Source organism: Shewanella sp. NKUCC05_KAH (assembly GCF_019345585.1).
Taxonomy (GTDB): domain Bacteria; phylum Pseudomonadota; class Gammaproteobacteria; order Enterobacterales; family Shewanellaceae; genus Shewanella; species Shewanella oncorhynchi.
In genome coordinates, this window is the sequence record NZ_JAHKQZ010000025.1 from 1 (window position 1) to 57,671 (window position 57,671).

Consider the following 57,671-nt stretch of genomic DNA (forward strand, 5'->3'; position numbering starts at 1 on the left):
TAAAGAGCAACTCAACCTCATAAGAGAAGGTGAGTACCACACTGAGCGCCGAACGCTTCCAGTTGGCTAGGGCTGCGTATTCTACGCATTTCCCGTTTCGCGTCAAGGAGTATTTTACAACTTCTTGCTGCGCTTGAATTAAGTGCTTAAAAGCTAATCAATTCAACCTAATTCGTCAGCTGGCTTTCGCTGTCTGCCGTGTCAGTGGATGCGCATTATAGGGAGATTGAGAAAGTCCGCAACCCCTATTTTTAAGATAATTGTCATTTTCTCACTGTTCGTTGGATATTTGACCTGACCCGCTAGTTTTTAACCTTTATAATGCTAAAAACCACTCAATTAGGGACTTTTCTATGTCAGGGCCACTCAGAACTTACCAAGGTATTCATCCTCAATTAGGCAATAACGTATATGTAGATGAAGCTTCGGTGCTTGTTGGCGATATTGCGTTAGATACTGATGCCAGTATTTGGCCTATGGTGGCGGCGCGTGGTGATGTTAACCATATTCGTATTGGTAAACGCTCGAACGTACAAGACGGTAGCATATTGCATGTAACGCGTAAGTCAGCTGCTCGTCCCGATGGTCATCCACTGATTATTGGTGATGATGTGACTATTGGTCACAAGGCTATGCTTCACGGTTGCAAAGTCGGTAATCGAGTATTAGTAGGCATGGGTGCGATTATTCTCGACGGTGCGATTTTAGAAGATGATGTGATCTTAGGTGCTGGTTCTTTAGTGCCACCGGGCAAGGTATTACAGAGTGGCTATTTATATGTAGGCAGCCCAGTTAAGCAGGCTCGCCCATTAACGACTGCCGAAATTGCCTTTTTGCCAGAATCTGCCGACAACTATGTCAGACTGAAAAACGAATACTTAGTTGAGTTACAAAACATCTAATCACTTATAGCCAATCTCTTATAGTTAGTCGCTTAGTGTCACTATAGCTATATAATAAAGGCGGTAGAGACTCATTGAGTCTCTACCGCCTTTTGCTATTCGCTGATTCAGAAAACTATCTAAGTTCGATAAGTTTAGCCTAAGTGTACTGCCCCAAACTCATCAAACTCTTCGGCTTCAATTAAGTCTTCCGCCATTTCTTCGGCATCAAATCTCACCGCATCAAACAATGCCAGCATAGCGGCGGCTTCATTGGCACTCGGCTGTTCAGAGAAATCATTCAGCTCGGCTAACTTATTCACACTGATATAGCACTTGATGTTCATCCCCTGTGACTGCGCGATAAAGCAGACTCGCTTGTGGGCGTCGTCCCAATATTGCAGTTCGGGAAAAAGAATACTTTGATTCATGCTTCCTACTTAGGCTCGGCCATTAGTTTATCCCTCAAAAGATTTAATACCACTTGAGTGTCGGGCTCGATACCTCGCCATAGGGTAAAACTCTTAGCCGCTTGTCCGACTAACATGCCGAGCCCATCAATAACCTTAGCTGCACCTTGAGATAGCGCCCATTGGTTAAAAGCGGTGACCGAGGCGCCGTACATCATGTCATAACAAACAGTTTGGGTAGTGATGATATGCGCTGGCAAAGTTGGCAACTCGCCCGCAAGACTCGCCGAAGTTGAATTGATGATGACATCGAACTCGCCCACAAGCTCATTCATTTCTACGGCGGTGACTCTATTTGCGAAAGCACCGTTATCCACCGAAGTAAAGATATCGACCAGAAGCTGTGCCTTGGTGTGAGTGCGATTACTGATGATCAGCTGCGCAATTCCCGCATTTAATAACGGCAGAATACAACCGCGCGCCGCACCACCAGCACCAATAAGTAACACGCGCTTATCTTGCAGGCTGCCTAAGTTAGCGATGAGATCGGCCACCAGCCCTAAACCATCGGTGTTATCACCGCGAATAGTGCCATCGGCCAATAAACTTAAGGTGTTTACCGCGCCAGCAAGCTTGGCCTCTGGGCTGAGACTGTCACACAGCGCAAAAGCTTGCTCCTTAAAAGGCACTGTCACATTCGCGCCCTTGCCGCCCGCATTGAAAAACGCCGTCAATGAGGCTTCAAAACCATCGACCGGAGCAAGAATGGCTTCATAGGTTAATGACTCTTGGGTGGGCGCAGCAAATTGTCCATGAATGAACGGCGATTTACTGTGGCTAATTGGATTGCCAAACACTGCGTATTTGTCTGTCATAGCGATATTAAATTTTAGGTTCAATGGCTTTGCAGTCTACCGCGCTTTTGAGCCTAGGCAAGACGAATTATGTTCAACTAAATTTCACGTTGGGTTTCACGCTATAATGCGCCATCGGCTCAATACTCTCTATTTTAGTGAACGACTATTCCAATGAACTGGCTTAAAAAGATTTTTAGCAAACACACTCCACCGCAGGATGATCGCGATCCGAGCCAATCTAACGCTTACGACTTAATCGGCGGCGAAAAAGTGATCCGCGCTATCACCAAATGTTTTTATCAGAAGATGGCAAGCTCTGCAGAAACGACAACACTGCTTGCCATTCATAGAGCGCCAATTGCGGAATCAGAGCAGAAGTTGTTCGAATTTTTAAGTGGTTGGCTCGGCGGGCCGCAGCTCTATCAGCAGAAATATGGTCATCCCGCATTGCGAGCACGGCACATGCATTTCGCCGTCGATGAGGCGATGCGGGATCAATGGCTGTTTTGTATGAAATTTGCGATTGAAGAAAACATTAATAAGCCAGAGCATCGAGCCGCCATCTTTGAGGCGATTTCAACTCTGGCTGATCATATGCGTAATCAATAAAGTGGACATCGCATCCACTCTTTAAGATTAATGGCTAAACCCAGTCACGGGGTTTGAGGTAGTTATCGTACAAATCTGCCTCAGGGCTTCCCGCCTCTGGTGTATAAGCATATTGCCAACGTACTAATGGCGGCATCGACATTAAGATAGACTCGGTACGGCCGCCCGTCTGTAGGCCAAACAAAGTGCCTCTGTCGTAGACTAAGTTGAACTCAACATAACGACCACGACGATAGAGTTGGAACTGACGCTCACGCTCACCGAATTCAGTCTCTTTACGACGCTCGACAATCGGCGCATAGGCCGTTAAGAAGCCATTACCTACAGCTTGCATAAAGCTAAAGCTTTGCTCGAATCCTGCTTGATTCAAGTCATCGAAAAACAATCCACCCACGCCGCGGGTTTCATTACGATGCGGTAGGAAGAAATACTCATCGCACCATTTCTTATACTTGGGATAAACCTCATCCCCGAAAGGCGCGCAAATATCCTTAGAAGTCTGGTGCCACTCGCGCACATCTTCCTCGAACGGATAATAAGGCGTTAAATCAAAGCCACCGCCAAACCACCACACGGGATCGGCATCCTCTTTTTGAGCGATGAAGAAGCGCACATTGGCATGAGTCGTTGGGATATAAGGATTATTAGGATGAATCACTAAAGAAACGCCCATAGCTTCAAAACTACGGCCCGCTAACTCAGGGCGATGCGCCGTAGCCGACGCAGGCATAGCAGCACCAGTCACATGGGAAAAGTTAACCCCAGCTTGCTCGAACACTGCACCTTGGGTTAATACTCGGCTAGTACCACCACCACCTTCAGCGCGAGTCCATGAATCGGCGGCGAACGTGGCTTGGCCATCCAGCGCCTGTAAACCAGCACAAATTCGGTTTTGTAGATCGATTAAAAACGCTTTTACCACTGCAACATCAGGCACACTCATCTTGTTATCCTTATTATTGGTTTGCTCATTGTCCATTTCGTAAAATCTTGCCGCTTCGCGCATCGATAATGGTCGAGGGCTGACGTTGCTCACCGAGTTCACCTAATACGAGTGCATCAATTTTACCTGTAAAATCTGCGAGAATTTCATCGGCAGTTAATGCAGGATCTTCACCCGCAAGGTTAGCGCTAGTCGACACTAAAGGTTTATTGAGCGCGCGGCACAGGGCTTGCACCCCAGTATGGGCTGATACTCGCACTGCAATAGAGTCAAATTCACCACAGAGGTATTTTGAAACCTGCGCTTTGATTGGCATTACAAAGGTAAAAGGCCCCGGCCACTTGGAAAATGCAAACTCGAGCTGCTCAGCCGTTAATTGCGATTCATCAACATAAGCTAAAAGCTGCTGAAAATCACTGGCGACTAAGATCAGTCCCTTTTGCCATGGGCGCTGTTTTACCGCCAATAACTTTTGGATAGCGGTGTCATTATCGGGGTCGCAACCTAGGCCATAAACGGCCTCAGTTGGATAAGCGATAACACCACCGTTAAGCACAATATCTTTTATGTCAGATGGGTGCAGCTGCAACATCTTAGGATCACCTTTTGAGTATTGTCGATTTCAACAATCAAATTATTGGATAAATTCGAATACTGACCGCCCCATCAGCGGTCAACCGAGGATTATACGCAAGCCACTTTCATCGGCCAAATATTAAGATGCAGGTCACACAATAAACTAAAGTGGTCTTTTGTATTTACAGCTTTTTTGCGGGCATTCTAAACGCATCCCAGCCGCACCTTTACGCTCGACTAAGATCCCAAAACCACAACTCGGGCAAGCTTCAGCAACCGGAGGATAATTCACAATAAACTTGCACTTAGGGTAAGCACTGCAGGCATAAAAACTCTTTCCGAAGCGACTCGTTCTGTGCTCAAGCTTACCCGCTTTGCATTCAGGGCAAGGAATGTCAGGCTTATCACTCGCTTGATCCTGTTTTTCAATATGCGTGCAGCTAGGATATTGCGTACACCCAATAAAGATCCCAAAGCGCCCTGACTTTACTGCCAGTTCGTGACCGCATTCAGGACATACAGAACCTTCAATCACTTGAGTTTCAATAGATTCGTGCTGCACTAAGGGTCGAGTGTAATTACAGCTAGGGTAATTATTACAGCCAATAAAACCACCGTGCTTACTGTGTTTGACCGATAACTCGCTGCCACATTCAGGGCAAAGTTCGTATTCTTTTTCCAGTGCGTGTTCGTGGGCACTAAATAATTGTTCATCAATCTTAGACATAATCATTCACCACCTGTCGTAGCGCATTAGGATATCAAGCGCAGTGCCATCAAGGAATTTATGGCATCAAAAAAGGAGGTCTTAGCCTCCTTTCTCTCATAATTCATCTTTCACAACAATTAAGAATGCAGTCGGCCTTCGGGCTGTTCGAAGATTAAATCTTCCATTTGCTCATAAGCGGACTCATGGCCAGGAGCATTAAACAGCACCATTAAGATAACCCATTTGAGATCTTCTAAAATCAGGGTTGGTTCATCCAACTCCATCACTCTATCGATCACCATTTCACGGGTTTCGACATTCAGCACTTTAACTTGCTCTAAAAACAACAAGAAACCGCGGGATTCTACATCCAGCTTGTCCATTTCGTCCTTTGTATAGATACGAAACGAATGCTGATCGTGATTACAAAGATAAGGTTTATCGCCTTCTTGTAATTCAGCTAAGCGCTCTAACCAAGTTAACGCTTTTAAAATCTCGGATTGATGAAATCCGGCACGAGTGAGTTCCTTGGTTAACTCGTCTTCATCAACTAGTAGTTCAACTTCACTGTGAACATAGTTTTCAAATAGATACATGAGGATATCAAACATGGCTAGCTCCTCTTTACTCTGACGTAACCACCGGGTACTGCTATTACCCAACCTTGCAACTCAAGTTCAAGCATTTGTTCTAACACCAGATCTATCGTTTTTCCACTATGTTCAACGACTGCATCAATTGATGTAGTTTCATAACCTACACTAGCTAACAGAGACGAAAATGGCAAATTACAAATCTCGCCTTGCTGTATATGGTGGCATAACTTCAATTCTTCAAGGTGGAAAGCGGTTAAACTTGCCAACTCTTCCACTATATCGGCAGCGGTTTCCACAAGCTTTGCTCCATCACGTAATAAATCATGGCAGCCTTGATGGTAACCACCTAAGATTGAGCCCGGAACGGCAAACACCTCACGCCCTTGTTCCATCGCCAACCTAGCAGTGATTAAAGAGCCGCTTTTGCGACAGGCTTCAACCACAAGAGTACCTAAAGATAGACCGCTAATAATGCGATTTCGTTTCGGGAAATTACCCGCAAAGGGACCAGTATCAGGCCAAAACTCGCTAAGTATACAGCCTTGCCGCTGAATATCATGATAAAGCTGTCGATGTTTTCGTGGATAAATGATCTCTATGCCCGTTCCTAGTACGGCAATAGTGCACCCTTGATGCTCAACACAGGCTTTATGGGCCGCCCCATCAATCCCCATCGCCATGCCACTACAGATACCAAATCCCATTGAGGACATCTCAGCAGCCAGTTGATAAGCGACCTGCAATCCGCCAGGAGAAGCATTACGACTGCCAACAATCGCAAGATAAGGAAGGGCTAACGCCTCTAAGCAACCTTTAACGAACAGGACAGCGGGCGGATCTGAGAGTTGTTTTAATAATGGGGGATAAAGCGGATCAGAGAAACAAAGCAGATGATGATCGGCGGCTTGCTGTTGCCATTCGAGGGCGACATCCACTTTTTGATAATCAATAACAAGGCTATGGAGCAGATGATCAGATAAAGGTAGCGCTTGTCTCTCATGCTCTAACCTTTGTCTGAGGTCGTCCACTTCCATGTGCGTTAATAATTGTTGGATCCGAGCGGGTCCTAGCCCAGATACAGCACAAACAACTAACCAATCGACCAAATTTTCAGAGATTATAGACCTCTTAAGGCTAAAGATTCTGGGGCGATTAACTTATCGTCGACACGAACAGGCCGCTCGGTGGAGACAATCAAACCTAAGCTCGCCTTATCAAACACTTTAAACACTAACAACTTACCATGATAAACATCCGGCATCTTAACTGCACGATCCGAAGAGACTGACGCCATTAGGTTATCATAGGCAGTACGTTCAATTGCAGGGACAGGCGTACCGTCATTGTTGATAACAATAACCTCACCATCACGATAAATAGAAAATACCACCCCAGGCTCGACGCCATCCTGAGTGCCTTTATCTAAGTACACGACATTCAACTTACCCGCTTCACGCAAATTTGATTCTGTCGCTAACACTAAAGCCGGTATCTTTAATTCCGCAGGTTTAGGAGTAAAGTAAGCTGACATCAAGGAATCACTTTCCATCGGCAATACTCTGAAGCCTGCTTTGGTTTCGCGAAAGCTCGTTAGCAACTTAATTTTTGAAACCTTACCAGACTCAATCACTTGCCCAGTAGACGACAAAATGGCTTCTTGTCCTAACGCTTCGCCTGACTCTTTATTGAAAAACTCGCGACCACGTTCGTAAATACCATATTTTTGGTTTATTGGCAGTTCAGCATCAATATAAATCACATCACCCACAATATGGTGACGCGATGGACTTTCACCTGCCAGCACCATAGGTTGCTCAGTAAGCCAGTGAGTCTCGACGACCCGATTCTGCACTAAATATTGTTCAATCAAGGCTAAATCAACGGCTGGAATAGCATTACTCTTAGCAATGACACGTCCCTCGGGACTCTTTCTTACATGGGGTTTAGCACTATCGACAGTAGCACCATTACGCACAAGGCGGGGCTGACCATCAATAAATACCAGAGTGAGTTGATCTCCAGGGTAAATAAGGTGGGGGTTAGCTATCTGTGGGTTTACATCCCAAAGACTCGGCCATTTCCATGGGTCATTCAGAAACGCGGCGGAGATATCCCAAAGAGTATCGCCCTTTTTCACTACATATGACTCAGGATGCCCCGTCTTAAGCGTCAGGGTATCTGCGGCAACAAACGTGCAATTGAATGTCATTAACGCGAGTAAAATTAACCGTTTCATGGGTATTTCCATGTTGTTTAACTCTTAATTTGAGCTTTTACTGTTATTGATAGGCACTAAAGATTAAAATTAACTCATTAGCATCAGTCAGTATAACTAACTGGCAGAGATTTGACAGACTTGTTAAGAGTTTATGTATGGCACAATTAAAAGTATTACAATTTCCTGACGAAAGATTGCGGACACAAGCCACACCTATCACAGAGTTTAATGCCGAGCTGCAAACTCAAATTGATGATATGTTCGAAACCATGTACCAAGAAAAAGGTATCGGTCTGGCCGCGACCCAAGTGGATTACCATAAACAACTTATTGTCATGGACTTACAGGATGAAGTCGAACGACCCAAAGTGTTTATCAACCCCGAAATTATCGCCAGCAGCGGTGACTTCTGCAATGAAGAAGGTTGCCTGTCGGTTCCGGGGATTTACGCCAAAGTCGATCGCGCCGAATTTGTCACGGTAAAAGCCTTAGACAGGCACGGTAACGAATTTATAGTTGAGGCCGATGAGTTATTTGCCATTTGTATTCAACACGAAATGGATCACCTCAAAGGCAAATTGTTTGTCGATTATTTATCGCCGCTAAAACGTCAGCGGATCAAACAAAAACTTGAAAAAGCGGCCCGATTGGACGCCAAAGAAGCATAGGATCAGATTTGAAACCACTCAACATCATCTTTGCCGGAACACCGGATTTTGCCGCTCGCCACTTACAAGCACTTTTAAACTCACACCACAATGTGATTGGCGTTTACACTCAGCCCGATAGACCCGCTGGCCGCGGCAAGAAACTGACCGCCAGCCCAGTAAAAGAACTCGCTATCGCCAATAGTATTCCAGTGTTTCAACCCGGCTCATTACGTAAAGAACCCGCACAACAAGAACTTGCCGCACTCAACGCCGATATCATGGTGGTCGTAGCCTACGGTCTGATCTTGCCAAAAGTCGTGTTAGATACACCGCGTTTAGGTTGTATTAACGTTCATGGTTCTATTTTGCCACGCTGGCGTGGTGCCGCACCGATCCAACGCGCACTTTGGGCCGGCGACAAAGAAACTGGCGTAACCGTTATGCAGATGGATGTGGGTTTAGATACTGGTGACATGCTGCTTAAAACCTATCTGCCGATCGAAGATAACGACACATCAGCCAGCCTTTACGAGAAACTGGCAGAACAAGGTCCCGTTGCCCTATTGCAAGCACTCGAAGGTTTGGCAAATGGCACCTTAACTGCTGAAAAACAAGATGAAGCCTTAGCGAACTACGCAGAAAAACTCAGCAAAGAAGAAGCCAGACTCGACTGGAATAAATCCGCTAAACAGTTATGGCAAGAAGTCCGCGCCTTTAATCCTTGGCCTGTGAGTTACTTTGAGCACCAAGGTAACACTATTAAAGTGTGGCAAACCCAAGTCAGCGAAACCACCAGCACAGCTGCTCCGGGCACTATTATCAGCGCCAGCAAAAAAGGCATAGACGTTGCCACCGCTGATGGTGTGTTAACCCTGCTGAGTATGCAGCTTCCGGGGAAAAAGCCACTCAATGTTGCCGATATTCTCAATGCTCGAGGTGAATGGTTTAGCCCGAATACTCGCCTCGCAAACGAGGCACAATAATCATGAACTTGCGCGCGCTAGCTGCGAAAGCCATCTTCGAAGTATTAGAAAAAGGCGTGTCACTGTCAGTGGCATTGCCTGATCAACAAAAACATCTTGCCAGTGGCAAAGATAAAGCCCTACTTGCAGAGATCTGCTACGGCGTGATGCGCACTCTGCCGCAAATAGAAAAACGCATCAGTGAATGCCTAGATAAACCACTTAAAGGCAAACAGAGGATTATCCACCAGCTCCTGATCGTAGGTTGCTATCAACTGTACTTCACTCGTATTCCAAGCCACGCCGCAATTTCAGAAACCGCCGAAGCCTGTCGCCAGTTAAAATTTGAAGGCATGGTCAAAGTGGTTAATGGTGTACTGCGCAACATTCAGCGCCAGCTATCGCCGCTAAGCACAGAATCAGATACCTTAAGCTATAACACACCCGCTTGGTTAATTAAGCGCTTAAAAGAAGCCTATCCCGAGCAATGGCAAGACATCATTCAACAAAGCCATGAACGCCCGCCCATGTGGCTGCGTAACAATCGCTTATCCCAGAGCCGTGCCGAATACCTCGCTGCTTTAGCCGAAATAGACATTGAAGCGAGCGAAGGCAGCAGTGCCGATGCCATTCTCCTAGCGCATCCAAAGGATGTCGCCATTCTGCCACGCTTTCATGAAGGTGCTGCATCAGTGCAAGATGGCGCGGCACAATGGGCGGCGACATTACTTGCCCCGCAAGCGAATGAATTAATACTCGATGCCTGCGCGGCACCCGGTGGCAAAAGTTGTCACTTACTCGAACTTGAGCCGAGTATCAAATTAGTCGCTGTTGATTTTGATGCCAAACGCCTTGAGCGTGTGCAACAGAACCTTGACCGCTTATCATTAAAAGCGGAGCTTATCCATGGTGATGCGGCCAACATAGACTCATGGTGGCAAGGCGGACAATTTGATCGTATCTTACTGGACGCGCCTTGCTCAGCCACAGGAGTGATCCGCCGCCATCCCGATATTAAATGGTTGCGAAAAAACCATGACATCGAAGAGTTGGCTGAACTACAACAGCAAATTCTCGATCATTGCTGGAAGTGGCTAAAACCCGGTGGCACGCTTCTTTATGCCACTTGTTCGATTTTACCGCAGGAAAACCGCGACCAGATCAGTGCGTTTTTAGATAGAACGGTAGATGCTAAGCTAGACACACTTGCCCAGCAAAATTCGCCACTGGATATAGGTTGGCAAATCACGCCAGGACAAGACAATATGGATGGGTTTTATTATGCCCGTTTATTGAAAGCGACTGATTAGGAAGTAAGCAAGGCCATGAAAATTATCATATTAGGTGCGGGTCAAGTTGGGGGAACCTTGGCCGAAAATTTGGTGGGTGAGAACAATGACATCACCATTGTCGATTATGACAAATCCAGATTACGCGCCCTGCAAGATAAATATGACCTTCGCGTCGTAGCGGGCCATGCCGCTCACCCTGATGTGCTCAGAGAAGCAGGCGCAGAAGATGCCGACATGCTTATCGCTGTAACCAATAGTGATGAATGTAATATGGCTGCCTGCCAGATTGCCTATACCCTTTTTGGTACGCCGACTAAAATTGCCCGTATCCGCTCAGAACCCTATTTGGCGATGCGCGATAAACTCTTTATCGACAGTGAAACCAAAAATAGCGATGGTCGTCCCCGTGGCGGCTTCGTGATCGATGAATTAATCGCCCCTGAACAGTTAGTGACCGCTTACATCCAGCGACTCGTAGAATATCCAGGCGCATTGCAAGTGCTTGAATTTGCGGAAGGCCGGTTGAGCCTAGTGGCTGTTCGAGCCTATTACGGCGGCCCACTGGTGGGGAATGCATTAGCGGCACTTCGCGAACACATGCCCAATATTGATACCCGGGTCGCGGCGATTTTCCGCCAAGGCCGCGCTATTATGCCTCGCGGAACGACCATTATCGAAGCCGATGATGAAGTCTTCTTCGTTGCAGACAGTCGCCACATTCGTGCTGTCATGAGCGAAATGCAAAAACTCGATAACTCCTACCGCAACATTATGATCGCCGGTGGCGGTAACATAGGCCTAGGTTTAGCAAAACGCCTTGAGCGCACCCACTCGGTCAAACTGATTGAGCATAAATTAGAACGTGCAGAAGCCTTATCGGAGCAGCTGGAAAATACCACAGTGTTCTGCGGTGATGCCTCAGATCAAGAATTACTGCTCGAAGAACACATAGACCAAACCGACGTATTTATTGCGGTCACCAATGACGACGAAGCCAATATTATGTCCGCCCTGCTAGCAAAACGTATGGGCGCGAAAAAGGTCATGGTGCTTATTCAACGCGAAGCCTATGTGGATATAGTGCAAGAAGCCAACATCGATATTGCAATCTCACCACAGCAAGCGACGATTTCAGCACTATTAACTCATATTCGTCAGGGTGATATCTGTAACGTTTACTCTCTACGTCGTGGGGCGGCCGAGGCAATTGAAGCCATCGCCCACGGAGATGCCAGCACTTCTAAAGTCGTTGGCAAAGCCATTGGTGATATTAAGTTGCCACCGGGGACAACGATTGGCGCCATTGTCCGCAATGATGAAGTGCTGATGGCCCACGACAAAACCGTGATAGAGCAAGGAGATCACGTGATCTTGTTCTTAGTGAATAAAAAGTTTGTCGGCGAAGTCGAGAAGCTTTTCCAACCAAGTGCTTTCTTCTTCTAAGAACCTTAGTAAGCCAACTTATGCTGAACTTTAGACCGCTATTGTTTATTTTAGGACTGTTTTTGTCCATGCTGACAGCCTTCATGCTGATCCCACTGCTCCTCGCCGCATACAAAGGTGAGGAAACTGTGGGCTCTTTTATGGTGTCAGCATTAGTCACAGGCATTAGCTCAAGCCTGTGTTTACACAATGGCCAGAGCAAAAACATTAACCTCAATATCCGCGATATGTTCCTACTAACCAGCCTAACGTGGTTGATCGTAAGCCTATTCGCGGCCATGCCATTTACCCTTTATCACGGTATTGGTTATACCGACGCCTTCTTTGAAACCATGTCCGGCATCACGACCACAGGTTCTACTGTACTCTCAGGGTTGGATACTATGGATCACAGTATCTTAATCTGGCGCTCTTTATTGCAATGGCTAGGTGGGATTGGTTTTATCGTAATGGCGGTGGCGATTCTACCCTTCTTAAACGTTGGCGGGATGCGGCTATTCCGCACTGAATCATCCGATTGGAGCGATAAAGCCGTGCCTCGCACCCAAAGCATGGCTAAGTATTTATTCTTTATATATATTTTACTAACGAGTATCTGCTGTGTTGCCTATCATCTGGCGGGAATGACTTGGTTTCAGGCCATCAATCATGCAATGACCACCCTCTCGACTGGTGGCTACTCGACCTCAGATAGCTCAATGGCGGCGTTCTCCAACTCTGCACACTGGGTTGGGACTTTCTTTATGGCAGCAGGTGGCTTGCCACTACTCATGTTTGTACAAACCATACAGCAAAGGGATCTACGGATTTGGAACGATGCTCAGGTCAAAGGCTTCTTATTTTTCCTCACGTTTGTCTCTTGTTCTATTGGCTTCTGGCTGTGGCAAACCCGCGACATTGAACTTCTAGATGCACTGCGTTTATCCAGCTTTAACGTGGTATCGGTAGTCACCACTACAGGTTATGGCTTAACGGACTACGGTGCTTGGGGCGCCTTTGCCAATATCGCCTTCCTGTTTTTAATGTTTGTCGGTAGTTGCTCTGGTTCCACTTCGGGTGGGATTAAGATCTTCCGTTTTCAAATTGCTGGGGCCATTATGCGCGAACAATTGAAACAGCAATGTCATCCAAACGGTATCTTTAGGGAACGTTACAACAACCGCATCATCAGTGATGATATCGTGCGCTCTCTGATCACTTTCGTCCTGCTGTTTGTGATGGTGATTGTAGGCCTGTCAGTGATTTTAGTGCTCACGGGTCTCGATCCTGTGACCAGTTTCACGGGCGCGATTACGGCAGTCACTAACGTAGGCCCTGGTTTAGGTCCTATTATTGGACCTGTAGGCAACTTCTCAACGCTACCCGATGTCGCTAAATGGGCGTTGTCACTCGGCATGCTCCTCGGTCGTTTAGAAATATTAACCGTGGCGGTGTTGTTCCACCCGAGTTTCTGGAAGTACTAATTCAGTAGAGCTTGAATACTAAAAAGGCGCTTAACTTGTTAAGCGCCTTTTTTATTAAGCAGTTGCAGTAACGTCAGCTAATTCCAACAGATGATCAGCATAGACTTTCACATCAGCCCAGTCGGTATAATCGATAACTGACTTAGGATCAGTTGGACCCTTGGTCATCTTCATAATCAACTGAATCGCCAATCTGTCATACCAAGGCCATGAAGGATAATCCACTTTGCCCGCAATAATTTTAAGATCAGCAGGCGTCCATGGCGATAACGCAATGAACTTTTGCAGATATTTATTATTTGCAGGGATACGTTTTTCAGGATTTCTCGCCACAACATTGACGCAGAAAAAACTGTTTGGCAATGCGCCCAGAGCCTGTGCATGCTGCTCAATAAATTGAAAAACGCTCTTATCATAGGTGCCATAGAGCACGCAGGCACCTAAGGCAACGACATCATAATCAGGCCAATTAATACAAGTCGCGGCAGCACTGTTGATATCGATGAGGTCAACCTTAGCGTCACGAAATCTTAATTGCTCGGCAATTGCACTGGCAATCTTGGCCGTATGGCCACCACGGGTAAAATAAAGTACGAGGACGCGTGTCATAGGCAATTCCCGATCCACTGAGTAATACCACCATTGTGGCAAGGTTACGTTAAATAAACCTCTGATAGGATCACAAATCAGTCGTATCTCATATTCTGAGATGCAAAAATTGAGATCTGCATTGCCGAGCAGTATGATTGCGTAAACACATGTGTTCAATTAGAATTATCTAATCAAAAGCGATAAAGTGAGTGACCTTATGCAAAATGACATAGATGTAGATGCAATGGTAACTAATGCGGAAAGTGCGGCTAAATGGCTCAAGGCCATAGCGAACCCTTATCGCCTAATGATTTTATGTCTATTACTAGACAAAGAATTGAGCGTAACCGAGCTCAACGCCACAGTGCCATTAAGCCAGTCGGCCCTATCCCAGCATTTAGCCGTATTACGCGCAGAAGATCTGGTGGATACCCGTAAGAGCTCGCAAATTGTTTACTATAAACTCAAGAACGAGCAAGTCACCCAAGTGATTTCGATTCTGCATAGCCGCTACTGCGCGGCCTAACACTGCAAAATTAGCCTAAATTTAAGCCCTAACCTCTTGCAAGTGATTAGGGCTTAATGGTTTTTAATGTTGGCTAAAACGGTTACCGAAGGCATCGACTTTTGCCCAATCGGTAAACTCAAAAGTGCCTGTGATATCCGTTGGCCCTTTAGTCAACCACATGATAAAACGTATCATGGTCCGATCGAAGAAACCGTATTTAGGGTAATCAATCTTGCCTGCAAACACTTCTAACAGCTGGGGTTGCCACAGTGAAAGCTTGAGAAACTTTTGCATATAAGGATTGGTTTCAGGCGTATTTTTTAAGGATTTGCGCGCCACTACGTTAACGGTAAAAAAACCATTAATCTTAGTATCTAGCACTGCATGGTGGCGATTCACATACTGATAAAGCTCTGGTCTATGTTTACCATAACGAATACTGGCACCAATCAGCACTTTATCAAAATCCACTAGACTCAACGCTTCCGCCTGCTCTAATGTGGCGAGCGAAACCTGCTCTCCCGCCTGTTCAGCAATCGTCTTCATTTTTTGGCAAATTGCCAATGTTTGGCCATCTATCGTCGAATAGATTATTAACGTCTGCATGATTAATTCTTCCAAAAAGTTGGCGTAAACAAAATCAGTAAGGTAAATACTTCGAGGCGACCAAACAGCATAGCCACGACCAATACCCACTTGGCTCCATCACCAATACTGGCATAATTGCTCGCTACCTCACCTAAACCTGGGCCTAAGTTGTTTAAGCATGCCGCCGTGGCACTAAAAGCCGTAATATCATCTAATCCCATCGCCATGAGTGCAAGCATACAAATCACAAACACCAGCGCATAGGCAGAAAAGAATCCCCAAACAGCATCAACCACGCGGTCGGGTAAGGCTTTAGAGCCAATCCTAATCGAAAACATAGCCTTAGGGTGAACGAGTCGTTTCAATTCACGGGAACCCTGTAACAGCAGTAAAATTACTCGAATGACCTTAATCCCACCCGCAGTTGAGCCACCACAACCACCGATAAAACTCGAAAACATTAATAGTATGGGTAAAAATAATGGCCACAGATGGAAGCTATCAGTGCCAAATCCAGCCGTAGTGGCAACTGAAACTGCCTGAAATAAAGCATGATCTAAGGTTTCTTCTGGCGAATCATAAATACCAGAACGATAAAGCGTGAAGAAACAAATCGCTGTGAGAATAAGTTGAATAGCCACCAGCATCTTAAATTCTGCATCTTTAAAATAGACTCTAACGTTAATCCCACGTCGTGAGAATGCCGCAAAATGCACGCTAAAGTTAACCGCAGAAACAATTAAAAAGAACACACAAATAAGATTAATAGTAGGACTATCGAAATAGCCCATACTGGCATCGTGGGTCGAAAAACCTCCGATGGCTATGGTCGAAAATGAATGACAAATGGCGTCAAAAATACTCATGCCCGCCCACCAATAAGCCGTCGCGCAGGAAATCGTTAGCAGTAAATAGATATACCACAGTGCTTTAGCGGTTTCGGCTATCCGCGGGGTCATCTTACTGTCTTTCACTGGCCCTGGAATTTCAGCGCGATAAAGCTGCATTCCTCCCACACCGAGCACAGGTAAAATAGCCACTGCGAGCACAATAATCCCCATGCCGCCAAGCCATTGCAGCATATGGCGGTAAAACAAAATGGCCTTAGGTAGGAAATCGAGCCCGACAATGACAGTGGCTCCGGTGGTGGTTAACGCAGAAAAAGATTCAAAGAAGCTGTCTGTCCAGCTTAAGTCTGGCTGACTCGAAAAGATAAACGGCAAGGCACCAATAGAACCCAGTACAGTCCAGAACAGCACGACAATCAGGAAGCCCTCTCGCGTACGCAATTCTTCTTTGCAGTGGCGGTTCGGATACCAGAGCCAAAAACCAATAAATAGGCTAACAAAAAATGCCTGCATAAACGCCGTGCCGCCGCCATCGTTATACCAAACAGCGATCAGTGCTGGTGGCAGCATAGTGATTGAAAATAAACCAATCAGCAGGCCTATGATTCTAATTATGGTTTTATATTGCATTACGCGAGTTCAATTATTCCATTGGCTGTAAAGGTATTTTCAGCATTTGGGCTATTTTGGCATAATTTACGCAGGCATCACAGCTCAAACTCGGGCCTCAAACTTCCTTGACTCAGTGTCGCCAGCGACTCACAAAGCCATGCCTGTTGCTCTCGCCCTATCTCAAACACAATATCGACCGCTGCGGCAAATTGCTTATCAATGATCACGGCATCCACTTGCTGTAATAGATGCTCGACATCGCGCAGCTGCGCATAATCACAATGCAACTTGGCGGGATACCGTAACTGTTTGAGTTGCTTCGGTAATTGAATCAAGCCTTGCCTTAAGCCCGACGTATAAGCCCGAACGAGTCCACCTACGCCTAGCTTAGTACCGCCATAGTAACGCACGACAACAGCGCCAACTTCGCCAATATGTGCCCCTTGCAACACAGCTAACATAGGGCGGCCTGCACTGCCAGCAGGCTCACCGTCATCACTCGAACCAATCAAGACGCTATCATCCGGTGCGCCAGCAACAAAAGCTGAGCAATAGTGGCTTGCGCCGGGATAGTCACGCTTTATGTCAGTAAGTACTAACTTTAATTTATCGACACTATCGCAATGAAAGAGAAAAGAGATAAAGCGACTATGCTTTATCTCTTCTTCAATGACGATTTCATCACAGGGAACGTTATAACTTTCGAGCACGAATTCGCCCTAATCTATTTTCAAACATCAATCGGCTAAGCCGAGCTCACGGGTCATATTCTCGTTTCTGTCTTGATGCACTATGACGTTATCTTCGATACGAATACCGCCAAAAGGCCTTAACTCATCAACCGTTTGCCAGTTGATCTGTTGGCCACGACTATCTTGTTTAAGCTCATTGAGCAAAGTATCTATGATGTATAACCCAGGTTCCATAGTCAGCACTTGGTTTGGCGCTAAAATGCGGGTGCAGCGCAAAAATGGGTGGGCCTCGGGGGCCGCGATATGGGTACCGCGCTCATCGTGGGAGAAGCCACCCACATCATGCACTTGTAAACCTAACATGTGGCCTAAACCATGGGGGAAGAAAGCACTGGTAATGCCTTGATCAACCAAACCTTGGGCATCACCCGTGGCTAAATCAAAATCCAATAGCATTTGCGCGACTTTAGCGTGAGTCGCTAAGTGTAAATCAGGATAACGCACGCCGGGGCGCATCATGTCGATGAGCTCCAGCTGCGCCTTATTCATCGCAGCGATCAACTCATCGAAACGATTCTTCTCAAATGCATAGGTTCTAGTGATATCAGACGCATAACCAAAGTAGCTCGCGCCCGCATCGATAAGAAAAGACAAACGTTTCGCAGGGCTTTGATGCTCGAGCGCGGTGTAATGCAAAATCGCCGCATTTTGATTAAGAGCAATAATATTGCCGTAGGGCACTTCATTTTCGCTCTGGCCAACTGCAGATAAATAGTGCTGCTGGATCTCGAACTCGCTCGCACCATTATAAAAGGCATTTTTAGCAGCCAAATGTCCCTGCACCGCAATTTGGTTGGCGCGGCGCATACATTCCAGCTCATATTCAGTTTTAGTGGTTCTGTGGTAATGCAAATAGCTCATCACAGCATCGGGATTGCGACTGGTAAAACCCAGCACTTCGGCTACATCTAAATGCTCACCCAAATAAGCCCAATTAACTGTGTCTTTGGGTAACAGCTCAGCGACCTTATCGGCCTTAGTTAACAGCTTAATATCAAAATGCTCAGTCCAGAACATATCCGGCACATCGGATACTTTGTGCCAAAAATCCACAGGACGATAAAAAATCAGCTGCGGCTTATCGCGACCATTGACGACTAACCAGCAATTCGGATTATCTAACACTGGCAACCATGCCTTGAAGTGCGGGTTTGCTTTAAAGGGATAATTGATATCATCCAAAAACATCCGATGCGGCTGACCCGAATGGATCACTAAACCAGACAAGGCTTCTCGAGACAAAATCTCTGCGACTCGGCGGTTTAACTCGGCAATATGGGCACGATAGTGATGAGCCAACTGATCCATTTGTCATCTCCTGCAATGAATAAAAGTTAATATTATGAGCCAAATTTGCCCACATAATCTTAATCTGATCATGAACAACAGATTCAATCAAAACGTTAAACTGTCACTCAATCTAAAATACATGGCTGCTAAACAAAGAACATAAAAGCGATAACATCATGATTATTTTTAATAATTCTATTCAACCCTAGCATGGCTGCAGCGTTTAAACGTCTAAGGAAAACAGCCACAAAGACCTATTTATCCGCAAAGTGATTTAACGCATTCTAGGTGTTCTACACTCTGTGCAGTGTATCACAAAGGTGAAAAATCACTCTAGCCGACAAGAAATTAAACAGTCGTTTAAATTGGGTGTTGTAATTTATCGAATTTCGAAGCACACTGGCATACAACTGGTCAAATGATGGCCGAAGCTGCTGTGAGATAGAGAGTCGTACTAGCACCAACACATAATGGTGGGTATCACTTTTAAGCCAAAAGGAAGCAAGCAATGATCTACCAAAGTCCTACAATTCAAGTTGAGTTACTCGAGGATAATATTGCCAAGCTGTGCTTTAACGCACCCGGTTCGGTGAACAAATTCGACAGAGAAACCCTCGCTTCGCTCGATGCCGCATTAGACAGCATCAAGCAAAATTCCAATATCAAAGCGTTAGTGCTGACCTCAAGTAAAGATACCTTTATTGTGGGTGCCGACATTACCGAATTTTTAGGCCTATTCGCACAAGATGACGCCGTACTGCTCTCTTGGGTTGAACAAGCCAACGCTGTCTTCAACAAACTCGAAGACTTACCTTTCCCAACAGCATCTGCAATCAAAGGCTTTGCCTTAGGTGGCGGCTGTGAAACCATTCTGGCAACGGATTTTCGTATCGCAGATACCACAGCCAAAATCGGTTTACCTGAAACTAAACTCGGCATCATCCCAGGCTTTGGCGGCACAGTTCGTCTGCCACGTGTGATTGGTGCTGATAACGCACTTGAATGGATCACCACAGGTAACGACCAACGCGCTGAAGATGCACTGAAAGTCGGTGCTGTGGATGCTGTGGTTGCGCCAGAAGCATTAGAAGCGGCTGCGATTCAAATGCTCAAAGATGCTGTTGCTGAAAAGTTGGATTGGCAAGCGCGTCGTAACCGCAAGCTGTCTGCACTAACACTGCCAAAACTTGAAGCTATGATGTCATTCACAACAGCCAAAGGCATGGTGTTTGCGGTTGCGGGTAAACACTACCCTGCACCAATGGCCGCAGTAAGCGTAATTGAGCAAGCATCAACTAAAGGCCGCACCGAAGCACTGCAAATCGAGCATCAAGCCTTTATCAAACTGGCTAAAACTGACGTTGCTAAAGCGCTTATCGGTATCTTCCTTAATGATCAATTCGTTAAAGGCAAAGCGAAAAAAGCGGGTAAATTAGCCAAAGAAGTGAAAAACGCTGCCGTATTAGGTGCTGGCATTATGGGCGGCGGTATCGCCTACCAAAGCGCCAGCAAAGGCACACCGATTGTCATGAAAGACATTGCCCAGCCAGCATTAGATTTAGGCCTCAATGAAGCCGCCAAACTGCTGTCTGCCCAAGTTGCTCGTGGTCGTTCAACGCCAGAAAAAATGGCCAAAGTGCTGAACAACATCACGCCTTCATTAGATTATGCTGCGCTCAAACACAGTGATGTCGTCGTTGAAGCCGTTGTTGAACATCCAAAAATTAAAGCACAGGTTTTAGCCGAAGTTGAAGGCTATGTGAGTGAAGATGCAATTATCGCGTCAAACACCTCAACGATTTCAATCAACTTGCTCGCTAAGAGCATGAAGAAACCTGAGCGTTTCTGCGGTATGCATTTCTTCAACCCAGTGCACAAAATGCCGTTGGTAGAAGTTATCCGTGGTGAGCGCAGTTCTGAAGAAACCATCGCCTCTGTTGTGGCTTACGCCAGCAAAATGGGCAAAACCCCAATCGTGGTAAACGATTGCCCAGGCTTCTTCGTTAACCGCGTACTCTTCCCTTACTTTGCAGGCTTTAACGGCTTACTTGCCGAAGGTGGCGACTTTGCTGCAATCGACAAAGTAATGGAAAAACAATTCGGTTGGCCAATGGGCCCTGCTTACCTGCTTGACGTAGTAGGTTTAGACACAGGTCATCACGCCCAAGCCGTTATGGCTGAAGGTTTCCCTGATCGAATGGGTAAATCAGGTACTGATGCGATTGATGTGATGTTTGAAAATAAACGTCTTGGCCAGAAAAATGGCAAAGGTTTCTATGCCTATTCAGTCGATAGCCGTGGTAAACCGAAGAAAGATGTCGATCCTACGAGCTACGGCCTATTGAAAGATGCCTTTGGCGACTTAAAAGCCTTTGAAGCCGATGACATTATTGCCCGTACTATGATCCCTATGATCATCGAAACCGTGCGCTGTTTAGAAGAAGGCATTGTCGCATCACCTGCCGAAGCGGATATGGGCCTGGTTTATGGCTTAGGTTTCCCACCATTCAGAGGCGGCGTGTTCCGTTACTTGGATACCATGGGTGTCGCAAACTTTGTAGCCTTAGCAGACAAATATGCTCACTTGGGCGGTCTGTATCAAGTCACAGATGCAATGCGTACATTAGCAGCCAATAACGGTAGCTACTACCAAGCCTAATTAGCGGGAAAGGAATTTAATCATGAAACAAGCTGTTATCGTAGACTGCATTCGTACTCCGATGGGCCGCTCAAAGGCTGGCGTATTTCGTAATGTACGTGCAGAAACTCTGTCTGCCGAATTGATGAAAGGTCTGTTGCTGCGTAATCCGCAACTCGACCCAAACCTGATTGAAGACGTGATTTGGGGTTGTGTGCAACAAACCCTAGAGCAAGGCTTCAACATTGCCCGTAATGCTTCACTATTAGCCGGCATTCCAAAGACCGCTGGCGCTGTGACGGTTAACCGCCTATGTGGTTCGTCAATGGATGCTATCCATCAAGCGGCGCGTGCGATTATGACTGGCATGGGCGACACCTTTATTATTGGTGGCGTAGAACACATGGGCCACGTGCCTATGAGCCATGGTGTCGACTTCCACCCAGGTCTTGCTAATAACGTGGCAAAAGCCTCTGGCATGATGGGGTTAACGGCTGAAATGCTGGGTAAATTGCACGGTATTACCCGTGAGCAGCAAGATGCTTTTGCGGTACGTTCTCATCAACGCGCTTATGCAGCCACAGTTGAAGGCCGTTTTGCTAAGGAAATCTATGGCATTGAAGGTCACGATGCTAACGGTGCCTTAATTAAAGTCCTCCAAGACGAAGTGATCCGCCCAGAAACCACAATGGAATCTCTAGCAGCACTGCGTCCGGTATTTGATCCAGTCAACGGTACTGTCACTGCGGGTACTTCTTCTGCACTGTCTGATGGCGCTTCAGCCATGTTAATCATGGAAGAATCTAAAGCGCGCGCACTTGGCTTACCAATTCGTGCACGTATTCGCTCTATGGCGGTTGCTGGTTGTGATGCGGCTATCATGGGTTACGGCCCAGTGCCAGCCACGCAAAAAGCGCTGGCTCGTGCCGGTATCACAGTTGCCGATTTAGATGTGATTGAACTGAACGAAGCGTTTGCAGCTCAGTCTTTACCTTGTGTAAAAGATTTAGGCTTAGCGGATGTGGTTGACGACAAAATCAACCTCAACGGCGGTGCGATTGCATTAGGTCACCCACTGGGTTGTTCAGGTGCACGTATCTCTACGACGCTGATCAACTTGATGGAAGACAAAGACGCGACCTTAGGTTTAGCGACCATGTGTATTGGTTTAGGCCAAGGTATCGCCACTGTGTTCGAACGCGTTTAATTCGTTAATCGAATAATTATCAAAGCCGGAACTTGTTCCGGTTTTTTTTATGCCAAATCTTCTGCCATCGTAAATATTAATATTTCTCATTTCTTCTGCTGTTCATTTGAAAATCAGTCCGTTATCGACTTAACTACAAGGGCATTACTGGCTATTGTGGACGACAACAGGCAAGCAATCATCAGCCAAATCTAGGCAGTGTAGTGCAAGGATGCAATTCGTTGTTTTACCAGAGGAATGCCTGATGCTACAAACGGAACAGACCCTTTTCGAACAAATGCGGATCACTGAGTTGGAGATCGAGTCTCGTAAGGCGCTCTTCTCTTTTACTGGGGGCGATGTAAAGGCCCTACAATCCTTTAAGCCTATCATCGAAGAAAACATCGATAAAATCGTCGATGACTTTTACGGCTTACAAACCAGTGTGTCAGAAATTGCGCTCTTGATTGGAGACTCAGACACCCTTGCCCGCCTGCGTACCGCACAGAGAAGATATGTGCTTGATTTATTTAATGGTGTTTATGATCTTGAGTACGTAAACAATCGCCTACGGATTGGTTTAGTCCATAAACGCATTGGTGTTGAGCCCAAACTTTACCTGTCTGCGGTACACACACTCAAGGAGTTGATCTATGCAGTGATCAACGGCTCAGTACAAGATGTACGTCAAGCCGAACGTATTCGAGCCGCAATTGATAAACTCGTGCTGTTTGATGTCACACTAGTATTCGATACTTATATTCGCAGCTTAGTCTCCGAGATTGAGAACGCTAAAGATAAGGCTGAGAAATATGCCCAAAGCATGGAAAGCAAAGTCAAAGAGCGGACCCAGCAGTTAGAAGAACTCTCGCAAACCGATCCCTTAACAGGTTTGCTCAACGTAAGGCACTTACAAGAAACCGCAACTCGCATACTCAGAGCAGCCCAAAGACGCGCCGAGCCTGTATGTGTCATCTACTTAGATGTAGATGATTTTAAATTATTTAATGACACTCAAGGCCATAGATCAGGTGATGAAGTACTTTGTGCTGTCGCAAAAGCGATTAAAGAAACCACTCGTGCTGAAGATCATTGTTTTCGATATGGTGGAGATGAGTTCTGTATCATCATGCCTAACTGTCGTGAAGAACAAGCTCGAGAGAATTTCATCACTCGGTTTAATCAAAAAATAAAACTCAGTCTAAACAATATTTCCTTAAGCTTTGGCATTACAGATACTGGCCCCTATGAATATGAAGAAGCCAATAGCTTAATTCATAAAGCCGATCAAAAAATGTATAGCTACAAACGGGCGTCCAAATTGCAGCAACAAACTATGGCGGCAGCAAATGATTTAGCACCAGAGAATAGTACAGCTGTCATCCATCCGATCTCTCAATCTCAAAGCGCTGCTGATAAAGCCGTTGAGTAATGTTAATTATCATAAGCCATAAGTTTGTTCCACGTGGAACATTTTATCTCTAGCTTTGGTAACGACAAAAAGCACACCAATCAAACCACATCACAAATTGAGACCACCAACTTGGTTTATCATGGGGGCTGGAGTAACATTAGCTAATTCTGCTTAACCGTTCAGTAGAGGTAATATGAACGACGCTTTCTCAACCGCACAGCATAGGCTCGATGCAATAGGCTTACGTTGCCCAGAACCTGTAATGATGGTGCGTAAAACGGTAAGACAAATGGCTGCAGGCGAGACACTGCTGATCATTGCCGATGACCCTGCAACGACACGCGATATTCCAAGCTTCTGTGAGTTTATGGATCACACCCTTATCGCCAGCGAAACGGCTCAGACGCCATACCAATATTTGATCAAAAAAGGACTTTAAGTCGTATCGTTTTAGCGACTTAATCATTAAAAAAGGATGTGAGGAACTATGCCAAAACTGCTGGCAATTGCCTATAAAACTGTAAAGCGCGGCCCAATGAATGAGGTTCTCTGTGCCAATGTCACCCAGTTAAATGGTGTAGAGAAAGATGTATTTGGTCGTCCAGGCAAACGCCAAGTCACTGTGCTTTCCAAACTACAATGGCAACAAGCCTGTCGTGCTATCGAGGCAGAATTGCCTTGGACGACTCGCAGAGCAAATCTGCTCGTTGATGGTCTAGTATTTAGCAGTGCAGATGTTGGTAAACATTTACAGATTGGTGAGTTACTACTTGAAATTACAGGTGAGACCGATCCTTGTAAAAAAATGGAAATTGCACATGTTGGTTTAGAAGCCGCACTCACCCCAGATTGGCGAGGAGGTGTAACATGCAGGGTATTGAATGACGCTATGATCCACTTAGGTGATGAGATAGCAATTTTCTTTCCTAGCTAATCCAATCAGCCTATCTCAGCTAGTTCTCCATACTCCTCTATAAATAGAACCAAATAACTTGGTTCTATTTCTGTTGTCCCAATCCTAATATAAATATCAGCTTTCTAGCTCGAACATCAATTGAAACAGTATTTACGTTTTCCTTCCTATCTATTTATGCGATAACTACACCAAGTATTAACAAAACTTTATCTTGTGATTAATACCGCTCATGTAGCCCATAAGAACGATAACAGGAAGTGACATGTTGAACTCTAAACTTACCCCGCTTTATATTGCCCTCACTCTTGGGATGAATACCCTCGCAGTTAACGCCACAGAAACGAAAGAATCGACTTGGAATGTTAACGCTCCAGCGAATGCTCCCTTAGTGCAAGTCAAAGTTGATGTTAATGAAGGCACTTGGATGAACTTAAGTGTCAGCCCAGATGGTAAATATATCGTCTTCGACTTACTCGGTGACATCTACCAAATTCCAGTAACAGGCGGTGAAGCTAAGCCATTAGCCCAAGGCATAGCTTGGCAGATGCAGCCCGTCTATAGCCCTGATGGCAAGCACATTGCTTTTACGTCCGATGGTGATGGTGGTGATAACATTTGGATTATGGATGCTGATGGTAAAAACCCAAGAACAGTTACCCAAGAAACCTTCAGGCTGCTAAACAGTCCAGCTTGGAGCCCAGACTCCCAGTATTTGGTTGCCCGTAAGCACTTTACCGCCAGTCGTAGTTTGGGTGCGGGCGAAGTGTGGCTATACCACGTTGCGGGTGGTGAAGGCGTTAAATTGACCGAGCGTCCTAATGATGAGAAAGATTTAGGTGAACCCGCGTATTCACCCGATGGTCGCTATATCTACTTTAGCCAAGATGACACGCCGGGTAAAACATTCCATTACTCAAAGGACTCGGTCAACGGTATCTACAAAATAAAACGCTACGATACTCAAACTGGTGAGATTGAAGTATTAATCGAAGGCACGGGTGGTGCAATTCGGCCAACGCCGAGCCCAGACGGCACTAAGCTCGCCTATATTAAGCGCGATGATTTTCAGTCATCACTCTACCTACTCGACCTTAAGTCGGGAGAGACGACTAAACTGTTTGGCGAACTTGACCGTGATATGCAAGAGACTTGGGCCATTCATGGCGTCTATCCAACAATGGCATGGACACAAGATAACAAGGATATTTTCTTCTGGGCTAAGGGAAAAATTAATCGTCTGAATGTTGCCAATAAAACACTCACAGATATCCCCTTTAGTGTAAAAACTGAGTTAGCCATACAACCCTCGGTGCGCTTTAAGCAAGATATCGATAAAGACGTTTTCGATGTAAAAATGCTACGTATGGCGCAAGTCTCACCGGATGGTAGCAAAGTCGCCTTCGAAGCACTGGGGAAAATTTGGTTAAAATCCTTACCCGATGGCAGAATGTCGCGCTTAACTGATCTAGACAAAAATATTGCAGAACTTTATCCCCAATGGTCGCGCGATGGTAAAAATATTGTTTTCACCACTTGGAATGACCAAGACCAAGGCACAGTACAAGTGATTAGCGCCAAAGGTGGCAAACCTAAGCAGCTAACATCTGAACCAGGAAAGTATGTCGAACCCACCTTTTCACCCAATGGTGAACTCGTAGTGTATCGTAAAACTCAAGGCGGTAACCTCACACCAAGAACTTGGTCGCAGGAGCCCGGGCTATATAAAGTCGATATTAAAGGTAAACAAAATAGCAAGATCAGTACCGATGGCTATCAAGCTCAATTCGGTGCCAATGCTGATCGCGTCTTTTTTATGAATAGCAGCGAAGATGAAACGCCGCAGTTATCATCCATCAACTTAGACGGCTTCGATAAGCGGGTTCATTACAGCAGCAAACATGCAACTGAATTTAGGGTTTCACCCGATGGCGAGCAACTCGCCTTTGCTGAACGCTTTAAGGTTTGGGTAACACCTTTTGCTAAACACGGCGAGACAGTTGAGATTGGCCCCAATGCCAGCAATCTACCCGTAAGCCAATTGAGTGCCCGTGCGGGCGAAAGTATCAGTTGGAACAGTAAAAGCGACCAACTATATTGGACTCTTGGCCCCGAGTTGTACCAAGCCAAGGTTGACACTCAATATCGCGACAAAGATGAAAAGGCACAACCAAGCATTATCGATTTAGGCTTTACCGAAAAGGCCGATGTTCCACGTGGAACAATCGCCTTCGTCGGTGGCAAAGTGATTACGATGGAAAATGACCAAGTGATTGATAATGGTGTGGTCATAGTCAAAGACAATCATATTGTCGCCGTAGGCGATGCCAATGTTGCGATTCCTAAGGATGCGCAGATCATCGACATCAAAGGCAAATCCATCATGCCAGGACTATTCGATGCCCACGCCCATGGACCGCAAGCAGATGATGAAATTGTGCCACAACAGAACTGGGCGCTGTATTCAGGCTTATCCTTGGGTGTCACCACTATTCACGATCCATCGAATGACACTACAGAAATCTTTGCCGCATCTGAGCAACAAAAAGCAGGCAATATTGTTGGCCCACGAATATTCTCCACCGGCACCATACTCTATGGCGCAAATGCACCGGGTTACACATCGCACATAGACTCATTGGATGATGCCAAGTTTCATCTTGAACGTCTGAAAAAAGTCGGGGCGTTTAGCGTAAAAAGCTACAACCAGCCGCGCCGAAATCAGAGGCAGCAAGTTATCGCTGCCGCACGTGAACTTGAAATGATGGTTGTCCCTGAAGGTGGTAGCTTGCTGCAACATAATTTAAGCATGGTCGCCGATGGACATACTACGATTGAGCACTCACTCCCCGTTGGTTCAATCTATAACGATATCAAACAGTTTTGGAGCCAGACTAAAGTTGGTTACACGCCAACCTTAGTGGTTGCCTATGGTGGTATTTCTGGTGAAAACTACTGGTATGATAAAACCGATGTGTGGGCACATCCACGCCTATCCATGTATGTGCCAGCCGATATTTTACAAGCAAGATCAATGCGACGCCCCCATGCTCCAGAGAGCCACTACAATCATTTCAATGTTACTAAGGTTGCTAACGAGCTCAATAAGTTAGGGGTTCACCCAAATATTGGCGCCCACGGTCAGCGTGAAGGTTTAGCGGCACATTGGGAAATGTGGATGTTTGCCCAAGGCGGCATGAGCAATATGGAAGTGTTGAAAACGGCCACCATTAATCCAGCGACGACCTTTGGCATGGAGCAGCAACTAGGTTCTATCAAAGAAGGTAAGCTCGCAGACTTGATCGTTATTGATGGTGATCCATTAGCCGACATTCGAGTCACCGACAGAGTCACTCATACTATGGTCAATGGTAAGTTATTTGATGCAGAGACTATGAATGAACTTAATGGGGATAAAGCACAGCGTAAGCCGTTTTTCTTTGAGAAACTCTAAGGGCACTTTCAAGTCTAAGGAGAATAGCTTTCCTGTTGAGACCGTTTAAGTTTAACAAGATGAGTTCCAGCGAAGCTCAAAAAGCATGTTCCACGTGGAACATGCTTTTTGTATTTGGATACTCTACAAGAGTTTTCTTTAATATCAGTCAGCTCAACGATTAATGATTCTAGTGGCTATGTTCAGCACAAGAATCGACACAGGCCTGATAAGCAATACACTCGACAAGATGATCGTTCACCATACCCACCGCCTGCATAAAGGCATAACAAATGGTTGGGCCGACAAAATTGAATCCGAGTTTCTTCAACGCTTTTGACATGGCTTCAGATTCTGGTGTTTGTGCCGGAACCTGCGACATTGCCCTAATCTGATTAACTATGGGTTTACCGCCCACAAAGCTCCATAAAAATGCAGAGAAATCCTTCCCATCGGCAGTATAGGCTAAATAACCTTTAGCATTCTTGATGATAGAGTTCACCTTCAAGCGATTGCGCACTATACCTGGATTCAACATGAGCTCCTCTACTTTCGCCTCATCGAAAGTCGCAATAATCTCAGGTTCAAAATTAGCAAAGGCCTGTTCATAATTTTGTTGCTTCTTCAGGATAGTTATCCAAGATAATCCGGCCTGTTGACCATCTAAACACAACTTAGCAAACAGCTCCTTTGGATCATAAACAGGTCGCCCCCACACTTTGTCGTGATACTCACGATACAAGGGATCATCACTTACCCAGCCACAGCGGATCTCTTCCATGGTATATAACCTTATTGTTTTAATTAAGAAGGTAAAAAATAACCTACATAAGCAGATATCTACAAGGTATAATCGAATCCATTTTCTATTCAGGCTGACGGCAGTAGACAAGTAGACATGACGACAAAACACGACGTAAAAACATTTCAGGGTTTCATTCTCACCCTGCAGGAATATTGGGCACAGCAAGGCTGTGCAATTGTTCAACCTTTAGATATGGAAGTCGGCGCGGGTACATTCCACCCACAAACTTTCCTACGTTCTTTAGGTCCTGAACCTATGAGCAGTGCCTATGTGCAGCCATCGCGCCGCCCTACAGATGGTCGTTACGGTGAAAACCCTAACCGCCTGCAGCACTACTACCAGTTCCAAGTCGTGTTAAAACCTTCGCCTGACAATATTCAGGAGCTGTATTTAGGCTCACTGCAAGCACTGGGTATTGATACTCAAATCCACGATATCCGCTTTGTGGAAGATAACTGGGAATCACCAACACTAGGTGCTTGGGGCTTAGGCTGGGAAGTTTGGCTTAATGGTATGGAAGTGACTCAGTTTACTTACTTCCAACAGGTCGGCGGCATCGAATGCAGCCCAGTCACAGGTGAAATCACCTATGGCCTAGAGCGTCTGGCCATGTATATCCAAGGCGTTGATAGCGTTTATGATCTCGTATGGACCGATGGTCCACTAGGCCTAATCACCTATGGCGATGTGTTCCATCAAAACGAAGTCGAGCAATCGACCTATAACTTCGAGCACGCCGATGTGGACTTTATGTTCACCCTGTTCGATCAGTGCGAAAAAATGTGTCAGCATTTATTGTCGCTAGAAAAACCTTTACCTCTGCCCGCCTACGAGCAAGTGATGAAAGCCTCACACGCCTTCAACCTGCTCGATGCCCGCCATGCCATTTCAGTTACCGAGCGCCAGCGCTACATCTTACGCGTTCGTACTATGGCGAAAGCGGTCGCTGAATCTTATTATCAGGCACGCGAAGCGCTTGGCTTCCCAATGTGTAAGTAGAGGTAAAAACATGAATTTTGAAAACTTACTCATAGAGTTAGGTACGGAAGAGTTACCACCTAAGTCACTGCGTAAACTGGCTGAATCCTTTTTAGCTAACTTTACTGAAGAACTCACCAAAGCCGATTTAGCGTTCAGCTCAGCCGTTTGGTACGCAGCGCCACGTCGTCTGGCTATTAACGTCACTGAACTGGCCCTTGCGCAAGCTGACAAAGTCGTTGAAAAACGCGGTCCAGCCGTAAGTTCAGCATTCGATGCTGAAGGCAAACCGACGAAAGCCGCTGAAGGTTGGGCACGTGGTAATGGTATTACTGTTGAACAAGCCGAACGTTTAGTTACAGATAAAGGCGAATGGTTAGTCCATAACGCCAAAGTTGAAGGCGTCGAAACCAAAAGTTTGATCGCTGCTATGGCTCAACGTGCACTCGATAAATTGCCCATTCCTAAGCCAATGCGCTGGGGCAATAATAAAACCCAATTTATTCGCCCTGTGCACACCGCGACTATGTTGTTAGGCAGTGAGTTGATTGAAGGTGAATTGCTGGGTATCAAATCAGCACGCACTGTTCGCGGTCACCGCTTTATGGGGCTCAAGCAGTTTGAATTAGCACACGCTGATCATTACCTTGCCGACCTAAAAGAAAAAGGCAAAGTCATCGCCGATTACGAAAGCCGTAAAGCATTAATCAAAGCCGATGCCGAAAAAGCCGCCGCTAAGATTGGTGGCACAGCCGATATCGAAGATAGCCTGCTGGAAGAGGTCACCTCTTTGGTTGAATGGCCAGTAGTATTGACCGCTAGCTTCGAAGAAAAATTCTTAAGTGTACCGTCTGAAGCTTTGGTCTATACCATGAAAGGCGACCAAAAATACTTCCCAGTCTTTGATGATGCAGGCAAGTTACTGCCAAACTTTATCTTTGTGGCCAATATCGAATCTAAAGATCCCGCGCAAATTATCTCAGGTAACGAGAAAGTCGTTCGCCCACGTCTTGCCGACGCCGAGTTCTTTTTTAATACCGATAAAAAACACACGCTGGAATCGCGGTTACCTAGCCTAGAAACCGTCCTGTTCCAACAGCAGCTCGGTACCTTAAAAGACAAAGTGAATCGTATTTCTGCCCTAGCCGCCTTTATTGCCGAGCAAACTGGCGCAAATACGGTTGATGCAGCCCGTGCAGGTTTGTTATCTAAAACCGATTTGATGACCAATATGGTGATGGAGTTTACCGACACTCAAGGCACTATGGGCATGCACTACGCCCGCCTTGATGGTGAAACCGAAGCTGTTGCGATTGCGATGGAAGAGCAATACAAGCCTAAGTTCTCTGGCGATACAGTGCCTAGTGCTGGCGTATCTTGCGCAGTCGCATTAGCAGACAAGCTCGATACTTTAGTCGGTATCTTTGGTATTGGCCAAGCACCCAAAGGCGCTACCGATCCCTTTGCCCTACGCCGTGCCGCCATCGGTGTGCTGCGTATTATCGTTGAGAATAAACTGCCACTGGACTTAGTAACGCTGATAGCCAAAGCTCAGGAGCTCCACGGCACTAACTTAAGCAACGCCAATGCAAGCGACGAAGTGTTAGAGTTCTTAATGGCTCGCTTCCGCGCTTGGTATCAAGATAAAGGTATTGGTGTTGATGTGATCTTAGCCGTGCTAGCACGTCGCCCAACACGCCCAGCTGATTTTGATAGTCGTATCAATGCAGTATCACACTTTAGAAGCCTAGAAGCTTCTGGCGCACTTGCAGCAGCGAACAAACGTGTATCTAACATTCTGGCTAAGGTTGAAGGCGCTTTACCGACAACGATCAATGCAAGTTTGTTGACCGAAGCCGCAGAGCAAGCATTAGCGGCCAAGTTAAACGAGCTACAACCACAGTTGGCACCTTTGTTTGCCAATGCTGATTACCAACAAGCCTTAACTTTGTTAGCTGGACTGCGTGAAAGCGTCGATCAGTTTTTCGAAGATGTAATGGTTATGGCGGATGATGAAGCCTTGAAAAACAATCGTTTAGCATTATTGAATAATCTACGCGAGCAATTCCTGCACGTAGCGGATATATCACTACTGCAATAACGATACTAAGGTTTATAAAATTATCACCTTATAAAAAACGCGCTACATAGCGCGTTTTTTATTGTCCTGATTTCTTATACCACAAGTATTAAATTGCCCAATCAGAACTGCAGCAGTTTTTGATGTAAGCCATCAAATTGGGCATGATCCAAGTTAACTTGCTGCAGTAAATTCGTCAGTATCTCAGGGGATAATTGCCCTGCTTGATGCAGCATAGAAATCTCGCTGATCACATTCGCCCGCCACACCACAGCGGCGAGCCCCGCTTGCGGGCGCGAGTTTACACTGGCAAGCTTGTCTAATTCTGTTTCAAAGGTATTGGGTAACTGCCAATGCTTAGCAAGCAATGAACTCAAGGTTAACGATTTCGTCGTCATCACTTGTCTAAATAATCCAGAATTAGGCTGTTCTCCCGGCTCTGCCTGTACAAATGCATCGAGGAGCATTTTAAAAATGGCCAACTTGCCGACATCGTGTAATAGGCCCAATAAAAAAGCCGTATCTTGATCTTCATCGCTTAACTCACTGGCGAGAAAAGCAACCTGCATCGAATGGCGCCAAATTTCTGCCCCAAAACGACGGAAATAGATTGGTTTGATATCCAACATTTCACGCACTAAACAAGTGGTGACAAATTTTCTCAACTGTTCGCGGCCAAGCTGTACCAAAGCCTGCTGTAAACTGGTGATATCCCTATCGCTACGTTTAAACGCGGGAGAATTACACAGCTTAAGCACCTCAATACTCAATAAAGGATCTCGCTCGATAAGCGCTAATAGATCCTTAATATCAAATTGTGGGTCGGCCAATTTACGATCTAACTCCAATACCTTTGACGGCAGCTTTAACACTTTTTCGGCGATGACTTGTGGCGACGCTAAGGCCTGCTCTATCTCAGCCATGACTCTACGTTCAAGATTATTCGCTACACCGCCAGTGTCCTTAACCCGTGTCGGAAATAACAAACTATAAAAGAGTGCAGATAAATCGACAGATACCACGCTAATATCTTCAAGAGATTTAGCTGGCTTTCGCGCAGGTTCAAGCGACTTACCTAAGTCCGTCGTTGAAAAACTTTTGGGTCTCTCAACGGTCGCCGTATCACGAATATTAAAGAGTTTGTTAAAAAGTGATTTAATCAAGAAGCATCAACCTGTCATTATAAATAATTGTTAAAAAGTCAGTTAAATATTGCCCATCATAAATCCATTTTGATCAGCTCAAGCCATGTATTAAGGCATTGTAGAGAGGCTAATACTTAGCTTAAGTGTAACATATTCAATTCATTTCGGACTTCTTCTATCCCACCATCACTGCTTTTACAAAGACAATCTTGGTTACAAGTTGAAACCTCAAAAAACTTACATTTCAGCATCATTTAACTGACAATATGCCTACCATTCCTAAAGGGATACATATTTTGTCTCCCTTTAAGTGATTAACAATCTACTCGCGAGCTAACAACGGAAAATTTGATGATCGAGGTAATAAAAGCGGGTGCACTAACCACAGTTCAAGATATCGGACGCATGGGATATCGACATTTAGGCGTAACCCAAGCTGGTGCCTTAGATAGACCTGCACTGTGTTTAGCAAACCGCCTACTCTCAAATCCAGACAATACACCCGTACTGGAATTGACCTTCGGACAATCGATTTTTTTGTTTAAACGCGATGCTTGGATTGCCTTAACCGGTGCCGATTTCGATGCCCGCATAGACAATAAACCCATAGTTTGCGGCTGGCGTTACTCCATTAAGGCAGGACAAAAACTCAGTCTTAGAGGGGGAAATAAAGGCATGCGTGCCTATGTTGCGGTTGACGGCGGCGTTAAAGTGCCGCTAGTGATGGATTCTGCTGCAACTGATTTAACCTCAGGTATCGGTGGATTTCATGGCCGCGCATTAGAAGCTGGCGATAACCTGACCTTAGGTTCCGCTCATCCACTAAGAAGGCAAGTTGGCGCAATTCAAAAAAGTTGGAATGGGCATATTCGCGCACTCGCAACAAAGCACACCCAAGCCTTCTCGTTGAAATCTCAGCAAATATTCTGGCAAACACAGTGGCAACTTTCGGCAGAAAGCAATCGTGCAAGTGCAATACTCAACGGGGAAATATTGACCTTAGCAAAACCATTTCCCATTCAATCACATACAGTCAAGCCAGGAGTCATTCAAGTGTCAGCTTCAGGGCAACCTTTAGTGTTACTTGCCGATGCTAAGACCACCAGCAATCATCCTCAAATCGCCGTGATTATTGAAGCCGATCTGTGGAAACTCGCGCAAACTCGCCCAGGGCAGACAGTTAAATTCGAATTGGTTGACGATGAACAAGCCGCAACGGCGCAAGCAGAATGGCATGACTACTTCTATCGCTTACAACGCAGTCTAGGTTAACAGGCCGCTTAATCATCGCGGCCAAGAAACATCATCCCGCATTCCTAGCAAGCCACATTCGACTTCATTCAAATAGTCCCCACAATAATGCTAATTCGCACTTAGGTTCGGTGTAACTTGCTGGCTATAAAACAGCGCCACATCTTGTAATTGCTCAGAGCTTAACGCGCTGACTTGTGATTGCATCAAAGGATCGAGTCGTAAACCGGTTTTAAAATCGACGAGCTGTTTATTAAGATAAGCTAATTTTTGTCCCTTTAAGTTTGGGAATTGCTTGGCCATAGCGATCACCGCATTGCCATGGCATGACTCACACTGTGCCGTAGCCAATGCCTGACCTCGCTCTATATCTGCTTGATAAACCTCTCCATTAACCTCTGTAGATAAGCCACATAGCGCAATTAAACTTATGATAATCGCTTTCATTTTGGCTCCTTAGGGAAAGGGTTAACTAGCACAGGCTGCAGGCTCGGTTCTAAAGGTAGACGTCTGAAGATCGTCATATCCATTTCAGCCTGCCCATAATGAGTGCTTAGATAACTCAAGGTGGGCTCCCAAGTATCCGACAAGTCCCATAAACCCTGAGTGTCTATCATCCACTGCAAAGTCTCTTTCCAAAAGGCTTTATCGCCGTGGTTTTGCACGACTATCATACTGGTATGGCAGGCATTACATTGATAGTTCACTAACTCCCAACCAGGAGCCATGATCAAACCCGATTTAGGGTCCACTGGATACTCAGCGGCTAGCGAAATACTGGATGCTACTAGCCCAAGCAATATCAGTTTATTGATATGCGACTTCATCACACCACCCTAACGGCAATACGGTGGCAGCCGTTAAACATATATCCCTTAGGATTCCATTGCGGTTGTACGACTGGCTGACTATCACCTTCACTATCGGTTGCTTTGGCCCAGATTTCATAATAGCCCTGCGACGGTAATTGCAATTCAATCTTCCATTGCTGCCATGCTGTTATGTTTTTAGGTTTTTCTAATTCAGCGGCAAACCAACGGGTGCCATAATCGTAGCTTACTTCCACCTTAACCACTTCCCGCAATCCCGCCCAAGCATGGCCTGCGATAGTAATCTTTTGACCCACAGCTAATTCGGTTCCAGATTGGGGTTGAGTGATCAATGACTTCACTATCATTTCTTCAATGATTTTATAGTCTTTATCATCAACGGACTCACCTGGCGCTATAGGATATTTAGGGAGTTGATACGCTGGTGCTTCCATTTTATGTCCATCATGGACTTTATTACGCACACTGATCCCCGTCGCCGCTTTTTGCGAAACGGAGCCTGGCCGTCCACCAAACACAATACGTAAGGGATATCCATGTAAATACGGAATGTCCTCACCGTTCATCGACCATGCAATAAGCCCAAGCTCTTCGAGCGCCGCCTTTATTGGTACGCCGCGTGAAATAGCCTCACCTTTGCCGCTCAAATGCCGATCAACACCGTGGTGGCCTGTATAAACAGCATCAGCTTTAATACCACAATCCTTAAGCACATCACTCACTAAGACACCTGTCCACTCGGAGCAAAATACGCCAGCATTATTCCATTGATTGCCTTTAGTGCTAGGAAAGAAGCCAGAGCGACTATTACCACCACATTCAATCAGTAACTGTAATGTGTAATGCTTAAAGCGGCGCTTGAGCTCATCGATTGTGTAGGTTTTCGGAGTAGCAACGGACTCGCCATCCACTTTAAAAGTCCAAGTCTTAGCATCCAGCACCTTAAAATCAGGCACTATGCCATTCCAACGGATAAACGATGCATCGGCAGGCGTCACAGCAGGAGCGAGCTTATGCTCCGGCGGAAACGCATTCAGTGGATGAGTGTTTAACACTTTGAAATAACTAGGCAAGTCCTCTGCCTTAGTCCAAGTTAATGCTGATATATCCAGAGGAGTGACGGCTGCGGGAAGCTGATCGGCAAATACCCACTTAACGGGTAAAGCTGATAACACAGACGTCGCTACCGCACCTTTAATAAAAACCCGACGATTAAGATCCATGTTATTTATCCTTTCCGAGGTAAAAGTAATCCGCCATCAGCTGCATATCAGCCTCAGTCAAGAGTTGGGCGACTTTAGTCATAGTGGGATCTTGGCGATCCCCCGCCTTAAAGGCTCGCAGTTGCTTCAATAGGTATTCTGAGTTTTGCCATTCAATGTTAGGAATATGCTCAAAACGACTCACACCGGACTCGCCATGACAGGCCTTACACATATTCAATAACTTATTTGCCTCATCGGCGTTTGCCACCGCCGATAGCATAAAAATCAGTGCACTTACGGGGTAAATCACTCGCTGCCACATCCATTTATCTCGCCAATTAGCCTTCATCTCGACAGAATCCATCGAACAAAGTAATTAAGATATGGTTAAATTATCTCAATGCTGTGAGTCGTTTAAATTCAATAAAAGTGACTCGTAAGCTCAAGAGAAATGACGCGTATTAGCGGATGTAGAAAGGGTAAAATATTCATTAGTCATAGGTGAAATGAGTCCATATAGTAGCTTTGCAGAAACACTCGGCATTTCACTCAAGGACAAACAATGGATCTTTATATTGGCAATAAAAACTACTCTAGCTGGTCACTGCGAGCTTGGTTAATGGCCGCAAAATCTGGCGTAGCGTTCAACGAAGTATTACTGCAACTCGATACCAACAGCTTCTATCAGCAACTCAAAGCCATTTCGCCGACGTTAAAAGTACCGACATTAGTCGATGGCGGCATTACGGTATGGGATTCACTATCAATTTGTGAATACCTCAACGACACCTATCTTGCTGGTAGCGCATGGCCGCAAGATCCTAAACAAAAAGCCAAGGCTAGATCGATTGCCAGTGAAATGCATTCAGGCTTTAATGCCGTGCGTAACGCTCTACCAATGAACATACGCGCGAGGCGCTATGTTGAGCTCACTGATGCGGTCCGCAAAGACATTGAGCGCATCGATGCGATTTGGTCTGCACAGATGGCCGAGTTTGCCCCATCACATGCCGAAGGTACTTGGTTATTTGGCCAATGGTCGATTGCCGACATGATGTTTGCCCCTGTGGTTATGCGTTTTCTTACCTACGATATTGAAGTCTCGCAGGCAAGCCGTGCCTATATGCAGCATGTGATCAGCTGTCCGGAAATGCAGGCGTGGATTAATGCGGCTAAAGCAGAAACTGAAATTGTTGCAGCGGATGAAGCGGGTATTGATCGATAAAGAGATAAATCATAGAGATAAAAAAGGGAAAGCCTTGGCTTTCCCTTAATCATTCAAGTACTAACGCGAGTCTTAACACGCATTACACGTCTAATATTATACATCTAGCATTAAACGTCTAAGTTAGCCACGTTCAATGCGTTCGCTTCGATGAACTCACGACGAGGTTCAACTTGATCACCCATCAAACAAGTGAACAACTGATCGGCACCCACAGCATCATCAATCGTGACTTGCAACATACGGCGTGATTCAGGATCCATTGTAGTTTCCCACAATTGCTCAGGGTTCATCTCACCCAATCCTTTATAACGTTGAATGTATAAGCCGCGTTTGGCTTCAGAAATTGTCCAATCTAGCGCTTCGAGGAAGCTGCCGACTTCTTTAACACGATCGCCGCGTTGTACATAGCCGCCTTCTTCAATCATGCCATCTAACGCCGCACCTAACTTACCGATACGTTGATAATCGCTTGATTGGAAGAAGTCATAAGTAAACAGATAGTTAGTATCGATACCGTGCTTACGAATGGTGATCTTAGGCAGATACACTTTACGCTCAGGATCGAGAATCGGCTCAGCAGAATACAGTACACCGCTGTTTTCCATTTCCACCAGCTCATGGATAAAGGCATCGATCCACTCTTTCATCTTGCCTTCATCGGCCAACATCTCGTTGGTGATCATTGGGTGGTAAAGCATACGGTTAGTAATGTGCGTTGGATAGCGCTGCTCTAAACGAGTCACAATGGCTTCCACTTCACGATACTGAGTCACTAAACGCTCTAACGGCTCACCTGACATACCAATCGCACCTTGCGTTGGATACACAACAGTGCCATCCAATGCTTGAGTCGTGAGGTATTGAGTCAATGCTGGCTCATCTTTCAAATACTGTTCTTGCTTGCCCTTTTTCACTTTAAATAAAGGCGGTTGAGCAATATACACATAACCACGTTCAATCAATTCAGGCATTTGACGGAAGAAGAAGGTCAACAGCAAAGTACGAATGTGCGAGCCGTCGACGTCAGCATCCGTCATGATGATGATGTTGTGATAACGGGTTTTATCTGGGTTATATTCGTCGCGACCAATACCACAGCCAAGTGCCGTGATCAGTGTGGCCACTTCTTGAGAAGACAACATCTTATCGAAGCGGGCCTTCTCAACGTTTAGAATTTTACCTTTCAGTGGCAAAATCGCTTGGTTCTTACGGTTACGTCCCTGCTTAGCACTACCGCCAGCAGAGTCACCTTCCACTATGTAAATTTCTGAAAGACCAGGATCTTTTTCTTGGCAATCGGCCAGCTTACCTGGCAAACCACCTAAATCGAGTGCGCCTTTACGACGGGTCATTTCACGAGCTTTACGCGCCGCTTCACGGGCACGGGCAGCATCGACAATCTTACCGACGATCAACTTCGCATCAGCTGGGTTTTCCAGCAGATAATCGTTCAGCTTCTCACCCATGGTTTGTTCAACCGCGGTTTTCACTTCACTAGAAACCAGTTTGTCTTTGGTTTGCGAGCTGAACTTTGGATCTGGCACTTTAACAGAGATAACGGCAGTCAAGCCTTCGCGGGCATCGTCGCCAGTCGCGCTGGTTTTGCCTTTTTTGTTATAGCCTTCGTTTTCCATGTAGCTGTTGAGGTTACGTGTCAACGCACTACGGAAACCGACTAAGTGAGTACCACCATCACGCTGTGGGATGTTGTTGGTAAAACAGAAAATATTTTCCTGATAACCGTCATTCCACTGCATAGCCACTTCAACGGTAATGCCATCTTCACGTTCTTGCATAAAGTGGAATACATCTTTGTTGACTGGCGTTTTATTACGGTTCAGGTAATCGACGAATGCGCTAATCCCGCCTTCGTATTTGAAAAATTCATTTTTATTGTCGCGTTCATCAACCAGACGAATACCCACGCCTGAGTTAAGGAAAGACAGTTCACGCACACGCTTTGCCAGAATTTCAAAGTGAAACTCAACATCGCTGAAGGTATCTTCACTTGGCCAAAAACGGATTTCAGTACCGGTTTTGGTTGCATCACCAATCTCTTTGATCGGCGCATCAGGCACACCGTGAGTATAAAACTGCTCGTATACTTTGCCAGCACGACGAATGGTCATTTGCAGCTTTTTAGATAAAGCGTTTACAACCGATACACCCACGCCGTGGAGACCGCCAGACACTTTATAGGAGTTATCGTCGAACTTACCGCCGGCATGCAATACCGTCATAATAACTTCTGCCGCCGATACGCCTTCTTCCTCATGGATAGAGACCGGAATACCACGGCCGTCATCCTTAACAGAAACCGAACCATCTACATGGATAGTAATCGTAATATCGCTACAGTGGCCGGCTAAGGCTTCATCGATAGAGTTATCGACTACTTCGAACACCATATGATGTAGACCCGTACCGTCGTCGGTGTCACCAATATACATCCCAGGTCTCTTACGTACTGCATCAAGGCCCTTAAGGACCTTAATACTCGAAGAATCGTAACTATTCTCTGACATATTATTCTCTCAATGGTTATTCAATTACCGTTACACGTCCCTGTTCCACATGAAACATCCTACTGGGAGGCGTGTGTAACGAATCGACTATTGCAGCAGGATCAATGGCGGTCACAAAAACTTGTGCTCCGGTATCCGTTAACTGCTTAAGCAATAGCTGCCTATGCTGTGCATCCAACTCGGACGGAAGATCGTCCACAAGATAAATACTGTTTTTATCTATTTGTTGTTTGAGCAACTTTCCCTGTGCAATACGCAGTGCACAGACTAATAATTTCAATTGACCACGGGACAGGGCATCCTGCGCCGGCAAAGTGCCTACACGAAGTCTAAGGTCAGCTTTATGGGGACCGCTGACGGTATGACCTGTGGCCAAATCTCTGGAATATTGGTTTTCGAGTAGTTCTGCAAAATCCGTTTTACTATCCCAGCCGCGCGTAAATGAAACCTTCACATCTACACTCGGTAAAAACTCCCCGATTATACCCTTAAGTAGCTCATTTAACGAGTCTACATAATGGTTTCGTATTTCGGTGACCTGCTCGGCATAGCGCACAAACTCTTGATCCCAAAATTGAATATGACTGTAAGCCGAACCGTTTCTAAGCAATTGATTTCTTTGCTTAAGAACGCGACGAACATTCGTCCAAGCGCCATAAAACTGTGGGTCAGCATGAAATGCGCCCCAATCGATAAATTGTCGACGGGATTTTGGGCCTTCAAACAGTAAAGAAAAGCTTTCAGGTGTGATCACTTGAATAGGTAAAGCTTCGGCTAAGGTCGACAGACGTTTGACTTTTTCGCCGTCGATTTTCACTTCCGTCTCACCATTGCGAAATCGGCGTAAACCAATTTTACTGTCACCGCGCGCTAAATTTAAAGTCGCAAATAGCGTTAATTTATCGTCATCGTGATTAATCACTCGTTGGGATAAATGACTGCGAAACGAGCGCCCCATACCGAGGAAATAAATGGCTTCTAAAATACTGGTTTTTCCGCTGCCATTTTGACCATAAATCACGTTAATCCCAGATGCTGGGATTAACTGTGCGGACTGAATGTTGCGAAACGCTTCGATATTGAGACGGGTCAGGCTCATGCATTACTCATTAAGCCGCGTAAACGGCGTAGGCAAGGATTCATAGCACTTAACGAGCAACTCAATCGCTGCCACAGGCTAAGACTATCGGTAAATGAGTGAAGGAATGGCCAATGCTGTGCATTAAACACTGTGCCGCCGTTAAGCGGCATAGACATCGAAGACAGAGGTACAGACACGGGTAACGTAAAAATCGATGGTTTATAAGCGCATCGGCATAACCACATACATGGAATCTTCTTCCAAATGGTTTTCGATTAGGGCGCTGGAGTTACCATCAATGAGTGTGATACGCACATCATCGGACTTAAGGTTGTTGAGCACGTCCAGTAAGTAACTGACGTTAAAACCAATTTCTAAGGCCTGATTGTTGTATTCCACATCAATGATTTCTTCCGCTTCTTCCTGTTCAGGATTATTAGCGGTGATCTTGAGCAGACCATTTTCGAGTTGAATACGCACACCACGGAATTTTTCATTGGATAAAATAGAAGCCCGCGTCAGCGCTTGCTTCAGGTGATTACGACTCGCAATCACAATTTTATCACCGCCCTTTGGCAATACACGGCGATAATCAGGGAAGCGACCATCGACTAATTTACTGGTAAATACTGTGTTAGCCGTAGTAGCACGAATAGCATTATCACCAATAGCAATGGTGATATCGAGATCGTCAGACTCCAATAAGCGCGCCATTTCAATTACGCCTTTACGGGGCACAATGACTTGTTTTTCCGGTAATTGTGCTTCAATCGTACGATGACTTAAGGCTAAACGATGACCGTCGGTCGCTATCGCACGCAAAACATTACCTTCTGTTTCAAACAATAATCCGTTGAGGTAATAGCGTACATCTTGGTTAGCCATCGAAAACTGCGTCGAGTCGATAATTGACTTCAACACGCCCTGCTTCAAGCTAAATTCAATCTCAGCTTGGAAGGCTTCAACATTGGGGTATTCTTCTGCGGGCAACGTCGCTAAGGAAAAACGGCTACGGCCTGAACGCAGCAACCATTTATTATCTTGTTGTTCGACTTTCAGTTCGCTTTGTTCTGGCAAAGACTTAACAATATCGAGCAGTTTCTTCGCCGGAACCGTAGTACGACCTTCTTCGATATCACCGTGAACCACAGCTTGGCCCACGAGTTCGACCTCTAAATCTGTACCAGTCAGCTTAAGTGAGTGACCACTTACTTCTACAAGGAGGTTAGACAAAATGGGCAAGTTATGGCGTCTTTCTACCGCACCACACACCAATTGCAACGGCTTTAATAGGGCATCCCTATCAATTGAGAATTTCATCGTGTCCAAATTCCTTGTTTTAAGAAGATAAGGTTCTAATCAAATTAGCATAATCTTCTTTAATGTCGTGGCTCTCTTCCCGTAGCTGAGCAATCTTACGACAGGCATGCAACACTGTGGTGTGATCTCGACCACCAAAAGCATCACCAATTTCCGGCAAGCTTTGGTTAGTTAATTCTTTGGATAACGCCATTGCCACTTGCCTTGGGCGTGCGACACTGCGTGAACGACGCTTAGACAACATATCAGCCATCTTGATCTTGTAGTATTCAGCTACGGTTTTCTGAATATTGTCTATAGTGACTAATTTTTCTTGAAGTGCCAAGAGGTCACGTAAGGCTTCACGAACAAAATCAATAGTAATTGGCCGACCCGTGAAGTTAGCGTTGGCGATAACGCGGTTTAATGCCCCTTCTAGCTCGCGTACGTTTGAACGTAAACGCTTAGCAATAAAGAAAGCCACTTCATCGGGTAAATTAATGCCGCTCTCTTGAGCTTTACGCATCAAGATCGCTACGCGGGTTTCTAACTCTGGTGGCTCAATAGCCACAGTTAAACCCCAACCGAAACGCGATTTCAATCTGTCTTCAACACCGTCGATCTCTTTTGGATAACGATCTGAAGTCAAAATAATTTGGTGATTCCCTTCAAGCAGCGCATTGAAGGTATGGAAGAATTCTTCTTGGGATCTGTCTTTATTGGCAAAGAATTGAATGTCATCGATAAACAAGGCATCAACACTACGGTAGTAACGTTTAAATTCTTCGATCGCATTGTTTTGTAGCGCTTTAACCATGTCCTGAACAAAACGCTCGGAATGCATGTAAACCACTTTGGCATTCGGATTATTTTTAATGATCCCGTTACCGACAGCGTGCAACAAGTGAGTCTTACCTAGACCTGTTCCGCCATATAAAAATAGTGGGTTATAAGCACCACCCGGATTTTCAGCCACTTGTAACGCCGCAGCCTTACCTAATTGGTTCGACTTACCTTCTACGAAGTTATCAAACTGGTAGCTAGGATTGATGTTACTGCGGTGATTCGCGTTCGCCATAGGCTCGGCTTGGACATTAAAAGTCGTGCCCACAGTCGCTTTCGTTTGAGTATTAGGTGCTCGCGTTGGCGCAATCGGTGCCGGTACACTTGGCTTTTTCGCCGAAGGACGACTACCTATATCGAAACGCAATTTAGGCGCGTCACTACCCATCTGCTCAGTAAAGAACTGATTAATGATATTGATGTACTTATCTCTGACCCAATCAAGCACGAAGCGGTTGGGCGCATAAAGCACCAGAGTATCTCCATCCATTTCGGCTTGTAACGGTCTGATCCACATACTGAACTGCTGAGCAGAAAGCTCATCTTGCAGTCGTCCGATACATTGTTGCCAAAGTGAAACAGCCACTTAGTTATCCCCAAAAGATCATCAAAAAAGAGGTGTATTCTATAGCGAGATCTCAAGGATCGCTATCCTTAAAAAATATTTATCCCCAGCGAGATCATTCTATGTGGATATCCTCGATCATCAAAGATCCAAAACGATCCTTTTATTCAGCACTAACCGCAAATCCTGCTTTATTAAGCGATCCACATTGATCTATAATGGCGCCCCTTCGATCGGCTCGAAGATCCCCTGCACTACTACATGTAGTGTCCGTACACAGAGTTATCCACATCTTATGGTGTATTCTGGGGATTGATCTAAGGATACGCTGGCAGAAATAAAGCACTTACTTACTTTCGTTGTTGACGTGACTAAGTATTGTGATTACAATTCGGCCTCTTTTTTGCCCTTACCTCTATCCTAGAGATAAGGATATGTTCACTAATAACAAAGACGGATTGCCATCATGAGTAAACGTACTTTTCAACCTAGCAACCTGAAGCGCAAGCGTTCTCACGGCTTCCGCGCTCGTATGGCTACTGTAGGCGGCCGTAAGGTGCTTGCACGTCGTCGTGCGAAAGGTCGCGCTCGTTTATCTGCTTAATAAGTGGGTAACTAGTTGACTAGCTATACCTTTTCGCGGGAGTTACGTTTGTTAACTCCCGCGCAATTTAAATCTGTATTTTCCAATCCCATCAAAGCATCTTCTGCTGAAATTACCTTGCTCGCTATTCCTAACACGGAACAACATCCGCGTATGGGCCTTACTGTTGCTAAACGCTATGTAAAACGCGCCAATCAACGTAACCGTATTAAGCGCGTGATCAGAGATAGTTTTCGCTTAAATCAACACGACATTCCTCATCTTGATATTGTTGTGCTTGTCAGAAATGGCGTGATGGAAATGGAAAACGCTGAAATCAACAAATTGATAGAAAAGCTATGGCGCAAACTCAGTCGCCGCTACAATGGCTAGCGACCACGTTAATTCGTGGCTATCAAGTATTCATAAGCCCTATACTGGGCCCTCGATGCCGTTTCAATCCCACCTGCTCTCACTACGCTATTGAAGCAATAAAAGTGCATGGAACCGCGAAAGGTTGTTGGTTTGCATTGAAACGCATATTAAAATGTCACCCTTTACATCCCGGCGGTAGTGATCCCGTCCCCCCTAAAAATGATAGGTGTAATAAATAGGCTATGGAATCTCAACGCAATATATTGCTCATAGGACTACTGTTTGTCAGCTTTTTGCTGTGGCAACAGTGGCAAGCAGACAAAGCTCCTAAACCCGTTGCAACCGAATCGTCCTTAGTGGCGAACGCGGCAAGCTCGCACAGTGCCGATGTTCCAGAAGCTGATACAGGTGTTCCTGCTGCAGCAGTTACTGCAAACAGCAAACTGATTACGGTAAAAACAGATCAGTTAGACATTCAGATCAATCCAGTGGGTGGTGACATCGTTTTTGCTGCGTTAGTTTCGCACAAAAAAGAACTAGAGAAAGATCAACCATTCGTATTGCTTGAGCAAACGAATGATTTCACTTATATCGCTCAAAGCGGCCTAATTGGTCGCGATGGTATCGATAGCAGCGCAAAAGGCCGTGCCGCATTTAGCACAACGGCAACTGAATATACCTTAGCCGAAGGCCAAGATACCTTAGAAGTACCGTTAACTTATATCGCTGACAATGGTGTGACTTACACTAAAGTGTTCGTATTCCATCGCGGTAAGTTCAACATAGATGTTGACTATAAAATCAACAACACTTCAGCAGCACCACTGCAAGTTCAGATGTACGGTCAGATTAAACAAACGATCAAGCCATCTGAAAGCAGCATGATGATGCCTACCTATCGTGGTGGTGCGTTCTCAACGAATGATGTGCGCTATGAAAAATACAACTTTGACGACATGGCCAAAAGTAACCTGAACCAAGCCACTTTAGGCGGTTGGGCAGCCATGTTACAACACTATTTCGTTTCAGCTTGGGTGCCACCCGCAACTGACAGCAACACTATTTTTTCTAGTGTCAGTGCTGGCGGTTTAGCTAATATTGGTTTCCGCGGCGCGGTATACGATATTGCACCTGGTGCCAGCCAAGAAATTAGCTCACAGTTCTATGTTGGTCCTAAGGATCAAGCGGCACTGTCAGCGATTTCTGAAACCTTAAATCTCGTGGTCGATTACGGTTTCTTATGGTGGTTAGCAGTTCCTATTCACTGGCTATTGATGTTCTATCAATCATTCGTCGGTAACTGGGGTGTGGCAATTATTCTGATCACGTTAACCGTTCGTGGTTTACTGTTCCCGCTGACAAAAGCGCAGTACACCTCAATGGCGAAGATGCGTAATCTGCAACCTAAGCTGACAGATTTGAAAGAACGCTTTGGTGATGACCGTCAAAAGATGGGTCAAGCCATGATGGAACTGTATAAGAAAGAAAAAGTTAACCCTATGGGTGGCTGTTTACCTATTATTTTACAGATGCCAATCTTCATTGCCTTATACTGGGTATTGCTAGAAAGCTTCGAATTACGTCATGCACCATTTATGCTGTGGATCCACGATTTATCGGTACAAGATCCTTACTACATACTGCCGCTGCTGATGGGCGTCTCTATGTTTGTAATGCAGAAGATGCAACCAATTGCGCCGACAATGGATCCAATGCAAGTGAAAATGATGCAATGGATGCCAGTAATCTTTACCGTATTCTTCCTGTGGTTCCCATCAGGTCTAGTACTGTACTGGTTAGTAGGTAACATAGTTGCCATCACGCAGCAGAAGATTATTTATGCAGGTCTTGAGAAAAAAGGCTTAAAATAAGCCCTACCTTTAGCAAAGCATAAAGTGAAAATAATACTAAAGGCGGCTAAATTAGCCGCCTTTTCCTTTACATGATTTGGTAGATATTAGTTTGGTGGGTATTTCCGTGACAACTGACACTATCGTGGCTCAAGCCACCGCGCCCGGACGTGGCGGCGTTGGCATCATCCGAATTTCAGGCAACAAGGCCAGTGATGTCGCTATGGCCGTATTGGGTCATCTTCCTAAAACAAGATATGCCGATTATTGCGACTTTAAAAGTGCAACAGGCCAAGTAATCGACCAAGGCATAGCGCTGTTTTTTAAAGGCCCCAATTCCTTTACTGGCGAAGATGTATTGGAGCTTCAAGGCCACGGCGGCCAAATCGTTCTAGACATGCTGATCAAACGTGTAATGGAAGTCGGTGGTATTCGAATAGCCAAACCCGGTGAGTTCAGCGAACAAGCCTTTATGAACGACAAGCTAGACTTAACCCAAGCCGAAGCGATTGCCGATCTTATCGATGCCACCAGTGAGCAAGCGGCTAAAAGCGCGCTGCAATCACTCCAGGGTGAATTTTCTAAGGAAGTCCATGAGCTGGTGGATCAAGTCACTAACCTACGTTTATATGTAGAAGCTGCGATTGATTTCCCCGATGAAGAAGTCGACTTTTTAAGTGATGGCAAAATTGCCAATGCACTCTATAAAATCATCGACAAACTCGACCTAGTGCAAGCCAGTGCTAAACAAGGTTCTATCATCCGCGAAGGCATGAAAGTCGTGATCGCGGGTCGTCCTAACGCCGGAAAATCCAGCTTATTAAACGCCTTAGCCGGTAAAGAATCGGCTATTGTTACCGAAATTGCCGGTACAACACGGGATGTATTACGCGAGCACATCCACTTAGATGGCATGCCGCTGCACATTATCGATACCGCAGGCCTACGTGATACGACAGATACCGTTGAACAAATTGGTATAGAACGCGCTTGGAATGAAATAAACAGTGCCGATCGGGTGTTATTTATGGTTGATGGCACCACCACAGCCGCCGTTAATCCCCATGATATTTGGCCTGACTTTGTCGATCGCCTGCCCTCAAATTTAGGTGTGACAGTGATCCGCAATAAAGCCGATCTCACTGGCGAAGACTTAATGATGACAGAGGAACAAGGTTATAGTGTTTACCGGATCTCGGCGAAAACGGGCTTAGGTGTTGAACAGTTAAAGCAGCATTTAAAATCACTCATGGGCTACCAGAGTAACCTCGAAGGTGGCTTTATCGCCCGGCGTCGTCACTTAGAAGCCCTTGAACTCGCCGCAAGCCATCTGCAATTGGGTAAAGAACAATTAGAAGTGTATCTAGCAGGAGAACTGCTGGCAGAAGAGTTACGCATGTGCCAATTAGCACTATCAGAAATAACTGGCCGCTTCACTTCTGACGATTTACTCGGCAAGATTTTCAGCTCTTTCTGTATTGGAAAATAACTAACCTTAATATTATTTCCAGATAAATCAGCCCATACAATATGGGCTGATTTTTTATCTACAACCGAATATTTCCACCCATCCTCATGATTCGACGTGGCGGTAATGATCTTGCATTTGATAGGATCTTGCATAAAGCGCAAACATCAATGCTGCCAAGATGGCAAAACCAGCAAAGAAAAACATCTGAAATGCGGTAATGCTGATCCCCGTCTGGGCAATTTGTTCGGTCACAGCCGGACTTTTCACACTGACGTTCGCTAGTAGCACCCATAAGTTACCTACGGTCACCGATAAGGTCCAAAAACTCATGATAGTGCCTTTCATGGCTTTAGGCGCTTGGCTGTAGGCAAACTCTAGCCCAGTGGCAGAGACTAATACTTCACCAAAGGTGAGCAAAGCATAGGGCACAATCTGCCAAAATATTGATAATACCGAGCCGCCATCCATCACCAATTGAATGCTACCAACGACTATCCAGCTCACGCCCGTGATGGCAATCCCAGCCCCCATTTTACGCAAAGCAGTTAACTTTATACCCATGCGCTCAATCGCCGGATATAACACAAAGTTATTAAATGGGATCAGTAACATAACTAATAATGGGTTTAAAGCTTGCATCATGGCGGGTTCAAACCAATCAGGTTTAGACATGTCATTGGCTTGCAGTATCCAAGTGGACGCTTTCTGATCGAACAAAGACCAAAAGGGAGTCACTAACGCAAATAAGATTAAGATCCGTAGTACTGAACGCACCCCATCAACGGCGATATCCGGATGGATCCCCCTAGCGCGTTCGAGTTGCAATGAAGCCCCTGCGCCAACAAATCCCATCACTAGCACTAACGCACAACACAAACCAGCAACGATACCTAAGGTTGGAATATTCACTAAGGCATACGCTGCAGAAATTATCCCAACTAAAGCTAACACTAAACCTATGTTGGCTTGACCAGCGATTTTAGTGAGCAATGCGGTACGAATAACGGGTAAAAAACCATGGAGATTTTTCGGTTCGGGTGGCATATGCACATAACGTTTGCGGCCTAACCAGAAGAACACAGTTGCAATAAACATTAAGACACCAGGGATCCCAAATGCGACCGCAGCACCATAATATTTCAATAGTAATGGCATCGATAACGAGGCGAAGAAGGAGCCAAAGTTAATCGTAAAATAAAACAGATCAAACGCTTTCTGCGCCAATGTTTTATTGGTTTGATCAAATTGATCCCCCATAAAGGAAGAAACCAAGGGCTTAATCCCACCCGATCCGAGCGCAATTAAAAATAATCCCGTATAAAACCCTTGAATACTGTGTTCAAAAATAGCGAGAAACGCATGGCCAACACAGTAAATTAAACTTAACCATAAGATAGTATTGTATTTACCGAAAAAACGATCGGCAATCCAACCACCGAGTAACGGGAAAAAGTACACTCCAATGACAAAGGAATGGAACACATCCTTAGCCATAGTTCCGCGCAGTTCTTCTGGAATAGACAACAAAAGTGCTGTCATCAAGAATGGGGTAAGAATATTCCGCATACCGTAAAAGCTAAAACGTTCACAAGCTTCACTGGCTATGATGTAAGGAATTTGCCGTGGCCACTGGGGCGCATTTACGGGTGTTGTCATGGATCATCCTATTATAATTATTTGATTTTAAATGAAATTAACTTTTTAAATATATTAATTATGTATCAAGAAGCTAAAGGTAACATGTAAGCGAAACCAACCTTATATAAAGGATGCAAAAACTGCAAAAATCACGTATTGCTTCTGTGGTCCTATCCACATTTCCTTTATGATGAACATAATAATAGCCATTCAGCTATCTATTTAATTGAAATTAGTTTTAAAAACAACAACACACTGAGAAATCATAATGGCAAAGATTGAAGTAATCGTTGGTACAACATTGGGCAGTGCAGAGTATGTTGCCGACGAAATGATGGCCCAATTAACGGAGCAAGGACACCAAGTTCAAGTTCATTTAACCCCAACATTGTGCGAAATAGACACCCATGCACTGTGGATTATCGTGTCATCAACTCATGGAGCAGGTGATCTTCCAGATAATATTCAGCCTTTTTTCAACGAAATTACCGAGCAAAAACCGGATCTCAGCCAAGTAAACTTTGCCTTATGTGCAATTGGTGACTCAAGTTACGATACCTTTTGCCAAGGCCCAGAAAAATTAATTTCGGCTATTCAAGACTGCGATGCAAAAGCCTTTGTGGATAAGATCCAGATCGATGTACAGCTTGATCCTGTGCCGGAAGACCCAGCCCTTGCATGGTTAGCACAATGGCAACAGGACATTTAAGATCGCTTATTGGATAAGGTCCCTATCTATGTACAGTTTAGATCCTATTTATCCACAATTTACTTATTTAAAGTATAAACATGTGGATAAGCTATTATTTAGATCTGATCAACCTCTGTACTATTCACAGTCCGATCTGCTTAATGATCCGCCTTGTGGATAAGTAGGCGATCTATCCCCATGTTTAATGACATTAGATCGCGATCAGATCACAGGATCAAGATCGCGCTACTTAATGATTTATATAATGAATTTGGGTTATGCACAGAAAAGCGCGATCCTAATAGTAAACATAATAAGAAGATCTATATAAAGATCTTAAGATCTATTAGTCCGGATCATCTCGATCGAACAGCGTAAAATGATCATTCACCTAAGACGAAGCAAATGCTAAAATGATCGGCTCGTACTGAGTCTCTTAGCAATTGAAGGTAGTGGCATGCATTTTCATGAACGGTTTGATGTTATTGTTGTTGGTGGTGGTCATGCCGGAACTGAAGCCGCGTTGGCAGCAGCAAGAATGGGATCAAAAACATTATTACTAACGCACAATATCGATACGTTAGGACAAATGTCATGTAATCCAGCGATCGGTGGCATAGGCAAAGGCCATTTAGTGAAAGAAATTGACGCCTTAGGTGGTGCAATGGCAATCGCAACCGATTATGCAGGGATCCAATTTAGAACCTTAAATTCAAGTAAAGGCCCAGCAGTACGAGCAACACGTGCACAAGCTGACCGTGCACTGTATCGTCAAAAAATCCAAAATATATTACAAAACCAACCTAACTTACGTATTTTCCAACAAGCCGTAGATGACTTAATTGTTGAAAATCATCAAGTAGTTGGTGTAGTTACCCAAATGGGTTTAGCTTTTGAATCTCCAACTGTTGTATTAACAACAGGTACATTCTTAAGCGGCAAAATTCATATAGGCTTAGAAAACTACAGCGGTGGTCGTGCAGGCGATCCACCAGCGATTGCTTTAGCAAATCGATTACGTGAATTACCGATCCGAGTCGGTCGTTTAAAAACAGGTACACCGCCACGTATCGATGCAAACACGATCGATTTTTCTCAAATGGCTGAACAGAAAGGCGATTCTCCGTTACCTGTCATGTCATTTATGGGGGATGTCAGTCATCATCCAAAACAGATTTCTTGCTGGATCACTCACACTAATGAAAAAACCCATGAAATTATTCGTGGTGGTTTAGACAGAAGCCCTATGTATTCAGGCGTCATCGAAGGTATTGGTCCACGTTATTGCCCATCGATTGAAGACAAGATCCACCGCTTTGCTGATAAATCTTCGCATCAGATCTTCATCGAACCAGAAGGTTTAAATACCAATGAGATCTATCCTAACGGGATCTCTACTAGTTTACCTTTCGATGTACAGTTGAATTTAGTACGTTCGATCAAAGGCATGGAAAACGCAGAAATCATGCGTCCAGGTTATGCGATCGAATACGATTACTTCGATCCAAGAGATCTGAAAAACTCATTAGAAACTAAAGCGATCAACGGTTTATTCTTCGCAGGCCAAATAAACGGTACTACAGGTTATGAAGAAGCCGGTGCTCAAGGTTTGTTAGCAGGCATGAATGCCTCGCTGCAAGTGCAGGGCAAAGAAGCCTGGTGTCCACGCCGTGACGAAGCGTATCTTGGAGTACTAGTTGACGATTTATCGACTCTGGGTACCAAAGAACCATATCGCATGTTTACTAGCCGTGCCGAATACCGTTTGTTACTCCGTGAAGATAATGCTGATATTCGCTTAACGGCAAAAGGTCGCGAATTAGGTTTAGTTGACGATACTCGCTGGGCGGCATTTAGTGAGAAGTTAGAATCGATCGAACTTGAGTTACAACGTTTGCGCGCTCAATGGGTACATCCAAATTCACCTTTGATCCATGCGTTAAACCCACATTTGAATACGCCGATCTCTCGCGAAGCATCATTTGAAGAATTACTGCGTCGTCCAGAAATGGATTACAGCAAGTTGATGCAGATCGAAGGTTTTGGTCCAGGGCTTGAAGATCTACAGGCGGCCGAGCAAGTTCAGATTCAAGTTAAGTATTCTGGTTATATTCAACGTCAGCAGGAAGAGATCAACAAAGCTGTGCGTAATGAGAACACTGGTTTACCTTTGACGCTCGATTACAAAGAAGTACCGGGCTTATCGAACGAGGTGATTGCTAAGTTAAATAACCATAAACCAGAAACCATAGGCCAAGCCTCACGGATCTCTGGTATTACGCCTGCGGCTATTTCAATTTTGTTGGTTCACCTCAAAAAGCGTGGCTTATTACGTAAGAGTGCGTAAAAGCTAGCTTAATCGCTGCTTAGGTCATAGAAGGGAAGCATTCAGGCTTCCCTTCATCGTTTTCGGGCTTCATAATAGCCTTCGCGTTCATAATCGTATCTTTGTTGAGGTTGCTCAGTGTTATCTGCCCAGTTAGAGGCTTATTTAGCCGAAATTAATTTGCCCGCCACCGTCGAGCAGAAAAAACAACTAATTGATTTTGTTGGTATGCTCAACAAATGGAATAAAGCCTATAACCTGACATCGGTGAGAGATCCCGAAGCTATGCTGATCCGTCATATCATGGACAGTTTAGTGGTTTCAAAACACCTGCAAGGTGAACGTTTTATCGATGTAGGCACTGGACCGGGTTTACCTGGGATCCCATTAGCCATTATGAATCCCGATAAACAATTTGTGTTATTGGATAGCTTAGGTAAACGTATTCGTTTTCAAAAACAAGTGTCCTTTGAATTAGGCATACATAACATCAGCTCAGTTGAAAGCCGTGTAGAAGCGTATCAACCGGAGGATAAATTCGACGGTGTATTAAGTCGTGCATTTGCCTCAATCCAAGATATGCTGACTTGGTGCCATCATCTCCCCGCTGAACACGGACAGTTTTATGCACTCAAAGGCCAGTTGAATGATGAAGAGATGCAACATATTCCAAGTGGATTTGTGGTGAAAGAAGTTATCGAGCTTAAGGTGCCTAAACTCGATGAAAAAAGACATTTATTGAAGATAATCAAAGAATAACAGGCTTAAAAGTGATAAATAAATCATTTATAAGCAAGGGCAATAAACCAGCATTTACATACAGGGTGATATTGTGGGTAAAGTGATTGCCGTGGCTAACCAGAAAGGTGGCGTAGGAAAAACAACTACTTGCGTTAACCTCGCCGCTTCGTTAGCAGCAACAAAACGTAAAGTATTATTGATCGATCTCGATCCTCAAGGTAATGCCACCATGGGGAGCGGTGTCGATAAGTATGACGTAGCTAATACAGCCTATGAATTATTGGTTGAAGAAAAATCTTTCGACGAGATCGTCATTAAAAACACTGCAGGTAAGTATGATCTGATCGCCAGTAATGGCGATGTCACTGCGGCAGAAATCAAATTGATGGAGTTTTTTGCCCGTGAGGTTCGTTTGCGTAACGCGCTCGCACCGATCAAAGATCAATATGATTATATCTTTATCGACTGCCCTCCTTCATTGAACATGTTGACCGTAAATGCTATGTCTGCGGCCGACTCTGTACTCGTGCCTATGCAGTGTGAATATTATGCCCTTGAAGGCTTAACTGCGCTGATTGATACCATCACTAAGCTTGCTGCTATGGTTAATCCTGGACTTGGCATCGAAGGCATTTTACGTACTATGTATGATCCGCGTAATCGTTTATCTAATGATGTGTCCGATCAGCTAAAACAGCATTTTGGTGACAAAGTCTACCGTACCGTTATCCCACGTAATGTGAGGCTGGCAGAAGCACCAAGTTTTGGAGCGCCTGCTATGTATTACGATAAATCGAGTGCTGGCGCTAAGGCGTATCTAGCGCTTGCGGGTGAAATGATCCGTCGTTCAGAACAACAAACTCAGGCTAAGCAAGCGTAAAGGATCACCATGACGTTAAAGAAAAGAGGATTAGGCAAAGGGTTAGATGCCCTACTGAGTAACAGCCATGCCGCCAGTAAAAAGCACACTGACGAAGCTGATGTTGTCGATAAAAAAGAAGAGCTTATCCATCTCGATTTAGACTTATTACAGCCAGGTAAATATCAACCTCGTAAAGACATGTCCCCCGAAGCGTTGGAAGAACTGGCACACTCTATCCGCAACCAAGGCATTATTCAGCCTATCGTTGTGAGACAAGTGACGAATAACATGTATGAGATCATTGCGGGTGAACGTCGTTGGCGTGCTGCGCAACTTGCTGGCTTGAATAAAATCCCCTGCATTGTAAAGCAAGTAGCTGATGAAGCCGCTGTTGCTATTGCTTTGATTGAAAACATCCAGCGTGAAGACTTAAATGCCATGGAAGAAGCCATTGCATTGCAACGTTTAATGCAAGAGTTTGAACTGACTCACCAACAGGTTGCCGATGTTGTGGGAAAATCCAGAGCGAGTGTATCTAACTTGTTACGTTTAAATGGCTTAAATGAGCCTGTTAAGCGTCTACTCGAGTATGGCGACATTGATATGGGTCATGCTCGCGCTTTGTTGGCAATTGAGGGAGAAGAACAAACAAATCTTGCGAGATTAGTGGCCGCTAAGGAATTAACCGTTCGCGAAACTGAACGATTAATTAATCAAACCTTAAATCCGCCTAAACAAGCCGAAACTACGACTAAAGATCAAGATGTTTGTCGTTTAGAGCAGCAGTTAATTGAAAGATTAGGTGCCAAGGTTTCGATCGCTCATAGCAGTAAGGGCACGGGTAAAATTGTAATTAACTATCAGAATCTGGCTGAATTAGACGGAATTCTTAGTAAAATTCATTAATGTCTGTAGATTAACAGTTTTTAATGTAAATTTGTGACAGATGCTAATCTTACATTTTAACTCGTTTGGCGCGAGATCACGTTAAAAGTGTTGTTTTTCCTTATCTCAAAGTTGCAATGAAGGCGTGAAAAGGTATACTTTCGCAAGCTTTTTGTGCATCGACATAAATACGGGTATTTGTCATCCGGTCATCGAAACAAAAAGTATGAATGCGGAGAGGATGAATTGAGTAAGGTTTTAGCGCGTCGTGGCCGGTGGTCAGCCTATAAATTGGTGATGATGCAGGCGGCGGTCGCTGGGGGTGCTTCAATTCTCTTTTTCGCCGTGTGGGGAGTTCAGTTTGGCTATTCTGCATTAGCAGGTGGTTCAATCGCTGTGCTCCCTAATTTTGTATTCGCAACCCTCGCTTTCTCCCACACGGGAGCAAGTTCAGCTGCAAAAGTCATAAAGACTTTTTACTGGGGGGAAGCGGTAAAGTTGCTGTTAACCATCGCAATGTTTTCGTTTGTGTTTATCAATCTTAAGGTCGCTTTTATGCCGCTTTTTGTTTGTTATGTGCTGACGCTAATCGTGCATTGGACAGCTCCTTTATACTTCAAGCAAAGTTAAGTGGGATGAATCATGGCTGCAACTGGTGAAGCGTTAACACCGCAGGGCTATATCCAACATCACCTTACCAACTTAAGTGTTGGTGAAGGCTTTTGGACATGGCACATTGATTCGTTGTTCTTTTCGGTTGGTCTTGGTGTTCTGTTCCTGTGGATTTTCCGCAGCGTTGGTAAAAAAGCGACTTCCGGTGTTCCTGGCAAACTGCAATGTTTTGTTGAGATTATCGTCGAGTTCGTAAATAACAGCGTGAAAGAAAGTTTTCATGGTCGCAATGCTCTGATCGCGCCTTTAGCTCTGACCATTTTTGTATGGGTATTCATGATGAACTTCATGGATATGATCCCTGTAGATTGGCTGCCTCACGCAGCAAGTTTAATGGGTATTCCCTATCTAAAAGCGGTTCCGACGACTGACGTTAACATTACCTTTAGCTTAGCTATTGGTGTGTTCGTGCTGATTATTTTTTACAGCATTAAGGTCAAAGGTGTGTCTGGGTTTGTTAAAGAATTGACACTACAGCCCTTTAACCATAAGGCAATGATACCCGTCAACCTCCTATTAGAGACTGTTACTTTGATTGCTAAGCCAATTTCATTGGCATTGCGACTCTTTGGTAACTTGTACGCAGGTGAGTTGATCTTCATCCTTATTGCGCTGATGTATGGTACCAACTTGTTATTATCTACCCTAGGTGTGACTCTGCAACTGGGCTGGTTAATATTCCACATTTTGGTTATCACGCTGCAGGCGTTTATCTTCATGATGTTGACCATTGTTTATTTAAGCATGGCGCATGAAGATCATTAAGGATTGCTGAAGAAATTTTAAACTAAATCATCAACTAATATAGATTTAGATACTGGAGATACAGATGGAAACGATTTTAGGCATGACAGCTATCGCTGTTGCTCTGCTGATTGGTATGGGTGCTCTTGGTACTGCAATCGGTTTCGGCTTATTAGGCGGTAAGTTCTTGGAAGGCGCTGCGCGTCAACCAGAAATGGCTCCTATGCTACAAGTTAAAATGTTCATCGTAGCGGGTCTTCTTGACGCCGTAACTATGATCGGTGTTGGTATCGCATTATTTATGCTATTTACCAACCCACTGGGTGCAATGCTGTAAAAAACGCTTCTGTCTTAACTCTAAATAGGAGGCTGTTGTGAATTTCAACGCTACCCTAATCGGTCAGACGGTCGCCTTTATCATCTTCGTGTGGTTTTGCATGAAGTTTGTATGGCCCCCTTTGATGAATGCCATCGAAGAGCGCCAAAAAAGGATTGCTGACGGTCTAGCTGATGCTGATCGTGCGGTAAAAGACCTGGAGTTGGCACAAGCGAAAGCGACTGACCAACTAAAAGAAGCCAAGGTAACGGCTAATGAAATTATTGAGCAAGCTAACAA

General features: G+C 45.1%; 57 protein-coding genes (1 of these 57 running past the window's edge). 32 read left to right on the forward strand and 25 right to left on the reverse strand.

Translation table 11 applies throughout. The features are described from left to right. Positions 1-353: 353 nt before the first annotated feature. Positions 354-902 carry a gamma carbonic anhydrase family protein gene (locus KO533_RS19335; RefSeq protein ID WP_173248524.1) on the forward strand — a complete coding sequence of 183 codons (549 nt, stop codon included), beginning with the start codon at positions 354-356 and terminating at the stop codon, positions 900-902. 134 nt (positions 903-1,036) lie between these two features. On the opposite strand, the gene KO533_RS19340 is transcribed toward KO533_RS19335, so the two are convergent. Together KO533_RS19340 and aroE are read right to left on the reverse strand one after the other, a co-directional pair. Further along, positions 1,037-1,312: a DUF1488 domain-containing protein gene (locus tag KO533_RS19340; RefSeq protein WP_113941387.1), complete on the reverse strand. Its 276-nt coding sequence runs from the start codon at positions 1,310-1,312 to the stop codon at positions 1,037-1,039. A 5-nt stretch (positions 1,313-1,317) separates the two neighbouring features. Then, positions 1,318-2,166, reverse strand: coding sequence for a shikimate dehydrogenase (gene aroE / locus KO533_RS19345; protein WP_219255779.1), 849 nt, complete (start codon positions 2,164-2,166; stop codon positions 1,318-1,320). Positions 2,167-2,319: 153 nt separating this feature from the next. Between aroE and KO533_RS19350 the strand changes: the two genes are divergently transcribed. Beyond that, positions 2,320-2,757, forward strand: coding sequence for a group II truncated hemoglobin (locus KO533_RS19350; RefSeq protein WP_173248522.1), 438 nt, complete (start codon positions 2,320-2,322; stop codon positions 2,755-2,757). Positions 2,758-2,791: 34 nt separating this feature from the next. Here KO533_RS19350 and hemF read toward each other — a convergent pair whose 3' ends face one another. The 6 genes from hemF to KO533_RS19380 form a co-directional block, all read right to left on the reverse strand. Next, on the reverse strand, positions 2,792-3,700 hold the full coding sequence (hemF, locus tag KO533_RS19355) for an oxygen-dependent coproporphyrinogen oxidase (protein ID WP_105253029.1): 909 nt from the start codon (positions 3,698-3,700) through the stop codon (positions 2,792-2,794). 25 nt (positions 3,701-3,725) lie between these two features. Beyond that, positions 3,726-4,292, reverse strand: coding sequence for an L-threonylcarbamoyladenylate synthase (locus tag KO533_RS19360; protein WP_105250832.1), 567 nt, complete (start codon positions 4,290-4,292; stop codon positions 3,726-3,728). A 147-nt stretch (positions 4,293-4,439) separates the two neighbouring features. Then, positions 4,440-5,003 (reverse strand): type I DNA topoisomerase, encoded by a 564-nt coding sequence (locus KO533_RS19365; protein ID WP_105253028.1) that lies wholly within the window; start codon positions 5,001-5,003, stop codon positions 4,440-4,442. A gap of 119 nt (positions 5,004-5,122) precedes the next feature. Further along, on the reverse strand, positions 5,123-5,596 hold the full coding sequence (locus tag KO533_RS19370; RefSeq protein ID WP_006083793.1) for a DUF494 family protein: 474 nt from the start codon (positions 5,594-5,596) through the stop codon (positions 5,123-5,125). A 2-nt stretch (positions 5,597-5,598) separates the two neighbouring features. Then, the gene (gene dprA / locus KO533_RS19375; RefSeq protein ID WP_219255753.1) at positions 5,599-6,615 is read right to left on the reverse strand and encodes a DNA-processing protein DprA; all 1,017 of its coding nucleotides are present in this window, start codon (positions 6,613-6,615) and stop codon (positions 5,599-5,601) included. 83 nt (positions 6,616-6,698) lie between these two features. Continuing rightward, positions 6,699-7,829, reverse strand: a complete 1,131-nt coding sequence (locus KO533_RS19380) for a LysM domain-containing protein (RefSeq protein ID WP_219255755.1) — start codon at positions 7,827-7,829, stop codon at positions 6,699-6,701. A 125-nt stretch (positions 7,830-7,954) separates the two neighbouring features. Here KO533_RS19380 and def point away from each other — a divergent pair, with 125 nt between their 5' ends. From def to KO533_RS19405, 5 genes are read left to right on the forward strand one after another with little or no spacing between them, the layout of a single operon-like run. Next, positions 7,955-8,467 (forward strand): peptide deformylase, encoded by a 513-nt coding sequence (gene def / locus KO533_RS19385; protein ID WP_006084795.1) that lies wholly within the window; start codon positions 7,955-7,957, stop codon positions 8,465-8,467. A gap of 8 nt (positions 8,468-8,475) precedes the next feature. Then, positions 8,476-9,432, forward strand: coding sequence for a methionyl-tRNA formyltransferase (gene fmt / locus KO533_RS19390; RefSeq protein ID WP_219255757.1), 957 nt, complete (start codon positions 8,476-8,478; stop codon positions 9,430-9,432). 2 nt (positions 9,433-9,434) lie between these two features. Then, positions 9,435-10,721 (forward strand): 16S rRNA (cytosine(967)-C(5))-methyltransferase RsmB, encoded by a 1,287-nt coding sequence (gene rsmB, locus KO533_RS19395; protein ID WP_219255759.1) that lies wholly within the window; start codon positions 9,435-9,437, stop codon positions 10,719-10,721. Between the two features lie 15 nt (positions 10,722-10,736). Beyond that, a complete protein-coding gene (gene trkA, locus KO533_RS19400; protein WP_105250826.1) occupies positions 10,737-12,146 on the forward strand; it encodes a Trk system potassium transporter TrkA in 1,410 nt (469 codons plus the stop codon). A gap of 20 nt (positions 12,147-12,166) precedes the next feature. Then, on the forward strand, positions 12,167-13,609 hold the full coding sequence (locus tag KO533_RS19405; protein WP_105250825.1) for a TrkH family potassium uptake protein: 1,443 nt from the start codon (positions 12,167-12,169) through the stop codon (positions 13,607-13,609). A 54-nt stretch (positions 13,610-13,663) separates the two neighbouring features. Here the strand turns inward: KO533_RS19405 and hemG (KO533_RS19410) are convergent, their stop codons facing one another. Beyond that, positions 13,664-14,218, reverse strand: coding sequence for a menaquinone-dependent protoporphyrinogen IX dehydrogenase (gene hemG, locus KO533_RS19410; RefSeq protein WP_105250824.1), 555 nt, complete (start codon positions 14,216-14,218; stop codon positions 13,664-13,666). A gap of 199 nt (positions 14,219-14,417) precedes the next feature. Between hemG (KO533_RS19410) and KO533_RS19415 the strand changes: the two genes are divergently transcribed. Beyond that, positions 14,418-14,726, forward strand: a complete 309-nt coding sequence (locus tag KO533_RS19415) for a metalloregulator ArsR/SmtB family transcription factor (RefSeq protein WP_105250823.1) — start codon at positions 14,418-14,420, stop codon at positions 14,724-14,726. 63 nt (positions 14,727-14,789) lie between these two features. Here KO533_RS19415 and hemG (KO533_RS19420) read toward each other — a convergent pair whose 3' ends face one another. The 4 genes from hemG (KO533_RS19420) to pepQ all read right to left on the reverse strand — a co-directional run bounded on the left by hemG (KO533_RS19420) (position 14,790) and on the right by pepQ (position 18,816). Further along, positions 14,790-15,314 carry a menaquinone-dependent protoporphyrinogen IX dehydrogenase gene (hemG, locus tag KO533_RS19420; RefSeq protein ID WP_105250822.1) on the reverse strand — a complete coding sequence of 175 codons (525 nt, stop codon included), beginning with the start codon at positions 15,312-15,314 and terminating at the stop codon, positions 14,790-14,792. 2 nt (positions 15,315-15,316) lie between these two features. Further along, positions 15,317-16,774 carry a TrkH family potassium uptake protein gene (locus tag KO533_RS19425; protein ID WP_105250821.1) on the reverse strand — a complete coding sequence of 486 codons (1,458 nt, stop codon included), beginning with the start codon at positions 16,772-16,774 and terminating at the stop codon, positions 15,317-15,319. 77 nt (positions 16,775-16,851) lie between these two features. After that, positions 16,852-17,466 (reverse strand): YigZ family protein, encoded by a 615-nt coding sequence (locus tag KO533_RS19430; protein WP_219252094.1) that lies wholly within the window; start codon positions 17,464-17,466, stop codon positions 16,852-16,854. Between the two features lie 27 nt (positions 17,467-17,493). Continuing rightward, positions 17,494-18,816 (reverse strand): Xaa-Pro dipeptidase, encoded by a 1,323-nt coding sequence (pepQ, locus tag KO533_RS19435; RefSeq protein ID WP_113941399.1) that lies wholly within the window; start codon positions 18,814-18,816, stop codon positions 17,494-17,496. A gap of 490 nt (positions 18,817-19,306) precedes the next feature. Here pepQ and fadB point away from each other — a divergent pair, with 490 nt between their 5' ends. The 6 genes from fadB (at position 19,307) to KO533_RS19465 (ending at position 28,403) form a co-directional block, all read left to right on the forward strand. Continuing rightward, positions 19,307-21,457, forward strand: coding sequence for a fatty acid oxidation complex subunit alpha FadB (gene fadB, locus KO533_RS19440; RefSeq protein WP_219255761.1), 2,151 nt, complete (start codon positions 19,307-19,309; stop codon positions 21,455-21,457). A 22-nt stretch (positions 21,458-21,479) separates the two neighbouring features. After that, entirely contained in the window at positions 21,480-22,643 is a 1,164-nt protein-coding gene (fadA, locus tag KO533_RS19445) for an acetyl-CoA C-acyltransferase FadA (RefSeq protein ID WP_006083808.1), read from the forward strand. 244 nt (positions 22,644-22,887) lie between these two features. Then, the gene (locus tag KO533_RS19450) at positions 22,888-24,054 is read left to right on the forward strand and encodes a diguanylate cyclase (protein ID WP_105250818.1); all 1,167 of its coding nucleotides are present in this window, start codon (positions 22,888-22,890) and stop codon (positions 24,052-24,054) included. 175 nt (positions 24,055-24,229) lie between these two features. Next, positions 24,230-24,475, forward strand: a complete 246-nt coding sequence (tusA, locus tag KO533_RS19455; RefSeq protein ID WP_168827595.1) for a sulfurtransferase TusA — start codon at positions 24,230-24,232, stop codon at positions 24,473-24,475. Positions 24,476-24,523: 48 nt separating this feature from the next. Then, complete coding sequence (locus KO533_RS19460; protein WP_168827597.1) at positions 24,524-24,970, forward strand: MOSC domain-containing protein; 447 nt, start codon at positions 24,524-24,526, stop codon at positions 24,968-24,970. Positions 24,971-25,214: 244 nt separating this feature from the next. Further along, positions 25,215-28,403 carry an amidohydrolase family protein gene (locus tag KO533_RS19465; protein ID WP_219255763.1) on the forward strand — a complete coding sequence of 1,063 codons (3,189 nt, stop codon included), beginning with the start codon at positions 25,215-25,217 and terminating at the stop codon, positions 28,401-28,403. A 169-nt stretch (positions 28,404-28,572) separates the two neighbouring features. Here the strand turns inward: KO533_RS19465 and KO533_RS19470 are convergent, their stop codons facing one another. After that, positions 28,573-29,163: a DNA-3-methyladenine glycosylase I gene (locus KO533_RS19470; RefSeq protein WP_168827609.1), complete on the reverse strand. Its 591-nt coding sequence runs from the start codon at positions 29,161-29,163 to the stop codon at positions 28,573-28,575. Positions 29,164-29,280: 117 nt separating this feature from the next. On the opposite strand from KO533_RS19470, the gene glyQ reads away from it, so the two are divergent. Then, entirely contained in the window at positions 29,281-30,186 is a 906-nt protein-coding gene (glyQ, locus tag KO533_RS19475) for a glycine--tRNA ligase subunit alpha (RefSeq protein ID WP_006084781.1), read from the forward strand. A gap of 10 nt (positions 30,187-30,196) precedes the next feature. Beyond that, positions 30,197-32,266: a glycine--tRNA ligase subunit beta gene (glyS, locus tag KO533_RS19480; RefSeq protein WP_219255765.1), complete on the forward strand. Its 2,070-nt coding sequence runs from the start codon at positions 30,197-30,199 to the stop codon at positions 32,264-32,266. A 101-nt stretch (positions 32,267-32,367) separates the two neighbouring features. Here the strand turns inward: glyS and KO533_RS19485 are convergent, their stop codons facing one another. After that, entirely contained in the window at positions 32,368-33,408 is a 1,041-nt protein-coding gene (locus KO533_RS19485; protein ID WP_219255767.1) for an HDOD domain-containing protein, read from the reverse strand. A 333-nt stretch (positions 33,409-33,741) separates the two neighbouring features. On the opposite strand from KO533_RS19485, the gene KO533_RS19490 reads away from it, so the two are divergent. Then, positions 33,742-34,662 carry a biotin-dependent carboxyltransferase family protein gene (locus tag KO533_RS19490; RefSeq protein ID WP_113941408.1) on the forward strand — a complete coding sequence of 307 codons (921 nt, stop codon included), beginning with the start codon at positions 33,742-33,744 and terminating at the stop codon, positions 34,660-34,662. Positions 34,663-34,752: 90 nt separating this feature from the next. Here the strand turns inward: KO533_RS19490 and KO533_RS19495 are convergent, their stop codons facing one another. The 4 genes from KO533_RS19495 to KO533_RS19510 are packed head-to-tail and all read right to left on the reverse strand — an operon-like array spanning position 34,753 to position 36,998. Beyond that, positions 34,753-35,088 (reverse strand): c-type cytochrome, encoded by a 336-nt coding sequence (locus KO533_RS19495; protein WP_198573716.1) that lies wholly within the window; start codon positions 35,086-35,088, stop codon positions 34,753-34,755. Further along, a complete protein-coding gene (locus tag KO533_RS19500) occupies positions 35,085-35,468 on the reverse strand; it encodes a cytochrome C (protein WP_219255768.1) in 384 nt (127 codons plus the stop codon). The genes KO533_RS19495 and KO533_RS19500 overlap by 4 nt, the downstream gene beginning before the upstream one ends. Beyond that, positions 35,468-36,694 carry a sulfite oxidase gene (locus KO533_RS19505; protein ID WP_219255769.1) on the reverse strand — a complete coding sequence of 409 codons (1,227 nt, stop codon included), beginning with the start codon at positions 36,692-36,694 and terminating at the stop codon, positions 35,468-35,470. Before KO533_RS19505 ends, KO533_RS19500 begins: the two co-directional genes overlap by 1 nt. 1 nt (position 36,695) lies before the next feature. Beyond that, the gene (locus KO533_RS19510) at positions 36,696-36,998 is read right to left on the reverse strand and encodes a cytochrome C (protein WP_212601140.1); all 303 of its coding nucleotides are present in this window, start codon (positions 36,996-36,998) and stop codon (positions 36,696-36,698) included. A gap of 240 nt (positions 36,999-37,238) precedes the next feature. On the opposite strand from KO533_RS19510, the gene KO533_RS19515 reads away from it, so the two are divergent. Beyond that, positions 37,239-37,901, forward strand: coding sequence for a glutathione S-transferase family protein (locus KO533_RS19515; RefSeq protein ID WP_219255770.1), 663 nt, complete (start codon positions 37,239-37,241; stop codon positions 37,899-37,901). A gap of 110 nt (positions 37,902-38,011) precedes the next feature. Here the strand turns inward: KO533_RS19515 and gyrB are convergent, their stop codons facing one another. From gyrB to dnaA, 5 genes are read right to left on the reverse strand one after another with little or no spacing between them, the layout of a single operon-like run. Further along, complete coding sequence (gene gyrB, locus KO533_RS19520; RefSeq protein WP_219255771.1) at positions 38,012-40,429, reverse strand: DNA topoisomerase (ATP-hydrolyzing) subunit B; 2,418 nt, start codon at positions 40,427-40,429, stop codon at positions 38,012-38,014. 16 nt (positions 40,430-40,445) lie between these two features. Continuing rightward, complete coding sequence (gene recF, locus KO533_RS19525; protein WP_219255772.1) at positions 40,446-41,528, reverse strand: DNA replication/repair protein RecF; 1,083 nt, start codon at positions 41,526-41,528, stop codon at positions 40,446-40,448. Then, positions 41,525-41,755 (reverse strand): hypothetical protein, encoded by a 231-nt coding sequence (locus KO533_RS19530; RefSeq protein ID WP_219255773.1) that lies wholly within the window; start codon positions 41,753-41,755, stop codon positions 41,525-41,527. The genes recF and KO533_RS19530 overlap by 4 nt, the downstream gene beginning before the upstream one ends. After that, the gene (dnaN, locus tag KO533_RS19535) at positions 41,730-42,830 is read right to left on the reverse strand and encodes a DNA polymerase III subunit beta (RefSeq protein WP_105250803.1); all 1,101 of its coding nucleotides are present in this window, start codon (positions 42,828-42,830) and stop codon (positions 41,730-41,732) included. The genes KO533_RS19530 and dnaN overlap by 26 nt, the downstream gene beginning before the upstream one ends. 19 nt (positions 42,831-42,849) lie before the next feature. After that, on the reverse strand, positions 42,850-44,238 hold the full coding sequence (gene dnaA / locus KO533_RS19540; RefSeq protein ID WP_113941415.1) for a chromosomal replication initiator protein DnaA: 1,389 nt from the start codon (positions 44,236-44,238) through the stop codon (positions 42,850-42,852). Positions 44,239-44,683: 445 nt separating this feature from the next. Here dnaA and rpmH point away from each other — a divergent pair, with 445 nt between their 5' ends. From rpmH to mnmE, 5 genes are all read left to right on the forward strand, one after another. Next, positions 44,684-44,821 (forward strand): 50S ribosomal protein L34, encoded by a 138-nt coding sequence (rpmH, locus tag KO533_RS19545; RefSeq protein WP_006083827.1) that lies wholly within the window; start codon positions 44,684-44,686, stop codon positions 44,819-44,821. 15 nt (positions 44,822-44,836) lie between these two features. Further along, entirely contained in the window at positions 44,837-45,193 is a 357-nt protein-coding gene (gene rnpA, locus KO533_RS19550) for a ribonuclease P protein component (protein ID WP_105250802.1), read from the forward strand. Continuing rightward, on the forward strand, positions 45,160-45,414 hold the full coding sequence (yidD, locus tag KO533_RS19555) for a membrane protein insertion efficiency factor YidD (protein ID WP_006083829.1): 255 nt from the start codon (positions 45,160-45,162) through the stop codon (positions 45,412-45,414). Before rnpA ends, yidD begins: the two co-directional genes overlap by 34 nt. A gap of 3 nt (positions 45,415-45,417) precedes the next feature. Further along, complete coding sequence (gene yidC / locus KO533_RS19560; RefSeq protein WP_105250801.1) at positions 45,418-47,046, forward strand: membrane protein insertase YidC; 1,629 nt, start codon at positions 45,418-45,420, stop codon at positions 47,044-47,046. A 106-nt stretch (positions 47,047-47,152) separates the two neighbouring features. Then, positions 47,153-48,514, forward strand: coding sequence for a tRNA uridine-5-carboxymethylaminomethyl(34) synthesis GTPase MnmE (gene mnmE / locus KO533_RS19565; protein WP_131524518.1), 1,362 nt, complete (start codon positions 47,153-47,155; stop codon positions 48,512-48,514). Positions 48,515-48,598: 84 nt separating this feature from the next. Here the strand turns inward: mnmE and KO533_RS19570 are convergent, their stop codons facing one another. Further along, the gene (locus KO533_RS19570; RefSeq protein ID WP_219255774.1) at positions 48,599-50,152 is read right to left on the reverse strand and encodes an oligopeptide:H+ symporter; all 1,554 of its coding nucleotides are present in this window, start codon (positions 50,150-50,152) and stop codon (positions 48,599-48,601) included. 250 nt (positions 50,153-50,402) lie between these two features. Between KO533_RS19570 and mioC the strand changes: the two genes are divergently transcribed. The 9 genes from mioC to atpF form a co-directional block, all read left to right on the forward strand. After that, positions 50,403-50,843, forward strand: coding sequence for an FMN-binding protein MioC (gene mioC, locus KO533_RS19575; protein WP_105250799.1), 441 nt, complete (start codon positions 50,403-50,405; stop codon positions 50,841-50,843). Between the two features lie 439 nt (positions 50,844-51,282). After that, positions 51,283-53,172, forward strand: coding sequence for a tRNA uridine-5-carboxymethylaminomethyl(34) synthesis enzyme MnmG (gene mnmG / locus KO533_RS19580; RefSeq protein WP_219255775.1), 1,890 nt, complete (start codon positions 51,283-51,285; stop codon positions 53,170-53,172). Between the two features lie 117 nt (positions 53,173-53,289). Next, positions 53,290-53,910 (forward strand): 16S rRNA (guanine(527)-N(7))-methyltransferase RsmG, encoded by a 621-nt coding sequence (rsmG, locus tag KO533_RS19585; RefSeq protein ID WP_131524521.1) that lies wholly within the window; start codon positions 53,290-53,292, stop codon positions 53,908-53,910. A gap of 73 nt (positions 53,911-53,983) precedes the next feature. Then, positions 53,984-54,772, forward strand: a complete 789-nt coding sequence (locus KO533_RS19590) for a ParA family protein (protein WP_131524522.1) — start codon at positions 53,984-53,986, stop codon at positions 54,770-54,772. 9 nt (positions 54,773-54,781) lie between these two features. Next, positions 54,782-55,660, forward strand: a complete 879-nt coding sequence (locus KO533_RS19595; protein ID WP_105250795.1) for a ParB/RepB/Spo0J family partition protein — start codon at positions 54,782-54,784, stop codon at positions 55,658-55,660. A gap of 225 nt (positions 55,661-55,885) precedes the next feature. Further along, positions 55,886-56,269 (forward strand): ATP synthase subunit I, encoded by a 384-nt coding sequence (locus KO533_RS19600; protein WP_105250794.1) that lies wholly within the window; start codon positions 55,886-55,888, stop codon positions 56,267-56,269. A 12-nt stretch (positions 56,270-56,281) separates the two neighbouring features. Then, a complete protein-coding gene (atpB, locus tag KO533_RS19605) occupies positions 56,282-57,076 on the forward strand; it encodes a F0F1 ATP synthase subunit A (protein ID WP_105250793.1) in 795 nt (264 codons plus the stop codon). 64 nt (positions 57,077-57,140) lie between these two features. Beyond that, a complete protein-coding gene (atpE, locus tag KO533_RS19610) occupies positions 57,141-57,392 on the forward strand; it encodes a F0F1 ATP synthase subunit C (RefSeq protein WP_006083840.1) in 252 nt (83 codons plus the stop codon). A gap of 37 nt (positions 57,393-57,429) precedes the next feature. After that, positions 57,430-57,671: the 5' portion of a F0F1 ATP synthase subunit B gene (gene atpF / locus KO533_RS19615; RefSeq protein WP_006083841.1), read on the forward strand. Its footprint extends 229 nt past the window's final position; 242 of the gene's 471 nt are visible here — the first part of the coding sequence; it begins with the start codon at positions 57,430-57,432; its stop codon lies off the right edge, out of view.

What these genes read in the sequence shown, in the direction of transcription:
- KO533_RS19335 (WP_173248524.1), top strand. Translation starts at nt 354, where the DNA reads ATGTCAGGGCCACTCAGAACTTACCAAGGTATTCATCCTCAATTAGGC.
- KO533_RS19340 (WP_113941387.1), bottom strand. Translation starts at nt 1,312, where the DNA reads ATGAATCAAAGTATTCTTTTTCCCGAACTGCAATATTGGGACGACGCC.
- aroE (WP_219255779.1), bottom strand. Translation starts at nt 2,166, where the DNA reads ATGACAGACAAATACGCAGTGTTTGGCAATCCAATTAGCCACAGTAAA.
- KO533_RS19350 (WP_173248522.1), top strand. Translation starts at nt 2,320, where the DNA reads ATGAACTGGCTTAAAAAGATTTTTAGCAAACACACTCCACCGCAGGAT.
- hemF (WP_105253029.1), bottom strand. Translation starts at nt 3,700, where the DNA reads ATGAGTGTGCCTGATGTTGCAGTGGTAAAAGCGTTTTTAATCGATCTA.
- KO533_RS19360 (WP_105250832.1), bottom strand. Translation starts at nt 4,292, where the DNA reads ATGTTGCAGCTGCACCCATCTGACATAAAAGATATTGTGCTTAACGGT.
- KO533_RS19365 (WP_105253028.1), bottom strand. Translation starts at nt 5,003, where the DNA reads ATGTCTAAGATTGATGAACAATTATTTAGTGCCCACGAACACGCACTG.
- KO533_RS19370 (WP_006083793.1), bottom strand. Translation starts at nt 5,596, where the DNA reads ATGTTTGATATCCTCATGTATCTATTTGAAAACTATGTTCACAGTGAA.
- dprA (WP_219255753.1), bottom strand. Translation starts at nt 6,615, where the DNA reads ATGGAAGTGGACGACCTCAGACAAAGGTTAGAGCATGAGAGACAAGCG.
- KO533_RS19380 (WP_219255755.1), bottom strand. Translation starts at nt 7,829, where the DNA reads ATGGAAATACCCATGAAACGGTTAATTTTACTCGCGTTAATGACATTC.
- def (WP_006084795.1), top strand. Translation starts at nt 7,955, where the DNA reads ATGGCACAATTAAAAGTATTACAATTTCCTGACGAAAGATTGCGGACA.
- rsmB (WP_219255759.1), top strand. Translation starts at nt 9,435, where the DNA reads ATGAACTTGCGCGCGCTAGCTGCGAAAGCCATCTTCGAAGTATTAGAA.
- trkA (WP_105250826.1), top strand. Translation starts at nt 10,737, where the DNA reads ATGAAAATTATCATATTAGGTGCGGGTCAAGTTGGGGGAACCTTGGCC.
- KO533_RS19405 (WP_105250825.1), top strand. Translation starts at nt 12,167, where the DNA reads ATGCTGAACTTTAGACCGCTATTGTTTATTTTAGGACTGTTTTTGTCC.
- hemG (WP_105250824.1), bottom strand. Translation starts at nt 14,218, where the DNA reads ATGACACGCGTCCTCGTACTTTATTTTACCCGTGGTGGCCATACGGCC.
- KO533_RS19415 (WP_105250823.1), top strand. Translation starts at nt 14,418, where the DNA reads ATGCAAAATGACATAGATGTAGATGCAATGGTAACTAATGCGGAAAGT.
- hemG (WP_105250822.1), bottom strand. Translation starts at nt 15,314, where the DNA reads ATGCAGACGTTAATAATCTATTCGACGATAGATGGCCAAACATTGGCA.
- KO533_RS19425 (WP_105250821.1), bottom strand. Translation starts at nt 16,774, where the DNA reads ATGCAATATAAAACCATAATTAGAATCATAGGCCTGCTGATTGGTTTA.
- pepQ (WP_113941399.1), bottom strand. Translation starts at nt 18,816, where the DNA reads ATGGATCAGTTGGCTCATCACTATCGTGCCCATATTGCCGAGTTAAAC.
- fadB (WP_219255761.1), top strand. Translation starts at nt 19,307, where the DNA reads ATGATCTACCAAAGTCCTACAATTCAAGTTGAGTTACTCGAGGATAAT.
- fadA (WP_006083808.1), top strand. Translation starts at nt 21,480, where the DNA reads ATGAAACAAGCTGTTATCGTAGACTGCATTCGTACTCCGATGGGCCGC.
- KO533_RS19450 (WP_105250818.1), top strand. Translation starts at nt 22,888, where the DNA reads ATGCTACAAACGGAACAGACCCTTTTCGAACAAATGCGGATCACTGAG.
- tusA (WP_168827595.1), top strand. Translation starts at nt 24,230, where the DNA reads ATGAACGACGCTTTCTCAACCGCACAGCATAGGCTCGATGCAATAGGC.
- KO533_RS19460 (WP_168827597.1), top strand. Translation starts at nt 24,524, where the DNA reads ATGCCAAAACTGCTGGCAATTGCCTATAAAACTGTAAAGCGCGGCCCA.
- KO533_RS19465 (WP_219255763.1), top strand. Translation starts at nt 25,215, where the DNA reads ATGTTGAACTCTAAACTTACCCCGCTTTATATTGCCCTCACTCTTGGG.
- KO533_RS19470 (WP_168827609.1), bottom strand. Translation starts at nt 29,163, where the DNA reads ATGGAAGAGATCCGCTGTGGCTGGGTAAGTGATGATCCCTTGTATCGT.
- glyQ (WP_006084781.1), top strand. Translation starts at nt 29,281, where the DNA reads ATGACGACAAAACACGACGTAAAAACATTTCAGGGTTTCATTCTCACC.
- glyS (WP_219255765.1), top strand. Translation starts at nt 30,197, where the DNA reads ATGAATTTTGAAAACTTACTCATAGAGTTAGGTACGGAAGAGTTACCA.
- KO533_RS19490 (WP_113941408.1), top strand. Translation starts at nt 33,742, where the DNA reads ATGATCGAGGTAATAAAAGCGGGTGCACTAACCACAGTTCAAGATATC.
- KO533_RS19495 (WP_198573716.1), bottom strand. Translation starts at nt 35,088, where the DNA reads ATGAAAGCGATTATCATAAGTTTAATTGCGCTATGTGGCTTATCTACA.
- KO533_RS19500 (WP_219255768.1), bottom strand. Translation starts at nt 35,468, where the DNA reads ATGAAGTCGCATATCAATAAACTGATATTGCTTGGGCTAGTAGCATCC.
- KO533_RS19505 (WP_219255769.1), bottom strand. Translation starts at nt 36,694, where the DNA reads ATGGATCTTAATCGTCGGGTTTTTATTAAAGGTGCGGTAGCGACGTCT.
- KO533_RS19510 (WP_212601140.1), bottom strand. Translation starts at nt 36,998, where the DNA reads ATGTGGCAGCGAGTGATTTACCCCGTAAGTGCACTGATTTTTATGCTA.
- KO533_RS19515 (WP_219255770.1), top strand. Translation starts at nt 37,239, where the DNA reads ATGGATCTTTATATTGGCAATAAAAACTACTCTAGCTGGTCACTGCGA.
- gyrB (WP_219255771.1), bottom strand. Translation starts at nt 40,429, where the DNA reads ATGTCAGAGAATAGTTACGATTCTTCGAGTATTAAGGTCCTTAAGGGC.
- recF (WP_219255772.1), bottom strand. Translation starts at nt 41,528, where the DNA reads ATGAGCCTGACCCGTCTCAATATCGAAGCGTTTCGCAACATTCAGTCC.
- KO533_RS19530 (WP_219255773.1), bottom strand. Translation starts at nt 41,755, where the DNA reads ATGTGGTTATGCCGATGCGCTTATAAACCATCGATTTTTACGTTACCC.
- dnaN (WP_105250803.1), bottom strand. Translation starts at nt 42,830, where the DNA reads ATGAAATTCTCAATTGATAGGGATGCCCTATTAAAGCCGTTGCAATTG.
- rpmH (WP_006083827.1), top strand. Translation starts at nt 44,684, where the DNA reads ATGAGTAAACGTACTTTTCAACCTAGCAACCTGAAGCGCAAGCGTTCT.
- yidD (WP_006083829.1), top strand. Translation starts at nt 45,160, where the DNA reads ATGGCGCAAACTCAGTCGCCGCTACAATGGCTAGCGACCACGTTAATT.
- yidC (WP_105250801.1), top strand. Translation starts at nt 45,418, where the DNA reads ATGGAATCTCAACGCAATATATTGCTCATAGGACTACTGTTTGTCAGC.
- KO533_RS19570 (WP_219255774.1), bottom strand. Translation starts at nt 50,152, where the DNA reads ATGACAACACCCGTAAATGCGCCCCAGTGGCCACGGCAAATTCCTTAC.
- mioC (WP_105250799.1), top strand. Translation starts at nt 50,403, where the DNA reads ATGGCAAAGATTGAAGTAATCGTTGGTACAACATTGGGCAGTGCAGAG.
- mnmG (WP_219255775.1), top strand. Translation starts at nt 51,283, where the DNA reads ATGCATTTTCATGAACGGTTTGATGTTATTGTTGTTGGTGGTGGTCAT.
- KO533_RS19595 (WP_105250795.1), top strand. Translation starts at nt 54,782, where the DNA reads ATGACGTTAAAGAAAAGAGGATTAGGCAAAGGGTTAGATGCCCTACTG.
- atpB (WP_105250793.1), top strand. Translation starts at nt 56,282, where the DNA reads ATGGCTGCAACTGGTGAAGCGTTAACACCGCAGGGCTATATCCAACAT.
- atpE (WP_006083840.1), top strand. Translation starts at nt 57,141, where the DNA reads ATGGAAACGATTTTAGGCATGACAGCTATCGCTGTTGCTCTGCTGATT.